Genomic DNA, 57,671 nt, shown 5'->3' on the forward strand with positions numbered 1-57,671 from the left:
CGCCAGGCGATGCCCCAGCCCTACCCGCTGCAGCAACTCGGTGGCACGCTGACGGGCTTCCGGGATCGCCGTCCGGCCGATCAACAGCGGCATGCAGACGTTCTCCAGAGCGGTGAACTCAGGCAACAGATGGTGGAATTGATACACAAACCCCAGCGCCCGGTTACGCAACAGACCCCGGGCTTTTTCGCCCAACGCCGACAATTCTTCACCCGCCAGCCACACGCTGCCTTGCGAAGGCGTATCCAGACCGCCAAGCAGATTGAGCAAGGTACTTTTACCGGAACCCGAACTGCCGACAATGGCGACGCGCTCGCCGGGGTGCAACTCCAGTTGCAAGCCCGAAAGGACCACCACCGATTCTGGGCCTTCCTCGTAGGATTTGCCCAGATTGCGGCAACTCAGTACTGCTTTATCACTCATGCCCGACTCACTCATAACGTAGCGCCTCCGCAGGCTGGGTGCGCGCAGCACGCCAGGCTGGATACAGGGTGGCGAGAAAACTCAGAATCAATGCAGCACCGCAGACCAGCAGTACGTCTTCGGCCATCAATTGCGACGGCAGGTAGTCGATGAAGTAGACGTCCGCATTGAGAAACTTGTGCCCGAGCAAACCTTCCAGCGCGGAGATCGCAGCGCTGACGTTGAGCGCGGCGAAAATCCCCACCACGGCACCGATCAGCGTCCCGACCACACCGATGACAGTGCCCTGCACCATAAAGATAGCCATGATCTGCCCAGGTGTAGCGCCCAGGGTCCGCAGGATCGCGATATCGCCCTTCTTGTCGTTGACCACCATCACCAACGTGGAAATGATATTGAAGGCAGCGACCGCAACGATCAGTAACAACAGCAAGCCGATCATGGCTTTTTCCATACGGATCGCCTGATACAGATTGCCTTGGGTCCGGGTCCAGTCACGGGCATAGAAATTATGATCACCCAACGTCTGCGCGATTTCCCATGACACCCGGGGCGCCTCGAACAGGTCGTCGAACTTCAGACGCAGCCCTTGCACCTGATCCGGTTTCCAGCGATGCAGACGCGCCAGATCGGTAAGATTGGTCAGGCCGAGGTAGCCGTCCAGCTCGCCAGCGCCGACGTGAAAGATGCCGACGACGGTAAAGCGCTTCATCCGCGGAAATATTCCGGCGGGGGTGACCGTCACTTCCGGAGCGACGAAGGTCAGTTTGTCACCGAGGCCTACACCCAGTTTCGTGGCGGCCTTGTCGCCGATAACGATCCCAAAGCTACCGGGTGCCAGATCATCCAGACGCCCCTTCAGCATGAAGTTATCGATGATCGAAACCTTGCGCTCCTGCGCCGGATCAATCGCGTTGAGCAGCACCTTCTGCACCTGACCGTTGCTGGTCAGCAAACCCTGCATCTGGGTAAACGGCGCAACCGCGACAACCTTGGGGTTCGCCTTGACCTTGTCGCCCAGGCTTTGCCAGTCACTGATCGGCTGATCGGACTCGATGGTCGCGTGGGGCACCATGCCCAGCACACGGGTGCGCATCTCATGATCGAAACCATTCATGACCGATAACACGACGATCATCACGACGACGCCAAGGGCGAGGCCGATCATCGACGTCAGGGAAATGAAGGAGACAAAGTGATTGCGGCGTTTTGCACGGGTATAACGCGTGCCAATAAATACAAAAAGAGGTCTGAACATGTCGGGGCTTGTTCGGAGGAAAGGGAACGTCCTTGTGGCGGGGCTCAGCGAGCAGCTTTACACTCAGAACACCGCCGCTACCATGGGTTCGCCATGTCGACATTAAATGAAGAAGATCGCCGCGAATACTACCGTATCGAGGACACGATCGCACTGGAAATTAACCACTTGTCCGACACTCACGCGCCCCATCAGGCGCCAGCGCAGGACACGTCCACGCTGTTCAACCTGCTCAGCGAGCTGCACATCAGCGAGTTCGAGTCTCAACATCTGCTACGCCAGTTAGGCGATCACGACCGCGCGCTAGGCAGTTATCTAAAGGCCCTGAACAAGCGTATCGATTTGCTCGGCCAAGTCGTGGCACACACCGTCCTGGGCAAGATCGGCGAGCCACAGCTGGTGATTCTCTCCGAAGGCGGCGTGCTGTTTCATCATCCACTGCCGATTCCCACAGGCACAAAACTGTCCATCAAGATGGTGCTGATGCCACAAGCACTGGGCTTGATGATGAACGCCAAGGTCACGCACTGCGACGCTCGCGAAATCGGAAATTTCGAAATCGGCACTGAGTTCGAGGACCTGCCGGATGCCCAGCGACAGCTGCTCGCCCGTTATATTTTGCAACGACAATCCCAGCAACGCCGCCTGGCGCGAGAGCAAAACAATGGCTCAGAGACTTGATACCTGACAAATTCGGCTATCCCGTGAAAACATCCGAACCCAGGTAACGAAGACGCTTAGGCAATAAGCAGCGCAAAAACCCACAAGGAGTAAACGTGACCCTTATTTACGGCCACCGCGGCGCTAAAGGCGAAGCACCGGAAAACACCCTGACCAGCTTCCAGGAATGCCTCAAGCACGGCGTTCGCCGCTGCGAGTTGGATCTGCACCTGTCCCGTGATGGCGAATTGATGGTAATCCATGACCCGACGCTAAAACGCACCACGGATCGGCGCGGCAAAGTCATTGAGCAAGACGCTGCTGACTTGGTGACTTTTGATGCGCGCAAAGGCGGCCCCGGCTGGATTCATCCCTGCCCGATCCCACGCTTGGAGGAATTGTTCGAGCAATGCGCCTTCGATCATTGGCAACTGGAAGTCAAAAGCGCATCACGCACACGCGCTGCGACCACCGTGCTGGCAATTCGGGAGTTGGCCCAGCGTCACGGCTTGCTGGACAAGGTCACCGTTACGTCGAGTTCGCGGGAAGTATTGCGCGCAGCGCTGGACCTGACACCCGACCTGTCACGCGGACTGGTGGCTGAATACGCCTGGCTCGACCCACTGAAGGTCGCGCAAAGTTATGACTGCAAGATTCTGGCGTTGAACTGGACACTGTGCACCCCCGAGCGCTTGCAGAAAGCCCAGCGTCAGGGATTGCACGTATCTGTTTGGACCGTCAACGAACCCGCGCTGATGCGCAGGCTCGCCGACTTCGGCGTAGATAGCCTGATTACAGACTTTCCCGGTTTGGCCACTGCCACTCTCGGGAATTGCTGAAATCGGTCTCCCCGGCCGGCTCAGGCCACCGGCCGGAGCCGCTCAAAAAAGCCGGTTGAGGCCATCGTAAGCAGCTACCCGATAAGCTTCTGCCATGGTCGGGTAGTTAAAGGTGGTGTTGACGAAGTACTTGAGGGTATTGGCCTCACCCGGCTGGTTCATGATTGCCTGACCGATATGCACGATCTCTGACGCCTGGTCACCAAAGCAATGCACGCCCAGCACTTGCAGCGTCTCGCGATGGAACAGGATCTTCAGCATGCCGACCGGCTCGCCGGAGATCTGCGCCCGGGCCATGCCCTTGAAGAACGCCTTGCCAACTTCGTACGGTATTTTCGCCTGGGTCAGTTCGTGTTCATTCTTGCCGATCGAACTAATCTCCGGAATGGTGTAGATCCCGGTTGGTACATCGTTGACGAAACGCCAGCTGCCATTGTCGACGAGACTGCCCGCCGCTGAACGACCCTGGTCATAAGCCGCACTGGCCAGGCTAGGCCAACCGATCACATCGCCCGCACCATAGATGGTCGGTACGCTGGTGCGGTAGCTCTCGTCGACTTCAATCTGACCACGGCTGTTGGCCTTGATCCCGACGTTTTCCAACCCGAGTTTGTCGGTGTTGCCGGTCCGGCCGTTACACCAGAGCAAGGCGTCGGCCTTGATCTTTTTACCGGACTTGAGGTGCAGGATCACACCATGATCCAGGCCTTCGACCTTCTCGTAATCTTCGTTGTGGCGAACCATTACGTTGTTGTTGCTGAAGTGATAGCTCAACGCCTGAGAGATTTCCGAATCAAGGAAGCTCAGCAGTTGCTCACGGTTGTCCACCAGTTCGACCATCACCCCAAGACCGCTGAAGATCGAGGCGTATTCGCAACCGATAACACCGGCACCGTAGATGATCAGCTTGCGCGGGGTATGCCCGAGGCTGAGGATGGTGTCGCTGTCATAAATTCGTTGGTGGGTGAAATCGATATCGACCGGGCGATAGGGACGCGAGCCGGTGGCGATGATGATCTGATTGGCCACCAACTTTTCCAGCGTACCGTTGGGGCACACCACGTCGATGCTGTGCTCATCGGCAAAACTGCCCGTGCCTAAAAACACGTCGACACGGTTACGGGCGTAATAGCCGGTACGCGATGTCACTTGCTTGGCGATGACTTTTTCAGCGTTTTTAAGTACGTCCGGGAACGAGAACCAGCGCGGCTCACCAATGGCCCTGAACATAGGGTTGGTGTTGAAGTGGATGATTTGCTTGACCGAGTGACGCAGCGCCTTGGACGGGATGGTGCCAAGGTGAGTGCAGTTGCCGCCGACCTGACGACGGCTATCGACCATCGCTACTTTGCGTCCTGCTTTAGCGGCGTTCATTGCCGCGCCTTCTCCCGCCGGGCCTGAACCCAGCACTACTACGTCGTAGTTGTAGACAGCCATGCGTACTCCTTTAGAACAGGCCGAGGCACCACTCTGGCGTCTCTGGCTAAATCATGCCGCGGCCAGCGGCATGAAGGATCGAAACTGGTGCGCAGTCTAACCAAGCGCGCAAGCGGCGAACATTAACCCTTGGTCGCGTCGTAGGCTAATACTGTCTGCACTACATCACACGCCTGGGTGATAAATCGCTGTCGGACTACTGCGATTTCCCGGCAAACAGCCTGTCAAACTCCGGATTGCTGCGGATGATAAAACGCTTGTCGACACGAATCACAAAAAAAGCGGCAATTTTATGCTGCTCTGCAAAAGCCCAACCCCGTTCCGGTCCGAGAATCAGCAGCAGAGTGGATAAACCATCAGCCATCAACGTCGAGTGATCAATAACGGTGACCGATGCCAGCGCATGATCAATGGGCGCACCGGTCAACGCATCAAGGGTATGGGAGTAACGGTGCCCATCCTGTTCGAAATAGTTACGGTAGTCGCCAGAGGTGGAGACGCCATAACCATCGAGTTCGATGGTTTTTTCGACGACCCGCTCATCGTCCCGGGGCGCTTCGAGCGCTACACGCCAGGGCGAACCATCAGCTTTTTTCCCAACCGCCTTGAGTTCACCTGTCGCCTCGACCAAAAAACTGCCGATACCCAACGCCTGCATCCGCGCGCTGATGCGGTCCACCGCATAACCGGCTGCGATGCTATTGAAGTCCACCTCCACCGACGCATCCTTGCACAACTGATCGCCGTCGATATGCAAGTGACCATACCCCACCCGCTGGCGCACCACGGCCAACTGCTCAGGCGTCGGCACTTGCTCGACCCGGGCCTGCGGGCCAAAACCCCACAAATCGAGCAAGGGTTCCACCGTCAGATCATATGAGCCGTCGCTGTCGATGGACAATTGCTCCCCCACCCGCACCAACGCCAACACCCCTGCGGGCATCGTCTGACAACTGTTCGCTGGCAGCCCATTGAACCGCTCAATGTCGGAATCACTGCGGTAGGTCGACATCTGCTGATCGACTTCAGCCAGAATCGCTTCCACCTCCGGCTGGACGTGCGCAACGTCTGGCCCGGAGGGGCCGCGGATGTATTTCACCGAATACGTACTGCCCATGGTCGGACCGCCAAAGCGTTCCAGGCCATCACCCGAACCGCATGCGGCCATGGAGCCCATCAGCAGTAAGGGCATCCAAAACTTGACGAGCCAAACGCTGCAATTGAGCGCGCGCGATTCTGCTATCCAATCGGAACACATTTATTCCTCGCAAGCCCGGCATCGAGCAAAAATTGACTTAACCTGTCAGTAGGCATTCAACGAAGCGCGGCCATTATGCGACATCTGATGATTTACCTGCTGCTGACATTCAGTCCATTGGCACTGGCTAATCAAGCAGAGCGCCTCAAGGAAGCAAACTTCCCCGCGCAACTCAGCGACCACTCACCTGTGCTTGAACGCAAGAGCCAGGCGGTACTGACGTATTTATGGGTCGACGTATACGCTGCAGCCCTGTTTGCTGAACCTTCGACCAGCGTCCAACAGGCGGTTTCCGCCCAAAAAACGCAGCGCCTCGAATTGTATTATTTTCGCGACATTGATCGTCAGGACGTGATCAAAGCCGCCAGTGCTACGCTCGAACGCCAGCAAAACACAGCAACCCTCGCCCGCCTGCAACCACAACTGGATCAGATCAATCAGAGCATCCAGAGTATTCGTCGCGGAGACAGGTACGCCTTGACCTGGCAGCCTGGCCAGGGACTGAAGATGGAATGCAACAGCAAGGTCATCTTCAGCAGCCGGGACAGCGAATTGGCCCAGGTATATTTCTCGATCTGGCTAGGGACTCAGGGGGTCTCAGACGACTTGCGAGAAGCCTTGCTCACGCAGAATTGAGCAAGGCTGTTGTGCTTCGTATCAGCGAGCTAACACCAGGAACAAGCGTTGCGCCAGCTCCTTGCCAATTACACTGCGGTAAATGCTCACGACTTCTTTATTGTCACTGGCGGCTCTAAGCAAAGCCTTATAACCCAGACGTCTCTGTTCAGGTAACTTCAGATGTGCAGCCGTGAAGGCCTCGGAACTGGCGCTTTCTGTGGCGTAATGAAAATGCGCCCACCATAAGATCTGGTTGTCCTTGTCGCGAATCGCGTACTCCTGCAGAAAGTCGTCACGCCGGGCACCCGACAAGTTCTTTCTACCGTCGAAGCGTGAAATATTGACCTCCCCTTGCCTATCCAGGTAGTTGATTCGTGCCGCCGTCGGCGGCCGAGCCTTGATCATACTGATACGAATGCTGCGCCCCTCTTTGGTCAATCGGGCCGCTGCCGCCCGAAGGTCTTTGAGCACGCTGACCACCTGCGCATAAACCGATTCAGCCAGCATTGCATCATTGCTGTACACGTCGAGCCGGTCCGCAAGCTCGCTCAGCTTTCCGGCCTTTTGCACCAGAATATCTTGCATATCTTCAGGTTCACTGGCCCTCTTGGACTGACGCCAGGCGCTGCTGACTGTTCGCTCCACTTGACTGAGCGACTCAAGCGCATCGCGTTGCAACTCATTCAATGGCACGTTTTTGACTTTCGGGGTGGTCGTGGGTGGCTGAGCAGTCTCGATGCCCACCCATTCCCCGTCGGCATGCTGGTGATAGGAGCCGATGACTCGATGGGTGATCAGGTCGGTCACATCTACAACCTCGCCGGGAAAATCCGGTTCTTCCGAGCGAACCTGCCCCACCAGCGAGCGCTGACCTCGTGTCCTGATTATTTTTTTCCTGGGCTGCTCAACCTTGGGTACATATTCAGACGGCAGTGCAGACGAGTCTGTTTCCTCTTGAATCAGCGCAGACAAACGGGTTTCCGCGCTGTCACGTATGGCAACCATCTCAGCCAAAAATCGCTTCAGGTACTCACTCTGAACAGAGTCAATTTCAAAGGACTGCGCATAAACCGCAATATCAACGGCCCTGCCATATTCGCGAAATGCACTTTCAAGCACGTTGATCTGCTCGATCAGCGAGTAGTCGTTAGGCTTGTCCAGCTCGGCGTGAGAACTGAGTGCACCGTGAAGGCCGTCGTCGTTACGCAACGCCTTGAGCTGCTTCAAGCTTTGATCCATGAGCATTTGTTCTTTGCTGAAACACAGTTCAAGCAAAGAGAACAGGCGCGTCACTTTCCACTCCAGACGGGTGAACATATTATTCTTGTGCAATTCCAATACCTCGACGCGCCAAAGCGACTCTCCCACCTTGGGAACCGCACGCAACTGCTGCCAAAGTAATTCCCTGGCATCTGCCCATTTCGCGCCCATTTCCTGCTGCACCAGAAGCTTCCTGAATAAATTCAGGTATGCATCGACATTAGCGGGGACCACCACACCATCCGAGGATGATTCTTGCAGGATCGCGATGTCATGCCGCGTCATGCGTTGAATATCCTGAAGCAAAAGCCCTTCGAAATAACACACGTGCCTGGCAGCGCCCCGAAGATCAGCCGCAGTCACCTGCTCTAAAGGACGATCTGCGGACCTCAACGCTTGGCCCTGCTTGATTTTTTGCTCGACAACTTCAACGACTTCCTGCAAATCTTTTTCATAACGCAGGAAAAACAATGAGCGAAGCTCGCCGGTCGCGGTCCGGAGCTGCGTGTCGTAAGCCATGATTTTTTTATACAGTGCGTCTAAACGCGACTGTGACTGCATCCTGCTTTCCGTGATTTGTTTGAGCTTGGCGGCGTTTTCCTCAATCATTTTTCCAGCTTTTTTCTTGGGGCCTCCACCGCGTAATCTCAGCCTCAGGTCCAGATCCCAGACCGGACCATCATGCTTGAGCCACGGCCCGGTTCGCAGTGAATCATTCAAGTCGACAACGACGACGCCGTCCTCCTCAAGCATCACCCGGTAAAGGTCTGAATCGACCCTGGCATACCATGCTCCCTCAACCTCATACAAACCCTCATGAGGACCGGCAGCCGCAGGAGCCCCCAGGGTCGACGCAAGCGAGACCTTAAAGGTGTCCAAAATCCCTCGTTGAGTCGCGGTCAATTGATTCCTCGGATTCGACCAAGTGAAATCGAGCACAGTTCGTCCGGCGCCAATCGGCTGCATCGCCAGCGGCTCGGATTGCCGAATAACCATTTCAGCCACAACCGATGGGGCTGCCTCGTCTCTGCGGCTCAGCCCTGATGTACGAATGGCTGACCCGCTGACAGAGAGACCTTGGTGCATGAGAATCAGAGAAATATTCAGCAAAAAATCGGCCAGCGCGGTGGCCTGGACGCTGGCATCAGTGCTGCCTTGAGCCTTCAGCGCCTGATCAACGCTGACCATCAACTGTGCAAGCCACACGGCATTGGCCACCGGACCACTGACAAAAGGCAGCAGGACATTGAGCAGCAACCAGCCACCTTGCTTGAGCCTCGCCCAGCGACTTTCGGTGTTAGAGACTGAGTTTCGGTCAGCCAGATCAACCAGCGCCCGGGCATTGGCGGCAAAAAGGACGAGCAATGGGTCGCCATCAACCGTGTCGACACTCAGCACAGCTGGTTGCGGGCGCTCCAGCGGCGCAAACTCGGAGCCCAGACCGAAGCGCACACTATGCGGTTCCTGAAAGCCGCCGTTGGCGTAGTTCAATCGCGCCCGGTCACCCAGCCAAACCAGAACGGTCTCCTGCATGTCGCCCGGTTGTTGTATGGCAGCCAGCAGCGCTGACCATGAGCCAAATTCAGTCAACGACTGACTGGCGAACGGCCGGTAAAGCACATGCGGCCCGGCAGCCACTTTTTCAGGGCCAATCACGAACATATTGCTGACCACGTCAGCGCTTGCGCCTGGGTGCGAGAAGAATGCCAAGGGCCGGATGACGATGCCGTGAGTCCCGACCTTTCGTTCGCCTGACGCTTTCATGAGCGCGGCGACATTGCGATAACCCGCCTCGCTGAACCCGCCCTCTCCCTTGATCTTCTGTTCCAGCGCCTTGAGCGGCAACTGAATCCGCAATTGTCGGGCAAACAATACCTGACGCCGCCCGGCTTCCTCGGTATCGGTAATCAGAGACCGCTCAAGCAGATGAGGATAGGCCTGGCCAATGTTCGCGCGTGCAGTCAGCGCTTTAAGGTAGTCCACCGAGAACCAGTCGGGTATTGGCTGAGCGCCGGCACGATGCAGGGTAATGCTTCCATAGGGCAGACTCGACAGGTTTTCCAGTGCGAACTCGCTCAGTGTCATACGCACCCGTTCAACCCCGCCTACCGACACGATCTGCCCGCCCGATGGCAACGCTGCAGCCGTCACTTTGTCGATCACGATCTCGATGTCGTCCAGCGACAAGTCGCTGGCACCGGGATGGTCTTCCAGCACATTCAGGCGCAAGGTCTGAAGCGTAAAATCGGTGATCGACGGCAAATCGTCATTAAACGATTGGCCGTTCGAGTGTTTCTGCTCTACCGCTAACGCAGTCAGATATCGGCTGTAATCCAAACGGTCAGTTATCGAGGCATGCTGAAGCCATTCGGGAAGCGTCTCGAGGGCCAGTGTCGGAACCCGGGTATCGGCAGAGGCCGGCGCGTCGAACATGCTGCACAGGTCTGTGACCGAGGCCAGGTGTTGCTCTAGAGACTCAAGGTCATACGAATCAGCACCTTTCAGCGCCTGCAGGGTGTTCAACTGCGTCTCCAGAAGGACCTGAGTCAACGCCTCGAAAATATTGCCCTCGGGCTCATACAGCGTCCATTGGAGCTGATCGACGTCCCACTCTCTGCCGAGCCTCGCACCCAGGCTTACGCCTAACTGATCCTGGGATGAACAGGATTCGACCTTCCCCGAAGGCCAGCACACCATCACGATCTCGTCTCCAGCCGTGTGCCCGACCAACACAATCGCAGGCAGTGGCTCGTCGTTGGATTCGCCCTCTTTGCCCATATTGAGGTAAGCGATGCACGCGCGCAGGTCATCGTCGGCCTTGCCAGGGATCGCACCGAGCAAGGCGTTGCGTTGAGCCTTATCCGCAAACATGGCAACAGCACTCAGGGCTGAGCGTTGCGCGTCAGTCTGCTGCGGAAAAGCCCCCGCTATGACCTTGTCGCTGAGCTGCTGCTTCAGCCTGCTGGACAACCATTCCCAGCGACTGATACCCGTGGTGCTTGGCTGACACCAATAGTCCGCAGTAGCCTGTTCAAAACCTTCGATCAACACCAGCGACAACCTGTCGAGCAGGGCGCTGATGTCTGCCATATCGACGGCCAGCGGCATCCATTCGCCAGCCGATGGCTGAGCCACAAGCACATGCTGTCCTTGCGTGAAGTGCCACGGTCTCTGGCTAGAGAAATTATCCAGCAGACAGTCCGTCAGTGTCATGAGGCGGCCTGCCGTGTTTGCGTACTCGCGACTCAATGGCGGTTCGGACACAACCGCCACCTCGGGTTCAATGCTCAGCGCAGGGTATTTTTCGCTTAGGGCGTCACGGAGCATTGCGGTTGCCACGTCACGCAGTGTTGGGCGGGTCAAAAATTGTTCGACCACATCGATTTTGATTGTCATCTCGCAGGTTTACTCACTCAGTTGGGTTGTTCGCCCCCAAACGTAGCCATTGCTATGTTTGAGGGGGCACGGCCGAGTGAGTTAAGGGTGCGCCTCTGAGCCGAGTGACATACATAAGTAGTGATGCCTGAATAAGCTTTCGATATCGGTAGTCGTATGGATTGTTCTGCAGGTGTGAAACCGACCGCCACCACACTGGCAGTCACCTCTGGCGGCGCCGGTAAACGGCTGATAGCCAAATCGCGTCCAAAAAAATGCCCCGAACTGAGTCGGGGCACCTTTCTACCTTTTACTTGGCCTAGTGGTTACTTAACGCGGGAAAGCAGGCGGGTTGACCCCGGACATGTCTTCCATCACGCGAACAACCTGGCAGCTGTAACCGAATTCGTTGTCATACCAGACGTACAGAACAACACGGTTGTCATTGCAGATGGTCGCTTCAGCATCCACTACACCGGCGTGACGCGAACCCACGAAGTCGGTGGAAACCACCTCCTGCGAATGCACGAAATCGATCTGCTTGTGCAGGTCCGAGTGCATGGCCATGTAGCGCAGGTACTCGTTGATTTCGTCGCGGCTGGTTGGCTTCTCAAGGGTCAGGTTGAGAATAGCCATGGACACGTTTGGCGTTGGAACACGGATCGCGTTGCCGGTCAGTTTGCCAGCCAGTTCAGGCAGGGCCTTGGCAGCGGCGGTAGCAGCACCGGTTTCAGTGATAACCATGTTCAACGCAGCGCTACGGCCACGACGATCACCCTTGTGGAAGTTGTCGATCAGGTTCTGGTCGTTGGTGTACGAGTGAACTGTTTCAACGTGACCATTGACGATACCGAACTTGTCGTTGACGGCTTTCAACACCGGCACGATGGCGTTGGTGGTGCAGGAGGCCGCCGAAACGATCAGGTCTTCAGCCGTGATCTGATCATGGTTGATGCCATGCACGATATTCTTCAGTTTGCCTTTGCCTGGCGCGGTGAGAACCACACGCTCGATGCCTGCGCAGGTCAAATGCTGGCCCAGACCCTCGGCATCACGCCATACGCCGGTGTTATCCACCAGCAATGCGTCCTTGATGCCGTACTGGGTGTAATCCACCTCGGTCGGGTTCTTCGCGTAGATCACCTTGATCATGTTGCCGTTGGCGGTGATGGTGCTGTTGGCTTCATCGATAGTGATGGTGCCATTGAACGGGCCATGTACCGAGTCACGACGCAGCAGACTGGCACGCTTGACCAAGTCATTGTCGGCGCCTTTGCGCACGACAATGGCGCGCAGACGCAGGCCATCGCCCCCACCGGTTTTCTCGATCAGAATCCGCGCCAGCAGGCGACCGATCCGGCCGAAACCGTACAGCACGACGTCCTTGCCTTTACGAGCAGTGGCGCTTTGTTGACCGACGACGTCAGCCAGCTCTGCACGCACGAACTGCTCGGCAGTACGGCCTTGGCCTTCTGCCTTGAATTTCACGGCCAACTTGCCCAGGTCCACCGAAGCGGCACCCAGCTTGAGTTCGCTCATCGCTTTTATAAGCGGGAATGTTTCGTGTACGGACAGCTCACTGCCATCGGCCTGGCGATGACGAGCAAAGCGATGGGCTTTGAGAATCGCGATGACTGAACGGTTGATCAGACTGCGGCCATAGATCGAGCTCACCACATTGTTATTGCGGTAGAGCTGACCGATGAGGGGGATCATCGCCTCGGCGAGGGCTTCACGATCGATCCATTCACCAAGACACTGGTCGGGCTTCTGAGTCACGGGAACCTTCCACATGTAGGGGCTGAAAAAAGGGGCTACATTATGCCGCCGCCTTTGTTTATGAGCAATGCACGGCTATCAGATTACATGGCACTACATTTTCCGGCGCGCTGAAAACTGACAGCACCTACCTCCTCCCGCTACAATCGCACCCCCTGTTGCAACGCTTGGAGCTCAACCTCCCGTGCCTGTCCTGCGCCTACCGCTACTCCCTGCCGCTGCAGGTAAACAACACTGGGGCAATTTGCCTGGTGCCGCCCTGAGCCTGGCCATCGCCGAGGCTGCCAGCGCCGCCAAGCGCTTCACGCTGCTGTTGACCGCCGACAGCCAGAGTGCCGAACGTCTTGAGCAAGAGCTTAGCTTCTTTGCGCCCACGCTGCCGGTTCTGCATTTTCCGGATTGGGAAACCCTGCCCTACGATTTGTTCTCGCCGCACCAGGACATTATTTCCCAGCGCATCGCCAGCCTTTATCGGTTGCCGGAACTCGCGCATGGCGTTTTGGTAGTACCGATCACGACGGCGCTACACAGACTGGCACCCACCAAATTCCTGCTCGGCAGCAGCCTGGTGCTGGACATCGGCCAGAAGCTTGATGTCGAGCAGATGCGTACCCGGCTTGAGGCCAGCGGCTATCGCTGCGTCGATACGGTGTATGAGCACGGCGAGTTCGCGGTCCGTGGCGCCCTGATCGATCTGTTCCCGATGGGCAGCAAACTGCCGTACCGGATCGACCTGTTCGACGACGAAATCGAAACCCTGCGCACCTTCGACCCGGAAAACCAGCGCTCCATCGACAAGGTCGAATCGGTTCGCCTGCTGCCGGCGCGAGAGTTTCCGCTGCAAAAAGATGCTGTCACCCGCTTCAAGGCCCGCTTTCGCGAGCGCTTCGACGTGGACTTCCGTCGCTGCCCGATCTTTCAGGACCTGAGCAGCGGCATCACACCGGCCGGTATCGAGTACTACCTGCCGTTGTTCTTCGACGAAACCTCAACCCTGTTCGATTATCTGCCCCAGGACACCCAGGTGTTCTCCCTGCCCGGCATCGAACAAGCGGCGGAAAATTTCTGGAACGACGTCCGCAACCGTTATGAGGAGCGTCGCGTCGACCCTGAGCGACCTTTATTACCGCCCAATGAATTGTTCCTGCCGGTGGAAGACTGCTTTGCTCGCCTGAAAAGCTGGCCACGCGTGGTTGTCAGCCAGCAGGACGTCGAGCCTAGCGCTGGTCGCGAGCGCTTCCCGGCGCTGCCGTTGCCGGACTTGGCGATTCAATCCAAGGCCACGCAACCGTTGGCGGCGCTGTCGACATTTCTCGAAGGATTCCCGGGCCGTGTGCTGTTCACTGCTGAATCCGCCGGGCGCCGGGAAGTCCTGCTGGAACTGCTTGAACGCCTGAAGCTGCGGCCGAAAACCGTGGACAACTGGCCGGACTTCGTCAGTGGCAGCGAGCGCCTGTCGATCACCATCGCACCACTGGATGAGGGTCTGCTGCTGGAACACCCCTCCCTGGCACTGGTAGCCGAAAGCCCACTGTTCGGTCAGCGGGTCATGCAGCGCCGGCGCCGGGAAAAACGCACCGACGGCGGCAACAATGACGCAGTCATCAAAAACCTCACTGAACTGCGCGAAGGCGCACCGGTGGTGCATATCGACCATGGCGTTGGCCGCTACCTGGGCCTGGCCACGCTGGAAGTGGAGAATCAGGTCGCCGAATTCCTGATGCTGGCCTATGCCGAAGACGCCAAGCTATATGTCCCGGTTGCCAACCTGCACCTGATCGCCCGCTACACTGGCAGCGATGACGCCCTTGCGCCGCTGCACCGACTGGGTTCGGAAACCTGGCAGAAAGCCAAACGCAAAGCGGCCGAGCAAGTGCGCGATGTCGCCGCCGAGCTATTGGACATCTACGCGCGACGGGCCGCCCGTGAAGGGTATGCCTTCGCCGACCCAAAAGCCGACTACGCGACGTTCAGCGCCGGCTTCCCATTCGAAGAAACCCCGGACCAGCAAACCACCATTGATGCCGTACGTGCCGACATGCTCGCGCCCAAGCCGATGGACCGCCTGGTGTGCGGCGACGTGGGCTTCGGCAAAACCGAAGTGGCAATGCGCGCAGCCTTTATTGCCGTACATGGCGGACGTCAGGTGGCCATTCTGGTGCCGACCACCCTCCTCGCCCAGCAGCACTACAACAGTTTCCGCGATCGCTTTGCCGATTGGCCAGTAAGCGTGGAAGTCATGAGCCGCTTCAAGTCTGCCAAAGAAATCAACGCAGCAGTCGCGGACCTGGCAGAAGGCAAGATTGATATCGTCATCGGCACGCACAAGCTGTTGCAGGACGATGTGAAGATCAAGAATCTGGGCCTGGTCATCATCGACGAAGAGCACCGTTTCGGCGTGCGTCAGAAGGAGCAACTCAAGGCCCTGCGCAGTGAAGTCGACATTCTCACCCTGACCGCGACCCCGATCCCGCGCACGCTGAATATGGCGGTTTCGGGCATGCGTGATTTATCGATCATTGCCACACCGCCAGCTCGCCGCTTGTCCGTGCGCACTTTTGTCATGGAAGAGAACAAAAGTACGGTCAAGGAAGCACTGCTCCGTGAACTGCTGCGTGGTGGCCAGGTTTACTACCTGCACAACGACGTGAAAACCATCGAGAAATGCGCCGCCGACCTGGCCGAACTGGTGCCTGAAGCCCGTATCGGCATCGGCCATGGACAGATGCGCGAACGCGATCTCGAACAGGTGATGAGCGACTTCTATCACAAGCGCTTCAACGTCCTGATCGCCTCGACCATCATCGAGACGGGTATTGACGTGCCCAGCGCGAACACCATCATCATCGAACGTGCCGACAAATTCGGTCTGGCGCAATTGCACCAATTACGTGGCCGGGTCGGCCGCAGTCACCACCAGGCTTACGCCTACCTGCTGACCCCACCCCGGAAACAGATCACTCCAGACGCAGAGAAGCGCCTGGAAGCCATCGCCAACACCCAGGACCTCGGTGCGGGCTTCGTGCTCGCGACCAACGATCTGGAGATCCGTGGTGCTGGCGAACTGCTGGGCGACGGGCAGAGCGGACAGATCCAGGCCGTGGGCTTCACCCTGTACATGGAAATGCTTGAACGCGCGGTCAAGGCCATTCGCAAGGGCGAGCAGCCAAACCTCGACCAACCCCTGGGCGGCGGCCCGGAAATCAACCTGCGCTTGCCAGCGTTGATCCCTGAAGCCTACCTGCCCGATGTTCATACCCGCCTGATTCTGTACAAACGCATCGCCAATGCCGCCGACGAAGAGGGCCTCAAGGACCTCCAGGTCGAGATGATCGACCGCTTCGGCCTGCTGCCCGAACCGACCAAAAACCTGGTACGCCTGACGCTGCTCAAATTGCAGGCCGAGCAGCTGGGCATCAAAAAAGTCGACGCCGGACCGCAGGGTGGACGAATTGAGTTCAGCGCCGATACCCAAGTTGATCCGCTGGTGCTGATCAAACTGATTCAGGGCCAGCCCAACCGCTACAAGTTCGAGGGTGCCACGCTGTTCAAGTTCATGGTGCCGATGGAGCGCCCGGAAGAGCGATTCAATATTTTAGAAGCGCTGTTCGAGCGCCTGACTCCAAAAACGGCTTAAGGATTCACCCATGCGTGTGCTCCACTCATTGATTCTGCTGCTGACACTGGTCACACCGGCAGCGTTTGCCGACGGCCTGTATCAGGTCGAAATGATCCTGTTCCGGCAGATTGGCCAACCAGCCACGACCAACCAGCCCTCCCCCGAAGCCTGGGCCGCCGGGGCGCAGAAAATCAGCCCCGAGAATGAACGCAGCCCGGCGCTGACCGGAATGGCCAGCAAACTGGAGGCGAGCGGCAACTATAACGTGCTGCTGCATCGGGCCTGGCAGCAAAACCTGAGCGCTGACCCGAGCAAAATGGCGGTCAGCAGTGGTCAGGAGCAGTTTGGTCACTTTCCCATTGAAGGCACCGTCACCTTGAGCCTGGCGCGGTTTACTGATATCACGGCAGACTTTTGGGTCAATCAGCTCGATGCCTATGGCGTGGTGCGCACCAGCGAGCGAATGACCCAGACGACCCGGGTGAAGAATGGCGAATTGACCTATATGGACAATGGCAGCCTGGCCATGCTGATCAAGGTTTCACCTCTTTAAGCATCCAGGGAGCGCGTTGCGCTCCTTGCCCTTTGAGCATCGCTGCGGCGTCGGGCTGTACTGAACTGTGTCGTCCATTCTTGAAAAAGTTCTAGCCTCTTCATGGGCACAAGTCTTCAAAGCTCAAAGCCTTGAGCGAGGGCGCGACTACGCCCAGCAGCAACGCATCAAGTTGCAGCACCTGAGTCCCGAGCTGGTCAGGACAGTGTGCAAAGGCTCGGGCCTGGAAATCTACACGCAAACCCTCACCCTCAAGGACCCAGCCGAGCATAAACAATTCGTGGCGTGTAAATGCACCTGCCCCGTGCGCAACAATTGCAAACATTGCGCTGCCGCTCTTTTCTTTCTGCAGGACCCGGAAAACAAGGCCTCGATCCTCACCGCGCTGGGTGCGCCAGACCGTGCGCCTGCGCCAGCACGAGCCGAGCCCAAGCCCGCATTGCCAGAACGCTTGATCGACACCCAGCCTCGGCCTCGGCTGATTCTCGCCAGCTTCGAGTTCAGCGCTTACGAACCGCGCAATGGCCGTATGCAGCGCCATATCCAGCATCGCGCCGCGCTGGCGTTTGGCTACGGTGAGTATTACGCGACGGGAAGCAAAACCACCGACGTCCTGGAGCACTTCGATACTGAAACCGTGCGCATACGCCGCTATCCAGAGGCAGAAAAGCACTGGCGACAGGTTATTCAGGACCTCGGTTTCAGGCTGGCGACTCGGCAAAGCAAGGCCTTGCCCGATAGCGCTGGGGACATGTTCGAACTGCCGAGCGACAAGGCCTGGCTGAATTTCATGACCCACGACCTGCCGCAGTTGCGTGAGCAAGGCTGGGAGATCGACGTCGCGGAGGATTTCGCGTTTGACGTCACCCCCGTAGACGACTGGTATGCAGTCATTGATGAGCAGCCTGAGCACGACTGGTTCGACCTGGAGCTGGGCATCATCGTCAATGGTGAGCGCCTGAGCCTGCTGCCGATTCTGATCAATCTACTGCGCAGCCACCCCGAACTGATGAGCCCGGCCGGGATCGCCAAGCGTCGGGATGATGAGCAACTCTTGGTCCAGCTCAACCACTTCACCCAGCGAGGTGGCGGCCCGGTGCAAGTCGCCCTGCCCTACGGCCGTCTAAAACCAGTACTGGCAACCCTGGGTGACTTCTATTGGCGCGAAGACGGCAATACCGCGCTGCGCCTCAATACTGCAGACGCCGCACGCTTGACCCAGCTGGACGATATGCCGCTGACATGGGAAGGCGGTGAACGCCTGCGCCAATTCGGCGAGCGCCTGGCGGACATCAAGAATTTTTCAGTAAGTGTCCCCGATGGCTTGAATGCGACCCTGCGACCCTATCAGCTCGAAGGCCTGAGCTGGATGCAATCGCTGCGCGAACTGGAAGTGGGCGGCATCCTGGCCGATGACATGGGCCTGGGTAAAACCCTGCAAACCCTGGCCCACCTGCTGGTGGAAAAACAGGCCGGTCGCCTTGATCGCCCGTCCCTGGCCGTGATGCCCACCAGCCTGATTCCCAACTGGATGGATGAAGCTGAACGCTTCGCACCTCAACTACGTGTATTGGCGTTGTATGGGCCAGGTCGGCGCCAGGACTTTGCCAACCTGCAGGATTACGACCTGATTCTCACCACCTATGCATTGCTGCCGCGCGATGTAGAATTGTTGGCGCAGCAACCGCTGCATGTGCTGATCCTCGACGAAGCGCAGTACATCAAGAACCCCAACAGCAAGGCCGCTGAGGCCGCGCGCAGTCTAAACGCCCGACAGCGCCTGTGCCTGAGTGGTACGCCGCTGGAAAACCATCTGGGCGAACTCTGGTCGCTGTTCCACTTCCTGATGCCCGGCTGGCTGGGCGACAGCAAGCAGTTCAACAGCAACTACCGCACCGCCATCGAGAAGCAGGGCAACGAAGAACGCTTGCAGCACTTGAACGCGCGAATCAAGCCGTTTTTGCTGCGTCGTACCAAGGAGCAAGTCGCAACCGAACTGCCGCCCAAGACCGAAATCATCCATTGGGTCGAGCTCAACGACGCCCAGCGCGATGTGTATGAGACGGTGCGCCTGGCCATGGACAAAAAGGTGCGCGACGAAATCGCCCGCAAAGGCGTTGGTCGCAGTCAGATCATCGTACTTGAGGCGCTGCTCAAACTGCGCCAGGTCTGCTGTGATTTACGGCTGGTCAACAGCGCACCTGCAACGGGGCGCCATGGCAGCTCGGCCAAGCTGCACAGTCTGATGGAAATGTTTGAAGAGTTGCTGGCAGAAGGTCGAAAAATCCTGTTGTTCTCGCAGTTCACCTCAATGCTGACCCTGATCGAAGCCGAGCTGAAACAGCGCGGCATCGAATACGCATTGCTCACCGGGGCAACCAGAGACCGTCGCACACCGGTGCAGGATTTTCAGAGCGGCAAGCTTCCGGTTTTCCTGATCAGCCTCAAAGCCGGTGGCACCGGCCTGAACCTGACCGCAGCCGACACGGTGATCCATTACGATCCCTGGTGGAACCCGGCGGCCGAAAATCAGGCCACCGACCGCGCGTACCGCATCGGCCAGGAGAAACCGGTGTTCGTCTACAAGATGATCGCGCGCGGCACCGTGGAAGAGAAAATCCAGCGTTTACAGCAGGAAAAATCAGCGCTGGCGTCAGGCGTACTGGATGGCAGGACCGCAGGTGACTGGAAGCTGGGAAGCGAAGACATCGCCGCCCTGTTCGCGCCATTGCCAGCGCCGGTCAAAAAGATAAAGCATTGAGTCAGCCACCCCTAACTTACCCTGTGAAAGCTGAGTGAGCGTTCACTGGGTAAGCGAGGGGTAACAATAGATGCAGGAGCGGGCTTGCCCATGTCCGTCCCCAGCGCAGCCTTCAGCCAGCAGCAAGCACCCGCGCCAAAGTTGCCTTCACCTTGCCCATTCCGTCATGCAGTGCCTGTTCAATTTCGGCCATGGTAATCACTGCCGACGACTTGCCTGCCGCAGGGTTGACCACCAGCGCCAGACAGGCGTAATCCAGTTCTATTTCGCGGGCCAGTGCCGCTTCAGGCATACCGGTCATACCGACGATATCGCAACCATCACGCTCCAGGCGGATGATCTCCGCCACGGTTTCAAGGCGCGGGCCCTGAGTACAGGCATACACGCCCTGGTCGCTGTAAGCACAGCCTTCAGCCGCCAGCGCTGCAATAAGTCGCGTGCGTAGCACTTCGCTGTAGGGGTAGCTGAAGTCGATGTGGGTCACCTGCTCCAGATCATCGGCAAAATAGGTGTGCTCGCGACCGCTGGTGTAGTCGATTAACTGATGCGGTACGCAGAAATGCCCAGTGCCCATCGCCGGATGAATCCCGCCCACAGCATTCACGGCCAGAATCGCCTCTGCCCCGGCCTGCTTCAATGCCCACAGATTAGCGCGGTAGTTGACCTGATGCGGCGGTAGGCGATGGGGGTGACCATGGCGCGCCAGAAACAGCACCTCGCGGCCTGCATATTCGCCAATCTGAATCTCGGCCGACGGCGCACCATAAGGCGTATTCATCGGCAGGGACTGACGGATATTCAAGCCCTCAAGTTGGGTCAGGCCAGTGCCGCCGATAATCGCGTAAACAGTCATTAATACATCCTTCAGTCGATCAGTTGGGCGGCACGCAGTGCATCAAGGGCCGCCAGCCAGCGTGGGTGCTGACGATATTCAGTAGTGGCGTACGCCTGGCCTCGCATCCTCGCAATGCGTGGCGACGGCTTAACCTTCAGCCGTTGCGCAGCACCGAGTGCCAGCTCGGCAGCAGCCCGATCATTGCAGACCAGGCCCATGTCACACCCGGCGCTCAAAGCAGCCTCGATACGACTTGCAGCATCACCGACCACATGTGCGCCGGCCATGGACAGATCATCGCTGAAAATCACCCCATCGAACTGCAACTCGCCGCGCAGGATATCTTGCAACCAACGCCGGGAGAAACCAGCAGGCTGGGCATCGACTTGCGGATAAATGACGTGGGCCGGCATCACGGCAGCCAGTTGCTTGCTCAGGCGAGCGAACGGCACAAGGTCCTTGGCGCGGATTTCATCCAGGCTGCGCTCGTCCGTTGGAATCGCGACATGGGAGTCGGCTTCAGCCCAGCCATGGCCAGGAAAATGTTTCCCGGTTGCCGCCATGCCCGCGGCGTTCATGCCACGAATAAAGGCGCCCGCCAGCAACGCCACACGTTCAGGATCACCGTCAAAAGCCCGGCTGCCGACCACGGCACTGCGCTGATAATCCAGATCGAGGACTGGCGCAAAACTCAAATCCAGCCCGACCGCCAACACTTCGGTGGCCATCAGCCATCCGCAATGCTCGGCCAGAGATTCGGCATTCAGGTTGTCGGCAATCGCCCGCATTGCGGGCAATCGGACGAATCCCTGACGCAGGCGCTGTACCCGCCCGCCCTCCTGATCGACCGCCAACAACAACTCAGGCCGTATCGCACGGACAGCGGCACTGAGTTCACGAACCTGGCGTGGATGCTCAATATTGCGCGCGAAAATAATCAGGCCACCAACTTCGGGCTGACGCAAAAACTGGCGATCCTCAGCGGTCAGCCAAGTACCGGCGACATCCACCATCAACGAGCCTTGCAGGCCAGAACTCATATGCAATTCCTTAACTCAACGCAGCCGACACCCGATCCGGGCGTGGCATCAAAGCGCAGTGAAGACAGCCAGACGCACACACCGCTGCCCATCGGCGAAGCCGGACACATACGGAGTGGCGTGGGAGACATGAATAAATCGAGGGTACGCATGGGCGGCTAGCTTAGCCGATGAAAGCTGCCGCGCCCACCCATCAACAGTCAAACCTTGGCGACGGCGACCGTACTTTTGCTACGTGGCTTGAGTTGTGCAGAAACCATGGCCGCGTCGGTCACGCCTGTTTCGGCGCGCATGCCGGCTGCCAGGAACGGCACCATCAGACGCATGACTTGTTCAATGGAGGTATTGACCCCGAAATCAGTCTCGGCGATCGCTCGCAACGCTTTGATCCCGGACATGCTGAACGCCGCAGCGCCGAGCATGAAATGCACGCGCCAGAACAGTTCGATCGGTGGAATATTCGGGGCGGCTTCATTGACCAGTAGCATGTAGCGGCGAAACACCTTGCCGTACATGTCTTCCAGGTAACGACGCAGGTGCCCTTGGCTCTGACTAAAGGCCAGGCCCAGCAAGCGCATAAAAATCGACAGGTCGTTACCGCTCCGCGGCTGCACCACCAACGCTTGTTCGACGAGGATTTCCAGCAGCTCTTCAAGTGTCGGCTTGTGTTCAGGCTTGGCCTGACGACGCTCCAGCTCTCGATCGAGACTGATACAGAACGGACCGAGGAAGCGCGAGAAAACCGCCTGAATCAGGGCCTTCTTCGAACCAAAGTGATAATTCACCGCGGCCAGGTTGACCGAGGCTTTGCTGGTGATCAACCGCAACGATGTTTCGGCAAAGCCTTTTTCCGCGAACAGCTGCTCAGCAGCATCAAGGATACGTTCAACTGTTTCCGACTGGGCCATGGTTTTTCTGCCTGACAAACACTCGTTTGAAACATACGTTTCAGCCGGGCTATTTGTCAAGTCTGCCCGTTCGTTTTCTGGCTGACCAGTCATGCATTTAATCATATAACCCGGGGCCTGTAGCCATTGCGTGATTTATTGCCTCGGATCACCTGCCAACACCCTTCTGCACACCGTCCAGCGGCCTGAGTAAAAAGGACGATTGCCAAGACGCAATCACTGTATATAATCCCAGTCACTGTATAAAAAGACAGAGCGATCATCATGATAAAACTGACGCCACGCCAAGCTGAGATTCTGGGTTTCATCAAACGCTGCCTTGAAGACAACGGCTACCCGCCGACCCGTGCGGAAATCGCTCAGGAACTGGGCTTCAAGTCGCCCAATGCGGCGGAAGAACACCTCAAGGCTCTGGCGCGCAAAGGCGCTATCGAAATGACGCCAGGCGCCTCGCGGGGTATTCGTATTCCAGGCTTCGAGGCCAAGTCCGAAGAGCGCAGCCTGCCAATCATCGGTCGCGTTGCCGCTGGCGCACCGATTCTGGCGCAGCAACATGTCGAAGAGTCCTGCAACATCAACCCGTCTTTCTTCCATCCGAGCGCAGACTATTTGTTGCGCGTACATGGCATGAGCATGAAAGACGTCGGCATCCTCGATGGCGACTTGATTGCCGTTCACACCTGCCGCGAAGCCCGCAACGGTCAAATCGTCGTGGCGCGAATTGGTGATGAAGTGACGGTTAAACGCTTCAAGCGTGAAGGCAGCAAGGTCTGGCTACTCGCCGAGAACCCGGATTTCGCCCCTATTGAAGTGAACCTCAAAGATCAGGAATTGGTGATCGAAGGCTTGAGTGTCGGCGTCATTCGCCGCTAAAGGAGACGTTATGCAGTTCCCCCAAACACCACAGCAAGCACAACTACCACTGTTCGAGGCATTCATGGCTCAGCCCATCGCCCCGCTCCTTAAAGAAGTGGTCGACACGCCCTGGAACACAGAGCCAGACGCTTTTAGTGAACTGTCATTGCGCGGCGCAGCCGGGAACTGTCTGAACCTTCTGGCGCCGATTTTGCGGGAGCTGAGTCAGGACCAGGATGCACGCTGGCTGACATTGATCGCGCCGCCTGCGAGCCTGACTCAGACCTGGCTGCGTGATGCGGGGCTTAATCGTGAACGGATTCTTCTACTGCAACCACGCGGCACACAAAGCGCGTTGCAATTGACCTGCGAAGCTCTGCGACTGGGTCGCAGCCACACGGTTGTCAGCTGGCTCAACCCGATTAATACCGGGGCGCGCCAACAGCTGGTCAGCGCTGCCAGAACGGGTGATGCACAAAGTTTGAATATTCGGCTGGGCTGAAATCAGCCCGTGATCAATGAAGAACGCGCGGGCCATCGTGCTTATCAAGGTCGCCTTCCGCAAGGCGCCCAGCCATCTGAACGCCGACGCTCAGCATGGCTTTAGCGATTTCTACGTGCTGACCTTGCAAAAAAGCTTTGGCATCAGCGGAGAAATCCAGGGTAACCAAGGAGCCCTCGTCCTCAGCACGGCGCAGTTCGATACGGCCGTCGGGCAACTCGACAATTTCTAAAAAGGACGTTGGCATAGGATCTGTTCTCCACGAAAGGCCAGCATTGTATCAGCCTGTCGACTCAGCCCCTAGCCCATCGATCAATCAGCACTCGCTCAGCCCTTCGCGAAAACGAATCGTCAAGCTCTTGAGCTGCTGACGCCAACTTTCCATTTCCTCGCGGCCCAACTCAGGCTCAGGCTCGTCATCCAGGCTGACAGCGATAATCATTGGCTGCGTAACGTCACCCTTGGCTTTCCTTGGCGCACGTGGCGGCAGGAACAGCGCGTTGTAGGCTGCTAGCAACTGCGCAAGCCAGGTTTCCCGGTTTTGTGCCAGCTCGATCAGCTCGGCCATTTCAGGGATCGCGATAGCGTCCAGCACGTCCTTGGTCAGCAGCAGCTCTGCGCGCGGCGCATTGGCTTGGGGCAAACGGTAAAATCCTGCGATTTCATGGCACAAACCGAGCAACGCGCCATACAGGTGAAACAGTACGGACTCACGCTCAGCCTGAACCAGCGCGATAGCGTTCATTGCCCGGCTTTCCTGAGCCTTGCCCAGCGCCTCAAGAGCAAGCCCTGCAAAATAGATCTTCTGGTTGGTACGGGTATAGAGTTCATGGGCCATGGTGGCATTCTCCATCACAAACAAAAAAGAACGGCTCGACTCAAAGCAAATCTGGCTCGCGCAACGCGCTTTGGGCGCACCGGGCGAGCCAGCATCAGACAATCGATGGGCGCCTGACAGGTGGCGTCAGGCGTAATAGATCAACGTTTGTCTTCGACCTTCCAGGCCTTGCCATCGTAGAACGCGCGCCAGCCTGTCGGCTTGCCTTCCACTTCGGTCTGCACATATTGCTCTTTGGTTTTGCGGCTGTAACGAATCACCGCAGGGTGCCCGTCGGGATCTTTCTTCGGTGCTTCGCAGAGGAAGTGGTACTTCGGATCGATTTCATCCTTGTGCGGCACGATCTCGATCACCAGCGGAGCGCGGGTCTCGCGGTTTTTCGGGAACTGACTGGCCGCCAGAAACAGGCCGGAAGCACCGTCACGCAGAATGTACGTGTCGGTGACCTTCTCGCATTTGAGTTCGGGCATTTTCACCGGGTCCATTTTCGGCCCGGCCGCTTCACCGCTTTTCAGCAGCTTGCGGGTGTTCTTGCAGTCAGGGTTGGTGCAACCGAAGAACTTGCCGAAACGACCCGTCTTGAGCTGCATCTCGGAACCACACTTGTCGCACTCCAGGCTCGGGCCTTCATAACCCTTGATCCGGTAGGTGCCCTCTTCGATCTCATAACCCACGCAATCGGGGTTATTGCCGCAGATGTGCAGCTTGTGCTTCTCGTCCAGCAAGTACGCATCCATGGCCGTACTGCAAATATGGCAACGGTGCTTGCCACGCAATACGCGCGACTCGGACTCACCCTCGTCATCCTCGGCAATTTCGTCGCCGGGTGTGAGGTTGACGGTCGCCTTGCAGCGCTCTTTAGGCGGCAGGCTGTACCCGGAGCAACCGAGAAACACTCCGGTCGACGCCGTACGAATCTGCATCGGGCGACCGCAGAGCTTGCAGGGGATGTCCGTCATCACCGGCTGGTTGGAACGCATGCCGCTGTCTGGCGCTTCGGCTACTTCGAGCTTCTTCTTGAAGTCACCGTAGAACTCGTCGAGCACGTTTTTCCAGTCGCGCTGACCTTGAGCGACGTCATCGAGGTTCTCTTCCATGCCGGCGGTGAAGCCGTAGTCCATCAGGTTCGAGAAGCTTTCAGACAAGCGCCCGGTAACGATATCGCCCATTTTTTCGGAGTAGAAACGGCGGTTATGCAACGCGACGTAACCACGATCCTGAATAGTCGAAATAATCGCGGCGTACGTCGATGGACGACCGATACCGCGTTTTTCCATTTCCTTGACCAGGCTCGCTTCAGAGTAGCGCGCAGGCGGCTTGGTGAAGTGCTGGCTTGGATCGAGCTTGTTCAGCTTCAGATTGTCGCCCTGAGCCATGTCCGGCAACACATCGTCGTCACCCGGCTTGGCCATCTGCGGCATGACACGGGTGTAACCGTCGAACTTGAGGATGCGGCCTTTGGCGCGCAGCTCAAAGGTGCCAGCAGCGACGCTGACGGTAGTCGACAGGTATTGCGCCGGTGGCATCTGGCACGCGACGAATTGACGCCAGATCAGCTCGTAGAGGCGCTCAGCGTCACGTTCCATACCCGTCAGCTTGCTCGGGTGGGTGTTGACATCGGACGGACGAATCGCTTCGTGCGCCTCTTGTGCGCCTTCTTTGCTGCTGTAGACGTTTGGCGATTCAGGCAGGTACTTCTTGCCGAACTCGGTTTCGATGTAGCTGCGCGCCATGGTGACCGCATCGACTGACAAGTTAGTCGAATCGGTACGCATGTACGTGATATAGCCCGCTTCATACAAACGCTGGGCCATCATCATGGTTTTTTTCACGCCAAAGCCCAGGCGGTTGCTCCCCGCCTGTTGCAGGGTCGACGTGATGAACGGCGCAGAAGGTTTGCTGCTGGTCGGCTTGTCTTCACGCTTGACGATGCTATAGCTGGACGCTTTAAGCTTCTCCAGCGCAGCCATGGCATGGGTTTCATTCAACGGCTTAAAAGCTTCGCCGTTTTCGCGAGCCACTTCAAAGCGTACGTTGGCGCCTTTGGTGGTGCCCAGATCAGCGTGGATTTCCCAATATTCTTCGGGATTGAACGCACGAATCTCGCGCTCACGCTCCACCACCAGCTTCACGGCAACCGATTGCACACGGCCTGCCGACAAGCCACGGGCGACTTTCTGCCAGAGCAGCGGCGACACCATGTAACCCACGACACGATCGAGGAAGCGACGTGCCTGCTGGGCATTGACCCGATTGATATCCAGCTCGCCCGGCTTGGAGAACGCTTCCTGAATCGCTTTCTTGGTGATTTCGTTAAACACCACGCGCTTGTAGCGGCTGTCGTCACCACCGATGGCTTCGCGCAGGTGCCAGGCAATGGCTTCCCCCTCGCGGTCCAAGTCGGTTGCGAGATAGATGATGTCAGCATCCTTGGCGAGCCGGCGCAGCTCCTCGACCACCTTCTCTTTACCAGGAAGGATTTCGTACTTGGCTTTCCAGCCATGATCAGGATCGACACCCATGCGCGAGACGAGCTGGCGCTTGGCTTTTTCCTTTGGCGTAAGCACAGGCGCATCACCAGCGGCAGCCTTGCCACGCTTGGCAGCGGGCTCTTTGCTGGCGCTAGCGGAACCGCTAGTGGGCAAGTCTCGGATATGGCCGATACTCGACTTCACCACGTATTGGTTACCCAAGTACTTGTTGATGGTCTTGGCCTTAGCCGGGGATTCCACAATGACCAGCGATTTGCCCATGGATCAGAAAATTCCTGAATTCTAGAAATGAAAGGCGGTTGGTGCCTGTCGAGGCCCGCTATATATAGTGGCAATCAGGTGAGGTCAAGCACAGGTTACTGCGCGATCTCAGCTCAAGGCCTTGAAAACAGACTGGGTTCAACCTGAACCAAAGCAAAGCGAGGCACCTGTTCACCGTCAACTTCGACGGATTCAAGGAACATGCTCAAAGGCCGCACCCACAGGCCGTAATCGCCATAGAGTGCTTGGTAGAACACCACTTCCTCTTCGGTTTCAGAGTGTCGGGCAACGCTGAATACACGGTACTCAGGGCCCTTGTAATGGCGATAGAGTCCTGGCTGTAACTGCATGCTGCTGCCCTCGTAAAAAATCCGAAATAAAAGATTTCAAAAACAATTTTTCAGAAAAACAAAAGCCGGGGCACAAGGCCCCGGCGTCCATCACTCGAACCGTTTAGACGCGTTCGAAGACGGTGGCAATGCCCTGACCGAGGCCGATGCACATGGTAGCAACCCCAAGGTTACCGCCATTTTGCTTCATGACGTTCAGCAACGTGCCGGAGATCCGCGCGCCAGAACACCCAAATGGATGACCCAGAGCGATCGCGCCGCCGTGCAGGTTAACCTTCTCGTTCATCTTGTCGAGAACTTTCAAATCTTTCAGCACTGGCAGGGCCTGTGCAGCGAAAGCTTCGTTGAGCTCGAAGAAGTCGATATCGGCAATGCTCAGACCGGCACGTTTCAACGCTTTTTGCGTTGCCGGTACTGGACCATAGCCCATGATCGCCGGATCAACACCTGCCACTGCCATCGAGCGGATAACCGCCATAGGCTGGATGCCAAGGTCTTGAGCGCGTTGTGCGGACATGACGATCATGCACGATGCACCGTCGGTGATTTGCGAGGAAGTCCCCGCCGTCACGGTACCGCCTTTCGGGTTGAACGCAGGCTTCAAGGCGGCCAGGCTTTCCAATGTCGTTTCTGGACGAATGGTCTCGTCGTAGTCGAACATTTTCAGGAAGCCGTTCTCGTCATACCCTTGCATCGGGATGATTTCGTCCTTGAACTTGCCTTCAATCGTGGCCTTGTGTGCCAGCTGATGCGAGCGCACACCGAAAGCGTCTTGCGCTTCGCGGGTGATGCCGTGCATTTTGCCGAGCATTTCTGCAGTCAGGCCCATCATGCCGGAAGCCTTGGCCGCGTGCAGTGACATATGCGGGTTCGGATCCACGCCATGCATCATGCTGACGTGGCCCATGTGCTCGACACCGCCGATCACGAACACATCACCGTTGCCGGTCATGATCGCTTGCGCAGCAGTGTGCAGAGCGCTCATGGACGAGCCACACAGGCGGCTGACTGTCTGTGCCGCCGAGGTGTGCGGGATCGGCGTCAGCAGCGACACCATGCGAGCGATGTTCCAGCCCTGCTCCAGGGTCTGGTTCACACACCCCCAGATTACGTCTTCGACTTCCGCAGGATCGACCTTGACGTTACGTTCCAGCAGCTTGGTGATCAGGTGCGCGGACATATCTTCAGCGCGGGTATTACGGTGCATGCCACCCTTGGAGCGGCCCATCGGAGTGCGACCGAAGTCAACAATCACGACATCTCTCGGATTCAAGCTCATAAATTCCTCTCAATCGTTGGGCGCTTAACCGAAGAAGCTCTGGCCATTCTTGGCCATCTCACGCAGCTTCGCGGTGGGTTGGTACAAGGCGCCCAGATAAGCGTACTTGTCAGCCAGCGCGACGAATTCAGCGACACCCACGGAGTCGATGTAACGCAGCGCACCGCCACGGAATGGAGGGAAACCGATGCCGTAAATCAAGCCCATATCAGCTTCGGCGGCCGTTTCAACAATGCCGTCTTCCAGGCAGCGTACGGTTTCCAGGCACAACGGAATCATCAACCAGTTGATGATGTCGTCGTCGGACACTTCGCGCTGCTCGTAGACAATCGGCTTGAGTACTTCAAGCACGGCGGCATCGGCGACTTTCTTCGGCTTGCCCTTCTTGTCCATTTCGTAGGCGTAGAAACCCTTGCCGTTCTTCTGACCCAGACGATTGGCTTCGTAAAGCACGTCTATAGCCGAACGACGATCATCCTTCATGCGATCAGGGAAACCTTCAGCCATGACATCGCGGCCGTGGTGGCCGGTGTCGATACCGACTACGTCCATCAGGTAGGCCGGGCCCATTGGCCAACCGAATTTTTCCATGACCTTGTCGATGCGAACGAAGTCCACACCGGCGCTGACCAATTTGGCAAAACCGCCGAAGTACGGGAACAGGACACGGTTGACCAGGAAGCCCGGGCAGTCATTGACCACGATCGGGTTCTTGCCGATTTTCTTGGCATAAGCCACAGCCGTCGCAACCGCGACTTCACTGGATTTCTCACCACGAATCACTTCGACCAGCGGCATCATGTGCACCGGGTTGAAGAAGTGCATACCGACGAAGTCTTCCGGACGCTTGAGGGCCTTGGCCAACAAACTGATGGAAATGGTCGAGGTGTTAGACGCCAGAATGGTGCCTTCCTTGACCTGAGCTTCGACTTCAGCCAGTACAGCTTGCTTGACCTTAGGGTTTTCGACCACGGCTTCGACGACGAAGTCGACGGTGCCGAAATCACCGTAGGACAGGGTCGGACGAATTGCGTTGAGGGCCACAGCCATCTTCGCCGAGGTCAGGCGACCTTTGTCGACACGGTTGCCCAGCAGCTTGGACGCTTCGTTCAGACCCAGTTGAATGGCGTCTTCGCGGATGTCCTTCATCAGGATCGGCGTGCCTTTTACCGCCGACTGATAGGCAATGCCGCCGCCCATGATGCCTGCACCGAGTACCGCCGCCTGCTTCACGTCTTTTGCGACTTCATCGTAGATCTTGGCTTTTTTCTTCAGTTCCTGATCATTCAGGAACAGACCGATCAGACTATGCGCAGCCGAGGTTTTGGCCATTTTGACGAAGCCGGCAGCTTCGATTTCCAGCGCTTTGTCCCGGCCAAAGTTGGCGGCTTTCTGGATGGTCTTGATCGCTTCGACCGGCGCCGGGTAGTTCGGGCCAGCCTGGCCTGCAACGAAGCCCTTGGCGGTTTCGAATGCCATCATCTGTTCGATGGCATTGAGCTTGAGCTTGTCCAGTTTCGGCTGACGCTTGACCTTGAAATCGAACTCGCCGGAAATGGCGCGTTTGATCAGATCCAGCGCGGCTTCACGCAGTTTTTCAGGGGCAACCACCGCATCGACAGCACCGACTTTCAGAGCATCTTCAGCACGGTTTTCTTTGCCTGACGCGATCCACTCTATAGCGTTGTCGGCACCGATGATGCGTGGCAGACGCACGGTGCCGCCGAAACCTGGGTAGAGGCCCAGTTTGACTTCAGGCAGACCGACCTTGGCGCTGCTGGACATCACGCGGAAATCCGCTGCCAGGCACATCTCGAAACCACCGCCCAGGGCGATGCCATTGATGGCCACGACGGTTGGAACGCTGAGGTCTTCAAAATCGCTGAAGATTTTGTTGGCTTCGAGGTTACCCGCCACCAGCTCTGCATCCGGCAACTTGAAGTTGTCGACGAACTCGGTGATGTCGGCGCCGACGATGAAGACGTCCTTGCCGCTGGTGACAATCACGCCCTTGATCGAACCATCTGCCTTGATGGTGTCAACGGCCTGACGCAGGTCGTTGAGGGTTAGACGGTTGAACTTGTTGACGGACTCACCCTTGAGATCGAAATTCAATTCGACGATGCCACTTTCAAGAGCCTTAACCGTGATGGCTTTACCTTCGTAAATCATCAACTGATCTCCACGATATGGAAGCTGAACAATACACGTCGGACACTGGAGGCCGGCGTGACTACGACGTTTCCGTCAATGCTAACGCCAAACCGCCAGACACACCCGCCGACGTGTTAGTCGGGATTCTGTAAGAGCCTTCTGACAATGCAAACGCTCAATTCATACGCCCGTTTGATTTGGGTAACACACCTTCACGGAAATCCTGGCAATTGTCAAATCAACAAAACACCAATAAAAGCGGCGAATTATGGGGGCACATGATCATTCATCAGCACCCATCACAGGTTTGATGCATGCTTAATGGGGAAGTATTCATGCCCGTTATGACGAACAGACTGACGCAAAGTGTCAGGCAAACCCTGCACGCTTGAGGTGACGGGCATCTTTTGCGAATAAAATGATGGAAGCGACAGCGACAAACGCTTCGGGAGCGACTACATTCAGCGCACCGAACGTTTCAGGCCAAACACGTCCGGCCGAAACATCGCGCAGCACAGTGCCTTCCCAGTCTCGTCACAGGGATCGCTACAGATTATCGGCCTGCCTGGCCACCCCCAGCCCGATGTTGTTGTCGGGCTTTTTATTGCCTGAATTTTGAGGTGTGGCTGATTACCAATACCGGCAGAATCATCAAGCCAGCGCCTTAAGCACGACGGAAATGCGTTGCAGTATTTCGGGTTCGCCGCGCTCGCCCCAGTACAAGGCGATCATCTGCTGACCCGCCTCGACCTTGAACACGTTGGCTGGAAGCGTACTGAACTGGGCCATCAGTTGCGCATCCTCGCAGGGCTCACGCCATTGGTTGAGCCAGACGCCCGGCGTGGTTTGCCAATAGACCCAGCACGCGGCCCGTTCGCTACGGCGCGGTCGGTGGTATTGCGCGCAGGGGCTTGGCGGCTCTTCTGGCAGCCAGTGCGGCCATTCTTGAGGGGCCAGCTGCATGCCAAGTCCAATACGCCGTGCCTCCATGCGCAGGGCCATCTTGCCGCTCTGGTGGCGCGAAGGTCGCAGCCACGCCAAAGGGCTCAGGACCAGCGCAAGGATTGACAACACTATCCAGACCGTCATATTTCTTATTCCCAGAAGTAATTATCAATTTAACCGCGCACCCAGCCCAGGGTGAAAAGAGCCATACTTACAGTTATCGCAATCCTAAAGAGGAACTCCTCATGCCATACGAACACATTTTGGTCGCTATAGACCTCACTGAAGAGTGCGATCCTGTTATCCGCCGCGCTCGCGAACTCGCCGTCAGCAATGGCGCCAAATTGTCCCTGGTGCATATCGTTGAACCCATGGCCATGGCCTTTGGTGGCGATGTACCGATGGACCTTTCCCAACTGCAACAGCAGCAGTTCGACCAGGCCAAAGAGAAACTCGAAGCCTTGAAGCTGAAGTACCCGGAAGTCCGGATCGGCGACAGCCATCTCACCTATGGCCAGCCACGACAGGAGATCCATCAACTGGCCAAGACACAGGGCTGCGACCTGATCGTTGTCGGCAGCCATGGCCGGCATGGCTTGGCGTTGCTGCTCGGCTCGACCGCCAACGACGTCCTCCACGGTGCGCCGTGCGACGTTCTTGCCGTGCGCCTGAAGCGCCCTGAGTAACCGGGATGTAAATTGAAGGCCGGTGCGACCAGCCTTCAGTAAAAAGCCCGGGCCATTTGCAAAATGGCCCGGGCTTTTTTATTCAGCTCAGCAAAGCAAAACGCATTACGCGTCCAGCTCGGCCCAGCGCTCCAGCAATGCATCGAGTTGCGCTTGCTGGTTTTCCATTTGCGCCAGCACTGCCGCAGTCTGTTCGGCTGGACGCTGATAGAAACCGGCATGAGCCATTTCAGCCGTCAGAGCAGCCATCTGCGCCTCGACATCGTCGATTTGCGCAGGCAGCCCTTCCAGCTCGCGTTGCAGCTTATAGCTGAGCTTCTTCTTGGCCACTGGCATTTCCTGCGCAGCCACCGGCGTCGCAGCAACAACCGCCGTCGCCAGTTCGGCTTTACCGGATTTATTCTCGGTCACACCCAGCAGGCGCGGCGAGCCGCCCTGACGCAGCCAGTCCTGATAACCACCGACGTACTCACGAACCTTGCCTTCACCTTCGAACACCAAGGTGCTGGTCACGACGTTATCGAGGAATGCCCGGTCGTGACTGACCATCAACACGGTGCCTTTGAAGGTCAACAGCACTTCTTCAAGCAACTCGAGGGTTTCCACATCGAGGTCGTTGGTAGGTTCGTCGAGTACCAGCAGGTTGGCTGGCTTGCTGAACAGTTTGGCCAGCAACAGACGCGCACGCTCGCCACCGGACAATGCCTTCACTGGCGTACGGGCACGTTGCGGGCTGAACAGGAAGTCGCCCAGATAGCTCAGTACATGCCGGCTTTGACCGTCGATATCGATGAAGTCCCGACCTTCGGCCACGTTGTCGATAACGGTTTTTTCCAGATCGAGCTGGTGACGCAACTGGTCGAAATAGGCCACTTCCAGACGCGTCCCCACTTCCACGGTGCCGCTGGAGGGTTGCAGGTTATCGAGCATCAGCTTGAGCAAGGTGGTCTTGCCGGTACCGTTGGCGCCCAACAGACCGATACGGTCCTCGCGCTGCAGGACCATGGAAAAATCCTTGATCAGGAACGGGCCGCCCGGGTGAGCGAAGCTGACGTTGTCCAGAACCATCACTTGCTTGCCGGACTTGTCGGATGTATCCAGCTGAATGTTGGCCTTGCCCGTGCGCTCACGACGCTCGCCACGTTCCACACGCAACTCTTTCAAGGCGCGTACGCGACCTTCGTTACGGGTACGACGAGCCTTGATGCCCTGACGAATCCAGACTTCTTCTTGCGCCAGGCGCTTGTCGAACAACGCGTTGGCGGTTTCTTCAGCCGACAACTGGGCTTCCTTATGGACCAGGAAGCTGGCGTAGTCGCCATCCCAGTCGATCAGACCGCCACGGTCCAGCTCAAGAATGCGAGTGGCCAGGTTCTGCAGAAAGGACCGGTCGTGGGTAATGAACAGAACCGCGCCCTGGAAGCCCATCAAGGCCTCTTCGAGCCAAGCGATCGCGCCGATATCCAAGTGGTTGGTCGGTTCGTCGAGCAGCAGCAGATCGGGCTCGGAGACCAACGCCTGGGCCAGCAAGACTCGACGACGCCAGCCACCGGACAGCTCAGCCAGGGTTTTGTCGGCCGGCAATTGCAGGCGGCTCAAGGTGCTGTCGACCAATTGCTGCAGACGCCAGCCGTCGCGGGACTCAAGGTCGTGCTGGACATGCATCAGCTTGTCCAGATCCTCGGCGGTGACGATGTTCTGGCTCAGGTGGTGGTATTCGGCAAGCAATGCGCCGACGCCATCCAGGCCTTCAGCAACCACATCGAATACTGTCCGATCGTCGGCCACCGGCAATTCCTGCGGCAACTCGCCGATTTTCAGGCCCGGGGCACGCCACACAGAACCATCGTCAGGCTTTTGCACGCCCTTGACGAGCTTCAACATACTGGACTTGCCAGTGCCATTGCGGCCGATGATGCACACCCGCTCACCACGGGCGATCTGCCAGGACACCTTGTCCAACAACGGCATAGCGCCGAAAGCAAGGGACACATCGCTGAATTTGAGCAGGGTCATGAGTTTCTCCAAAAACTGGGCGCGCATTCTACCTGAGATACCCAGGCTATGTCGGCATTCAATGACGAACAACCCGCCGCGGCTGAACGCAAATCCCTGATTTTCGCCCTGGAACAGACGCGGATGAATATTTCTGTCACACGTCGCGTAGTCGGCAATGCTTTCACCTAGAGCTGGCAAAGGGCTAAGCTAGTAGTACCTTTCACGGTTCATCTGCACGGAAGTCTCATGCGCAGTCGTTTGTTCAGTTTTTTATCCTGCCTGCTTCTCTCTGCGACCGCTGCGCAGTCGGCCCAAGCAGCAGATCTCACCCTTCAGCGTCAGTATTACGACGAGGCAAAGCGCGCACTGGCCAAAGGTGATTCCGGCCCCTACGTGCGTTACAGCCAGGCGCTCTCCGATTATCCGCTGGAACCTTATCTGGCCTATGACGAGCTGACCGCACGACTCAAGACCGCGACCAACCCGGAAATTGAACGATTTCTCTCGGCTCACGGCGACCTGCCTCAGGCCAACTGGATGAAGCTGCGCTGGTTGCGCTGGCTGGCAGAACGTGGAGATTGGCAGACATTCGCCCAGTATTACGACCCCAAGCTCAATTTCACCGAACTCGACTGCCTCTACGGCCAATACCAACTGAGCCATAACCTGCGCGCAGAAGGCTATGCCAACGCCGAGAAGCTGTGGATGACCGGCAAGACTCAGCCTGCCGCGTGCGATGCGTTATTCTCGCGCTGGGCAGCTGAGGGCCAGTTACCCGAAGAGAAACGCTGGCAGCGTGCCAAACTGGCCGCACAAGCACGCAATTACAACCTGGCCAATTCCCTGGTCGACAGCCTCGTTACGCTGGCCCCGCAAGGCAAACTGCTGATCGCGGTCGCACAGAAACCCGAACTGCTCAACGACCCTTCGCGCTTCACGCCGGTCGATGAAGCCATGTCCGACGTGGTCGGTCTTGGACTGCGACGTCTGGCCAAGCTGGACCCGCAGAAAGCCATGGACATGCTCGACAGCTACTCGGCGAAGATGCATTTCTCGCGCGATGAGCAAGTGGAAATCGCCAAGGAGATCGGTCTGACGCTGGCCCGCCGCTTCGATGGCCGGGCGCTGGAGGTCATGACCAAATATGACCCGGACTTGCGCGACAACACGGTCACCGAATGGCGTTTGCGCCTGCTGCTGCGCCTGGGCCGTTGGGACGATGCGTACCAGTTGACCCGCAAACTGCCGCAGGACCTAGCGATCACCAATCGCTGGCGTTACTGGCAAGCGCGCTCTCTGGAGCTGTCACAACCGACTAGCCCGCTGGTGCCAACGCTCTACAAAGCGGTCGCCAAGGAGCGAGACTTCTATGGCTTCCTTGCCGCCGATCGTACGCAGACCGCTTATCAGCTGAACAACAAGCCACTGATGCTCAGCCAGCAACTCATCAACAAGGTCCGCACGACGCCTGGCGTACGTCGGGCACTGGAGTTTCACGATCGCGGCCAGGTGGTCGACGGTCGACGCGAGTGGTACCACGTCAGCCGCCTGTTCAACCGCGATGAAATGGTCGCTCAGGCCAAACTGGCCTATGACATGCACTGGTACTTTCCGGCCATCCGCACCATCAGTCAGGCGCAATACTGGGACGATCTGGATATTCGCTTCCCGATGGCCCACCGCGACACGTTGGTACGTGAAGCCAATGTCCGCGGCCTGCACTCCAGCTGGGTGTTTGCCATTACGCGTCAGGAAAGCGCCTTCATGGACGACGCGCGTTCCGGCGTCGGCGCCAGTGGCCTGATGCAACTTATGCCAACCACTGCCAAGGAGACCGCTCGCAAGTTCAGCATCCCGCTGGCATCGCCCCAGCAAGTGCTCGATCCGGATAAAAACATCCAGCTGGGCGCTGCCTATCTGAGCCAGGTACACAGCCAGTTCAACGGCAACCGCGTACTCGCATCGGCCGCCTATAACGCAGGCCCCGCCCGCGTTCGCCAATGGCTCAAGGGCGCGAACCACCTGGCATTCGATGTGTGGGTTGAAAGCATCCCCTTCGATGAGACCCGCCAGTATGTGCAGAACGTACTGTCTTATTCGGTGATCTACGGCGAAAAACTCAACTCCCCGCAGCCTCTAGTGGATTGGCATGAGCGGTTTTTCGACGATCAGTGAGCACTCATGGTGTCAGGCGGCTGCTGCCTGACACCATATCTTCTCTTCGCGCGCGTGTGAATGATGGGCACACAGTAGATATGCGCACCCGCTTTCGCCCTACTCCAACACTGTCACCGGCATCCCGACGTCGAGAGTGCCAAGACCGTTGCTGACCATGTTCTGTCCAAACCACACCTCCCCTTCGCGCTCGCGATAGGTCTTGAGGGTGGTCAATGGTTCGCGATCCTGGGTGCGCTCACCGGTCTTGGGGTCGATGGTCGTGAGTATGCAACGCGAGCAGCCCTTTAGCAGACGAAACTCGATGTCGCCGATACGGATGCGCTTCCAGCCATCCTCGGCGAACGCTTCACTGCCCTCGACCACCAGATTGGGCCTGAACCGGAGCATCTCCAGTGGCCAGCCGACCTTTGTCGACAAATCATCCAGCGAAGCCTGACCGATCAGCAGCAAGGGGAAGCCGTCGGCAAAACCCACCCTGTCTTCAACCGTGCCGTAACCGCTGGGCAACCAGCGAGCCCGGTTGTCGGGCACGTGAACCATGCGCGTAGGCTTGCCCATGAACTCGCTGAGCCAGCGGGCCGCCTCATCCCCCGCATCGGGCACACGCAGGGTGTCGCGCCACACGGTCACGCCACGCAGCGACGCTTCAGTGTCTTCAGGCAGGGGCACATCAAGGGCCTGGAAGCCAGGAGCATTGAGGGTCACCCCACCGTCGGCATTCCACAACACCGACAACTGTGACATGTGCGGCATGGCTCGCTGAGTAAAGAAGCGCCCAGAAGCCTCTTCCACCAACATCCAGCGTCGATCCCCAGCCAGGCCCAGCCCATCGAACCGGGCTTGTTGCAGAGGTTCGGCCATGCCAGATTTGAGTGGAAATCGATAAAGCGCGCTGAGACGCAACATGGTCAGCTCCGTAATGGGCAAAGCGTTAATCTATACGAGTTAACACCCCGTACGACACCCCAAACCCACCTCGAAACCAAAAATCCGTCAGGCCTGATCCAGCATCAGACGCTCACGCACCACGTCGACCAATTTGTCCGGCTGGAACTTGGAGAGGAAATTGTCGCAACCGACCTTCTTCACCATTGATTCGTTGAAGCTGCCCGACAACGAGGTATGCAGCACCACATACAGACCGCGCAAGCGCGGATCGTTGCGGATCTCGGTGGTCAGGCGATAACCATCCATCTCCGGCATCTCGGCGTCGGTGAATACCATCAACAGTTTGTCAGTCATGACTTCGCCGGTATCAGCCCATGCCTTGAGCATATTCAACGCCTTCAGACCATCACGAGCGATGTGCATCTTCACCCCAAGCTGGGACAAGGTGTCACGCAGTTGCGCCAATGCCACATTCGAATCATCCACCAACAGTACTTCGCGACCACGGGCAAGCTCCAGGACGGGATCCTGCAATTTGTCACGAGACACTTTGGCGTTGTAAGGCACGATTTCAGCAAGGACTTTTTCGACGTCGATAATCTCCACCAACTGATCATCGACCTTGCTGATGGCGGTCAGGTAATGCTGGCGGCCAGCACTGGCAGGCGGTGGCAGGATCGCCTCCCAGTTCATGTTGACGATGCGATCCACCCCCCCGACCAAAAACGCCTGCACCGACCGATTGTACTCAGTGACGATGATTGTACTGGTGGGCCCTGGTATCAGCGGACGCATACCAATTGCCTGGGAAAGATCGATAACCGGGAGCGTCTGACCACGCAGGTTGACCACACCACAGACAAAGGGATGACGCTGCGGCATCAAGGTCAATTTGGGCAGTTGCAAAACCTCCTGAACCTTGAAAACGTTGATCGCGAACAGTTGTCGCCCGGCCAGGCGAAACATCAGAATTTCCAGGCGATTCTCACCCACCAGCTGCGTGCGTTGATCTACCGTGTCGAGAATGCCAGCCATTAATGACTCCTGGGGGGGGGATAGTTCGTATTGAGAGCGCTCAACCCGTTATCGGCCGAAGTGAGCAGGACCTTAATTGCAACAAAATGAGAAGCAAAGCAATTGATGTCATATTGATATCATGGTTTACTCAATTTGCATTTCCAACGATCGAACTTTCGGTCACGATGCTGCTTATCCCGCGATGGAAACTGACTCCCAACTCATCCTCTAGGGAAACTCTGAAAAAGGTTTCCAAATCTGGTGAAATACCCTCCATCACATGAGCTGAACGGTTGAGCCCCATGAAGCAGATTTCTTTCGCTGATGCTGAGTACGCAGGTAAACGTAAGCGGACCCGCCGTGAGATTTTCCTGAGCGAGATGGACAAGGTCGTGCCCTGGAAGGGGTTTATTGCGTTGATCGAACCGCATTATCCAAAGGGTGTTGGGGGACGTCCGGCGTATCCGTTGATGGCGATGTTGCGTGTGCACCTGATGCAGAACTGGTTCGGCTACAGCGATCCGGCCATGGAAGAATCGCTGTATGAGACAACGATTCTGCGCCAGTTTGCGGGTTTGAATCTGGAGCGCATTCCCGACGAAACCACGATCCTCAACTTCCGTCGCCTGCTGGAGAAAAACCATCTTGCCAGGGGCATCATGGAGGTCGTTAATGGCTATCTGGGCGACCGAGGCTTGATGCTTCGTCAAGGCACTATCGTTGACGCCACGATCATTCATGCGCCGACCTCGACCAAGAATAAAGAGGGTAAACGCGATCCCGAGATGCATCAGACCAAGAAAGGAAATCAATATTATTTCGGGATGAAAGCGCATATCGGGGTGGACGCTGATACGGGCCTGACCCATAGCGTGGTGGGCACGGCAGCCAACGTCGCGGACGTTACCCAAGTCGATCAGTTGTTGCACGGCGAAGAGAGCCATGTCTGCGGCGACGCGGGCTACACCGGGGTGGAAAAGCGGCCGGAACATGAGGGGCGCGAGATGATCTGGTCGATCTCCGCCAGGCCCAGCAGCCGTCGCAAACATGGTGAAAAAAGCGTCATTGGCCGTGCGTTGCGCAAGATCGAATATGCTAAATCGCAAACTCGCGCCAAGGTTGAGCACCCGTTTCGGGTCATCAAACGCCAATTTGGTTACACCAAAGTGCGGTTTCGCGGACTGGTAAAAAACACCGCGCAGTTGGTAACACTGTTTGCGTTGTCGAACCTGTGGATGGCGCGCCGACATTTGCTGGAGCCTGTAGGACAGGTGCGTCCGCAGTATGGAAATTAAGGGTTAATAAGCGCCTAAAACCGGCTTATTCATCGAAAAAAGTCGATATTTCAGAAATTTCAGCGAGGTATTCTCTTTTTGAGCGTCTGACGCCCGATTTTCTGTAAAAAGAAGGCCTTACTTCAGACCTTCCCTAGGGGAAACCCTGAGTGGCAATCAGGCCCAACCTGATATGAGTAATATCTAATAGCCATTATTGTGACGCCATTCTCATTGCATGAATGGAGTCAGGCTCTTGTTTGCTATCGCAGGACCACGTTCAGACAACACCATAAGGGTCTCGGCCTTCCTTGATCGCGCATCAAGGTATGTCACGGGCCAAAAACAACTCGCCCGGTACTTTGCAACGCATTCGCAAAAACGGGAGGCGGTGTCGCAGAACGCGATCAAAAAACAATATTCGGAAATAGACTACAGACATCCGTTTGCTTTCAACATTAACTTGAAGCCACTCGCCGAGCGCGACCTACGATCGCTGTCCATGAGTTGTGGAGATAAAACATGTTGAACGGCAACGAGTGGCAACATTCGCTCCCTGATTTTTTGATCGCATCGCAGACGCTTCTCGCCAAGTCGGAAGAGTGCCTGTGTCATCTGGATTTGTTCATTAACGATAAGGACGCTATCGAATGCTTGCTCAGCACCCTACTCACCCTCTCCCACGAGGCTGACGCGCTATCCCTTGAGAGTATTGCTGACTTCTCCGGGCAGATTCGTCACCTCCTGAATCTTGCCTCCCCCCACATCAGCCTTCAGGGCGATGCATTGTCCACCCTCAGGGACTGTTTCGCTCTTCTCGCCTGGCAACTGGAACTGGTCGATACCGACACAGGAACACTGTTACTCGACGACGGCGAACAATTGGAACTACTGAACGCATTCGCGACTATCGTAGGGTTTGAAGATCAACTCGCAAGTGTTATATCGTCTAAGCACTGGCCTACGGCTCTGGCACTGAAACCCGAAGTAGCACCAGAAAGCACCGCTGCTTCAAGGATTGCCTGACGCCGCGAGCTGGAAATAAGCTTCGGGCCAATTGTACGGCCCCCTACGGTGCGACATAGGGTTGCCTGTATCAATAACAACCCTGTGGATCAATCAGCCATATAAAAGCATCAACTTCGTCGTGCACCACGATGTTTCAAGCGCCGCACTGATTGCCTGTCTTCACGCTGAAGGACGAACTGAGCGACTGCGTTCGACAGGCATATTACTGACCCGCCAGACATGCATTGACCGGGTTTTTCTGCCGACAACACCCAAAACAATTAATTATTCAAACAATTGAGGTAAGCTCCACGCGTTCGAATTGACGGTCGAAGTTTTTTATCCAGAGAGGCATAAACTCCATCGTCACCTGACCAACCACTGGCTGGACGAATGATGATCCTAAGGTGATGCGTCGGCACCGTCGAGCTCCCTCACACTGACCTGATAGCAGCCGAAACAGGTTATCCGCAGCGAACATCCAATGGCTCCATCAGCTATGCATGCCAGCATCAAGTCATTCAAACTTTGGCCCCTCAGCAAAAAAAGCGCCAGCCGGCTTACCGCCTTACTTTGCGTGGGTTCAGTCGCGGGCAACCTCACGGTCTATTTCAACGGCATGGCATTACCAGCCGGCTTGCTTGCACTGAACCTTGCAACCATCGCCAGCGTTTGGCACGTTCAGCGACAATTTGGCAACTCGATCAAATTCCAACCTCGAGAACTGGCCGAACGCATGCTTGAGGTGCAAGAAACCGAGCGCCATAGGATCAGTCGTGAATTGCACGACGACATCGGCCAGATGCTCACCGCCGCCAAGATGCAAAGTGACTGGCTCCAGCGTCGCGTGGCGCCCGAGTGGCATAAGCAATGCGCGATTCTGTGCAGCACACTGGATGAAACCCTGACCAAAGTGCGCGACGTGTCTGCCATTCTCAATCCTCGCCAATTGGCCAGCCTAGGACTAGAAGCCAGCTTGCGTGCGCATCTAGTGCGCACACTGGGAAACACAACAGTGAACTGGAGCATGGAATGCCATCAACGCCTGGCGGGCATCCCGGACGATATGGCAGTCGCCGCGTACCGGATCACCCAGGAAGCCGTCACCAACATGTTGCGTCATGCCCAGGCCGATAATGTACTCGTGCGCCTGGAACGCTCGCCCGAGGGCTTGCTGCTGCATATCGCAGACGATGGCCTTGGTTTTACTCCGGCAGAAAATCCGGGCCAGGAAGGCCAGTGCGGTATGGCGGGCATGGCCGAACGGATAGCTTTGCTGGGAGGTGCACTGACAGTCCATAGCGAACCCGGCCAAGGCACCCAGATAGACGCACTTTTCCCTTGGGCACCACGTGTCCGCGAACGAGCCAACAAAAGTAAGGGCTTATGATCAACTTGCTTCTGGTCGATGACCACGCGCTCATCAGGGCCGGCGTACGTGCACTGGTCTCGGACATCCCTGGTTATGCCGTGATCGGCGAAGCCAACGATGGGGCGCAGTTGCTCGATCTTGCACAGCAACTGCGCCCTGACATCATTCTTCTGGATATCTCCATGAAGGAGACCAATGGCCTGGATGCACTAGAAACGCTGCTCCTGAAGCTGCCCCACAGCAAAGTGCTTATCCTGTCGATGCACACAGACCCCGAACTGATCATGCGAGCGCTTGAGATGGGCGCTCATGGCTATCTGCTCAAGGACGCCACCGGCACTGAGCTGGAGCAGGCCCTGAATGCGCTACACAATAATGAACGCTACCTGAGCCCCGCAATCGCCCACACCGTGATCAATCAAGCCCTTATCAGCGTGCAGGCGAACAGACCCGAGCGGATTGAAAATCACAACCTGACAGCACGCCAACTGGAAATCCTGAGGTTGATAGTGCGCGGTAAATCCACGCGCGAGATCGCTGGCGGTTTGGGCCTGAGTATCAAGACGGTGGAGGCTCATCGCTCGCAAATCATGAAGCGCTTGCACATTTACGATGTCGCCGGCCTGGTGTTGTTCTGCGTACGAGAGCGGATCATCAGCCTCGACGACTGATTCGGCTCAGCCGCACCGAGCCTTGACGAGTGCAGCACCCACAGCGGAACGAACCTCTTCGTTGAGGGCCTGCTTGCCGTGCAAAACCAAAATGTCTTGCGCAGTGTCATTACTGCCTTCTCCCTCTCGGTACTCAATACCCATGTGGCTTGCGCAGACTATTGACCATGCGCCAGGCAAAAAGGCTCCATCGACCAGAAAAATGGTTAATCCCTTAACGCCATCACAAAGCGACACCCTCCGTTTCACTCGCCTCAAACCATAAAATCAATCCAGTTGAATTGATCCTGGAGGTAAAGCAGAGAGGCCTGAAATATTTTGTAGAAAAACACTGCCTAAATACAAATTGCCATTGAAATGCAATCAGGGGCTGTGTTTAATTCGACAAAATATTGGCTATTTATAAAAATCAATTCACACAAGTCATTTTATTGACTTTACTCATGAATATCCATCTCAGTACCGCGGGATTTGGCACTGAATTCATGACTCGAGGAATGGACAGTTATGCGCTTGCAACCTGTTGACAGTCTTCTGCTTACGCGCTCCAGCTTGGTCGAATATTTTTTGTTCGATATTCGCCTCGTGCACGGTATGACCTGCATTTTCCCGGGATTATTGATTCTGGCGCTCTGGCAAACTGACCGCCCCATTGCACTGCAGAGCTATTTAACGGTGCCGATGTTCCAGCGTCTCATGCAAAAAGGCTTTTTCCTGCAGAACGCGATCATTCCCGGTGCAACTGAAAACGGTCAGCGCCTGGCCGAGTACCTGGCGCAGAATCAGGACATCCGTTCCGGCTTTTCCGAGCTTATCAACGACCGTATCGGACGCATGCCTAACTCAAGACCAGCCTTGACGAGCCGCCACAACTGCTCAACGTCTTCGCCGACAGTATGTCCGGTCGTGCCGCACGCGCCTTACGCCACGGCAACCAAAGCTGCGGACATTCTTTTTGAAGAAGCGGTCAAAGAATACACGGCTCGCCATCGGGTCAAACCAGGCATTACTGGCCTAGCGCAAATCAACGGCTATCGTGGTGAAACGGACACGTTGGAAAAAATCGAAAAGCGCGTCGAATTCGACCTTGAACACATAGAAAACTGGTCGGTCTGGTTCGATTTGTACATCCTTTTCCGCACTGCTCCTGCAGTGCTGTTCACTCGTGAGGCCTATTGATGAGCACTCTCATCCCTTGCATTATCGCTGGCGGCGCTGGCACCCGACTGTGGCCGGTTTCCCGCGAAGCCATGCCCAAGCCCTTCATGCGTCTTCCCGATGGAGAAAGCCTGCTGCAAAAAACCTTCGTTCGGGCCGTCGGGTTGGCCGACGTCGACCGAATCTTGACCGTGACCAACCGTGACGTGTATTTCCGGACGGTGGACGACTACCGCCAACTCAATAAGAACCACGTAAGCCTGGACTTTATCCTCGAACCGTTCGGGCGCAATACGGCCCCGGCCATCGCGGCTGCGGCGCTGCATGTCGCTCGTTTGTATGGCGACGATGCTCACCTATTGATTCTTCCAGCCGATCATTTGATCAAGGATGTGGAGGCGTTCGCTCAAGCCGTGAGCACCGCTCGAGAACTGGCCGACCAAGGCTGGATGGTGACATTCGGCATCGTGCCGACCAAGGCTGAAACCGGGTTTGGTTATATCGAAAAAGGTCAGTCCTTGAATTCGACAGCCACAGCCTATCAAGTGGCCCGTTTTGTCGAAAAACCAGACGCCGATACTGCTCAGGGTTACCTCGACGGTGGATTGCACCTGTGGAACGGCGGCATGTTCTGCATGCGCGCCGACACGATCTTGCGCGAGCTGCAAGAGCACGCGCCGCAGGTATTGGCCTCGGTCAAAGCTTGCCTGGAGCGAAGCCCGAGTAAGGAAGGCAATCACGAATTGCAGCTGGAACTGGACAGTGAACTGTTTGCGCTGGCCCCGGACATTTCCATCGACTACGCCGTGATGGAACCCTCGCAAAAAGTCGCGGTGGTGCCCTGCCAGCTGGGCTGGAGCGACATCGGCTCATGGCAGGCCATGCGCGAACTGAGCCCGGCCGACACCGATGGCAACCAATGCAACGGCCAGACCGTCTTGCATGAGGTGACCAATTGCTACATCGACTCGCCACGACGCCTGGTGGGCGGCGTCGGCCTGGATAACCTGATCATCATCGATACCCCCGACGCGCTGCTGATTGCCGACGCCAATCGTAGCCAGGACGTCAGAATCATTGCCAAGGAGCTCAAGCGCCAGGGACATGATGCTTATCGCCTGCACCGTACCGTCACCCGCCCGTGGGGGACCTACACCGTGCTCGAAGAAGGCAAGCGCTTCAAGATCAAACGCATCATGGTCCGCCCTCAGGCATCGTTGTCACTGCAAATGCACCATCACCGTAGCGAACATTGGATTGTGGTCAGCGGTATGGCACGGGTGACCAACGGCGACAGTGAGTTTCTACTCGACACCAATGAGTCGACGTTTATCAAACCTGGCCGCACTCATCGCCTGATCAACCCCGGCGTCGTCGATTTGGTCATGATCGAAGTACAGAGCGGCGAATACCTGGGTGAAGACGACATTGTTCGTTTCACTGACGTTTATGGTCGAGTGCCCGTGGAAACGCTCAAGACCTAGAAGGTCGACATCACCCTCGAGAGAACTGCAGGCCAGTAGCGACGGCTGTACCCGCTCAGGCCTGTTCAGAAATTTCGATCAGGTTCAGGTCCGGGTCGCGCACGTACACCGAGCGAATGGGCCCGATGGCGCCCGTGCGCATGATCGGGCCTTCGACAATTGGCCAGCGGGCCTCAGCCAGGCGCTCAATCACCTGCTCCAGCGGGATCGACGCAATAAAGCACAAGTCCAGCGCACCCGGAACCGGCAGATGCGCCTTGGGCTCGAATTCGTGCCCGCGAATGTGCAGGTTGATTTTCTGGTTGCCAAACATGAACGCCATACGTCCGGCACCAAAGGTTTCCAGTTGCATGCCGAGCACGCGGGTATAGAAATCTCGCGTGGCATCGGCATTGCTGGCGGTCAGGACCAAATGGTCAAGATGATCGATCATTGACTGGGCTCCTTGAGCAGGGTTGAAGGCACTTGCTGGTGCATTTTAATGACGCGGAATGGAATCGAGTGCCCGAGCACAATGTCCCGAATGCCGGGTTGAGGTACGCGCGACGAAATGATTGCCGATGCGCGAGACCCAATTGATCCATCAGCTCGCCGGACTTGAACGAAGGATGGCTTGCGAGAACCTTGAGTAGTGTTTTTTACCGGGTCGGTTTGTCGTTTCCCGCAACGACGACAAGCGACCGACCTCTTCGCTGATATCTGCGACGAGGGCGAGCATCCGTGAGGTCAGTGTCAACGGTGGCTGGTATTTCTTCATTTACTAAAGTCCATGATCAATCTTCATGTTACAACGTCGGTTTCTCGCTGAAATCCTTTACGTGTTCGATGAAGCGCACCACCGCCGGAGCCTTTTCAAAACGGCGATAAACCAGCGACAAGAATGACGAAGGTTGGCAGTCTTGAATACGCCGGTACACCACCTTGGGCAACTTGATGTGGTCCACCATCGACTCCGGCACCACGGCCACACCCTGGCCGAGGGACACCAGCGCCACCACAGCGACTAACCCACCCGGTTGAGGCCCAAGCGTTGGCGCATAGCCGCCTTGCGCAGCGACCTGCAAGGTGCCGGATATCTGCTCAGGGAGAATGAAGATTTCATTCTGCAGATGCACCGCATTGATTTCTTTCAGACGACACAGCCACGAGCTGTCTGGCAGCGCCAGCGCAAAGCCTTCTACCAACAGACTGACGGTGCTCAGGGCTTCGGGTAAATGCATCGGCGAGCGAACATAACCGACATCCAGCCGCCCCTCCTCGATCAATTCTGGCAAGGCCGGCATCAGGTTCTCGCTGATGGTGAAGCCAATGTCCGGATAACGCAGGCGAAAGCTGCTGACCTGTTTTTGCAGTACCCCGGAAAACACCGCCGAAGCCACATAACCCAGCTCGATGTGGCCGGTCTCACCGCGCCCCGCACGCTGCGCATTGAGCTGCGCGGTTTCGAACTGACGCACGGTCAGCTCAGCCTCTGCCTGCAAGGCCCTGCCTGCATCCGTCAGGCTGACCTCGCGTTGCAGGCGCAGGAACAAGCGCGTGCCCAAGGCGCTTTCCATGTCCTGAATCTGTCGGGTAAGCGTCGGCGGAGCAATGCCCAGTTGTGCTGCGGCACGGCTGAAATTCCTGTGCTTGGCGACGGCCAGAAAGTAACGAAAGTGGCGTATTTCCATGACAGGATTAGCTCAAAGGTAATGAAGTACTCAAGCCCGAGTAATAAAGCGCCTAAGGCATTGCAATAAGCTTGCTGGCACGTTACCCATAAAGCAATCGTGTATCTGCGAGGAATGACATGAAATCGCCCAGCCCGCGCATGACCCTGTTGACCGCCTCGGCGGTCTGCTCGCTTATCGTTCTGGACACCAATATTGTAGCCGTGACCTTGCCCAGTATTGCCCGTGACCTGGGGGCCAATTTCGCCGACATCGAATGGGTGGTCAGCGCCTACATGCTGGCCTTCGCCGCACTGCTATTGCCCGCAGGCAGCATTGCCGATCGTTTTGGCAGGAAGAAGACCCTAATCTGGGGCCTGGCACTGTTCATTCTGGCCTCACTGGGCTGTGGCGCGGCGCCAAACATCCTCTTCCTCGACATTGCCCGAGCGATCAAAGGCGTAGGGGCCGCGCTGTTGTTGACCTCGGCACTGGCGACTATCGGCCATGCGTTCCATGACGAGACCGAACGGGCCAAAGCCTGGGCGTTCTGGGGGGCCTGCATGGGCGTAGCCATGACCGCCGCGCCCACCGTGGGGGGGCTGATTGCCTCGTTCGTGGGCTGGAGCTGGATTTTCTACCTGAACCTGCCGCTGGGCTTACTGTTGGTGAGCATGGTATGGCGCAACATTGACGAGTCGCGCAACGAACAATCGGCGCGGCTCGACCCTTGGGGCAGTCTGGCGTTTAGCGGCAGTCTGCTGTGTCTTATCTGGGGCCTGATCGAGGCCAATCGCATTGGCTGGGACAACTCATTGACCACCCTGCGCTTGCTGGCCGGCGTACTGTTGATGGTCCTGTTCGTGGTGGTTGAGCGGCTACAGCTTCGGCCTATGGTCGATCTGCAATTGTTCAAACACCCGCGGTTCGTTGGGGCGCTCCTGGGCATGTTCGCTTACGCAGGTTGTGCCCAAGTGATGATGACGCTATTACCGCTCTACTTGCAGAATGGCCTGGGGTTCACTGCAATCGCCTCCGGGCTGGGCATGTTGCCGTTCGCGCTGACCATGCTCACCTTTCCGAAGATCGGCACGCGGTTATCTCGCCTGTTATCGCCAGCCAGCATGATGGCCCTCGGGCTGACCCTGGTCGGTTGCGGCAACCTGCTAAGCGCCTGGGCGTTGTCGATGGGCGGCTACCTGAGCTTTGCCTGCGCCATCGCCGTCACCGGGGCTGGCGCAGGACTACTCAATGGCGATACCCAGAAGAACATCATGGCGTGCGTACCGCGTGACCGCGCAGGCATGGCGTCCGGAATGAGCACCACGATGCGTTTCAGCGCGATCATGCTTGCCATCGGTGTGTTCGGCGCCTTGTTGGCCAGCCACTCGCAACAGACCTTGACCCGTAGCCTGCAACTCAATGCTCCCGGTTGGCTGGCTCAGACTGATCACATCGTGTCCCGCGTGGTAGCCGGTGACATGGTCGCGGCGATGCAGCCGCTGACGGAGAATGCGCGGCTGATCGTCCAGCCGCTGGCGCAACAGGCATTTGTTTCAGGCTTCAGCACGGTCCTGTGGGTGGCCGGATTGGTGGCGCTGCTTGGCGCCCTGCTGGTGGGCACCCTTATGCGCAACCCGATACCCGCAGTTCAGTTGAGTGCGGCATAAACCCTCATGACACCACTCTGTCGCGCAGCGAACTCGGTCGGGGAAGGAACACGCATCAGCGCGACGCAGCCAGCCGCCAGACCCGGGCCAGATCACGGGCTCGATCGTGCAACAAGCTCGCGGCGTTGCGACAGGCATAACCGAGCGTCATTGGACCGCTGGTCAACGCAAACGCCGCACTGATGCCATGCGCGTACAGGTCGGCATAGCCCTCACCCAACGTCCCTGCCAACACGATCACCGGCACCCCCTTGCGCCGGGCAATGCGGGCGACACCGAACGGGGTTTTGCCACGCAACGTCTGGGCATCAAAACAGCCCTCACCGGTAATCACCAAATCGGCACCGTCCAGTGCATAGGCCAGGCCCACAAGGTCGGCCACCACCTCTACGCCAGGGTGAAAAGTCGCGTTCAGGTAAGCCTTGGCAGCGAAGCCCACGCCTCCGGCCGCCCCGCAACCGGGTTGGTCGCGCACGTCATAACCCAGCACCAGGGCCGAATGATCGGCGAAATGCCCCAACGCGGCGTCCAGCTCCAGAACTTGCTGCGGGGATGCCCCCTTTTGTGGGCCAAAAATATGAGAGGCACCCTGCAGACCGCACAATGGGTTGTCGACATCCGCCGCAACCTCAAAGCGCACGTCGCGCAAACGTGCATCAAGACCGTCCAGTTCGATCCGTTGTACCTGCGCCAAAGCCTGACCATTCGGTATCAGAGGCTGATCATTACCGTCTAGAAAACGCACACCCAACGCCGACAGCATGCCACTGCCCGCATCATTGGTCGCGCTGCCGCCAATCGCCAGGATGATACGTTGCGCGCCAGCGTCCAGCGCCGCACGAATCAACTCGCCCGTGCCATACGTGCTACTCAGGCAAGCGTCCCTTTGCTCAAGGGTCAGTAACTGCAAGCCGCTGGCCATGGCCATTTCAATGATTGCGGTCCTGGTCTGCTCCAGCCAGCCCCACTGAGCCTCGACCGCAACGCCCAACGGTCCGCTGACAGTGGCGCTCATCCACTGCCCATCACAGGCGGCCAGAACTGCTTCGATGGTGCCCTCACCGCCATCGGCCATCGGGCATTGAACCAACTCGGCGTCAGGCCAGACTTCGGCCAGGCCCCCGGCAATAGCATTGGCGACAGCCTGGGCACTCAGGCTGTCCTTGAAAGAGTCGGGTGCGATGACGATTTTCATGAGGGGCTCCTATCCGTAATGAGTAGATGGTCTCACCCTAACCGACGTTTTCCGCCTGACCTTCGCCCAAGAAACATGGGCAGTTATTGGTCATTAGACCAAAACAACATACTGGATTTTAGTCCGCAGTGATTCGAGGCGTCATTTGTACGCCCAGATACAGGCGCAACAAGTCGTCAGTTTTGTAGGGGTCGCAACCGCTGAGCTCCGCGACCTTTTCCAGTCGATAACGCAGGCTGTTGCGGTGAATGCCCAGCGCGTCTGCACAGGCCTGACTTTCGCCGCTGTAGTCGAACCAGCTGCGCAGGGTTTCCAGCAACTGCCCGCTGTTGCTTTCTTGCAGCCGGATGATCGGGGCGGCCACGCCTTGGGCGAGCCAATCGTTGCGATAACGCCAGAACAGCACGGCCGGACGATGAACGGCCAGACGCAACAGCCGCCGCTGCGGATGGACATGGCGGGCGTAATCGAGCAAATCACGCCCCGCAGCACAGGCCTGTTGCAACGTCGCCAGATCGGCCGATTGCTCGACCGTGACCATCCGCACCACGGGCCAGCCCTGCTCGTCGAACTGCTCCAGCAGCAGCGTATCGTCGCGTTCCTTGCCTGCGGCGCGGCACCAGTGCAACAACGTCGGCTCGCGCACCACACACCAACTATGGGCATAACGGGCGTTCAACCAAGTGGCAATCTGGCTGGCCGCAGGCGTTTGCGCAGGCAGCTCGATCAATACCGACTGACGCGGCAATTGCGGTTGCAGCCCCAAATGCTCGGCTTCGTCGACCTGGCTGTCGGGGCAGTCGACCAGCAACAACCGCGAAAGCAGGTCCTCGCTGCGCTGATGCCTCCACTGTTGATCCGCCTGCTGGCGCCGGTGCTCCATGAGCATCTCGGCGGTCATCTTCACCAGCTCGCCATAGACCCGGACCTCGTCCGGCTCACCGGTAATCCCCAGTACGCCCATCAATTTCTGGTCAAGCATCAGCGGCAGATTGACCCCCGGACGCACACCATTCAGATGCTTGGCCGTCTGCGAATCAATCTCCACCACCCGGCTGTTGGCCAACACCAACTGAGCACCTTCATGCCGGGTATACAACCGATCAGCCTCGCCACTACCAATAATGATGCCCAGACAGTCCATCACATTGACGTTGCACGGCAGGATCGCCATGGCACGGTCGACGATGTCCTGCGCAAGGTCGTGATCAAGAGCAAACATGGTGGACTCCGGAGAAGGTGGGTTGCGGTGAAGGTGTTTATAGAAACACTTTTAAATTAGATGGTGAGGAGTCTGCCTGGTTCGGTAAGTTGCAGAGCCTATAAGTTGCAAGTGCGGTAAGGCTATTCCCAACGTGGCGCGCGGCGCGGAATCACTTCCGCGCCGTTTTTTCTTCTGGCGCAGAGGCCGTGCTAAGGTTCGCCAAGACTCTGACCACGATGCCCTCAAATGCCCCATCTCGCCCACACCCACCCTCGCCTGACCGCTGCGGCACTGCTCGGTTGTGTCGGTGGTTTTCTTTCCAGCTACGTTGTTCCCGATCTCGCGCCCACCACCCAAATATTGATTGGCTGGAACGTTGGGGTGTGGACCTACCTGATCCTGATGATCTGGCTGACGTTTCGCGCACAAGCCGAGGACGTCAAACGCTTCGCTATGATCGAGGACGAAAATGCCGGACTGGTGTTGGCGACAGTATGCGTGGCGGCGATTGCCAGCCTTGCAGCGATTACCCTGGAACTGGCTGGCAGTAAAGACCTGAGCGTCCACATCAGGTTGCTGCATTACGGTTTTACCGGCCTGACCATTGTCGGTTCCTGGCTGCTCACCGGTGTAATATTCAGCCTGCATTACGCTCGCCTGTTCTACACCGCCACTACCAGTAAACCCCCTCTGCGCTTCGCCGATGGCGAGAAGAACCCGAACTATTGGGACTTTCTTTACTTCTCATTCACCATCAGTGTCGCGGTACAGACAGCAGACGTAGGGGTCGCAAGCCGAGACCTGCGCAAAACCGTACTGGCCCAATCACTGATTGGTTTTGTGTTCAACACCGCGATCCTGGGGTTCTCGATCAACATCGCTGCGGGGCTGTTTGGTTGAGCGGGACCCTGCTTCAATCGCAATCTACCTGGCGGCACTGTTAGTCTCACGAATAATTTCACTGTGTTTTTGGCGAGGAAAACCACAATGGCTGAACATTCCCTCTTACAGATCGCCGTGCTCGATGACTGGCAGTCGGTGGCGAGTAACGTGGTGGACTGGACCGTTCTCGACCTGATCGGCGAAGTCAGTTTTCTGCACGAGTTCCCGGCAGATACCGCCAGCATGGTGGCGCGCCTGGAGTCGTTTGACGTGGTGTGTGTCATGCGTGAGCGCACCCTGTTCAACGAAGCCTTATTGAGCCAGTTGCCGCGCCTGAAATTGTTGGTCACCGGTGGCATGCGCAATGCCGCAATCGACCTTCCGGCGGCTGCACGACTAGGCATTCAGGTGTGCGGCACTGACAGCTACAAGCATGCCGCCCCGGAAATGACCTGGGCCTTGATCATGGGAATTACCCGCAATCTGGTGGGCGAAGCCAACTCATTGCGCGACGGCGGCTGGCAGATCGGCCTGGGCGGCGATTTATACGGCAAGACCTTGGGGATTCTCGGTCTGGGCAGCATTGGTAATTGGATTGCACGCTATGGCCAGGCCTTTGGCATGCGGGTGATCGCCTGGAGCGAAAACCTCACGCCCGAGCGTGCCGCGGAATCGGGCGTGACGTACGTCAGCAAGCAAGCGCTGTTTGAACAGGCGGATGTATTGTCGGTGCACCTGGTGCTCAGCGACCGCAGTCGCGGGATGGTCGATGCACAGGCACTGAGCTGGATGAAGCCCTCCGCGTACCTGATCAACACCGCACGCGGCCCGATCATCGACGAAGCGGCATTGATCAATGCACTGCAACAACGCCGAATCGCCGGAGCGGCTCTGGATGTCTACGAACCTGAACCCCTGCCCGCTGACCATCCATTCCGGCACATGGACAACGTGCTGGCGACACCACACATCGGTTATGTCACCGAGAACAACTACCGGACATTCTTCAGCCAAATGATCGAAGACATCCAGGCATGGCACGGTGGCACACCGAGTCGGGTGCTTGGCTGATCATGACCGGCGGGGCAAGCGTGCGCAGCACCTACTCGCCTAACGCAAAGCTCTTCAGGGTTTCGCCGTCCAGCCGGTAGCGCACCCACTCATCCTGCGGCGCGGCGCCGATGGCTTTATAAAAATCGATAGCCGGTGTGTTCCAGTCCAGCACGCTCCATTCGAAACGACCACAACCGCTGTCGTATGCCAGCTTCGCCAGATGCCGGAGCATTTTCTTGCCCGCCCCGCCGCCGCGATGGCTGGCCGAGATGAACAGGTCTTCCAGGTACAAACCCTTGCGCCCCTGCCAGGTGGAATAGCTCAAGAAGTACACGGCGAAACCAATCGGTTCATCATTCTGCAGGCAGATCAGCGCCCGTGCTGGCGACGGCTCGTCAAACAGGCTGCGCTCGATGTCCGCCACACTGGCCAACACTTCATGCTCGGCCTTTTCGTAGATCGCCAGTTCGGTGATAAAACCCAGAATAACCCTGGCATCGGCCCTGGTCGCTTCGCGGATATGGATGCTCACGGTCACGCTCCTGAATTTGAACGGTTTTACTTAACGAAATGCTCTCACCCCGGAGGGCGAACGCTCAGCAGCGAATTGTGTCTCAACCATCAGTGCCGTGCAGCATTCGATGCACGACTTAGCGACATTACTAAATTCGACCCGAGGCGCTTATGGACAGTGAAAAAGATGGCAAGACCCCTGGTCTGTCCGCTGAAGAAGAAAGAGAGGTCGACAAAAACCAGCCCCCACGTGCCGCCGTGCTGCACGAAACCATTCGCCTCCAGGGTGATCAGGAGCTTGAGCGCAGCATCGCCGCTCTTTGGTGGTCGGCCCTCGCTGCTGGTCTGACCATGGGCTTATCGCTGATGGCCATGGGCCTGCTCGATGCTCGACTGCCCGAAGGCGATACCAGCAAAGTAATCGCCAGCCTGGGTTATTCGGCGGGGTTTCTTGCGGTAATTCTGGCACGTCAGCAGTTGTTCACCGAAAACACCCTGACCGCCGTGCTGCCGGTGATGACCAAACCAACGCTGGGCAACTTCGGCCGGCTCTTGCGTTTGTGGGGCGTGGTATTGATCGGCAACCTGACCGGCACCCTGTTGGTGGCCTACGTCATGCTGCACTTGCCGATTTTCGATGCAAAAACCGATGCAGCGTTTCTCGATATTGGCCGTAAGGTCATGGAAAACAACGTCAGCCAGATGTTCTCCAAGGGCATCATTTCCGGCTGGATGATCGCCACCATGGTCTGGATGATCCCGTCCATGGAGAGCGCAAAAATCTGGATCATCCTCCTCATCACCTACCTGATGGCGCTGGGCGATTTCACCCACATCGTCGTCGGTTCGGCCGAGGTTTCATACCTGGTGTTCGCCGGCCAACTGCCGTGGAAAGACTTCTGGCTGACCTTTGCCGGGCCGACCCTGGCTGGCAACATTATCGGCGGCAGTTTTATTTTCGCCCTGATCAGCCATGCCCAAATCCGCAGCGAAAGCGGTCCACCCAAGCAACGAGGAAGCAAGGACCTGGGTCAGCCTGACAAACACAAGAATGAAGAGATAAAGCGCGGATAAGAGCGCGCGCCTATCTGGAAACGGAGCGTCGCGCCTCAACGCCGCCAACGGAAAACTGTTCGGCAAAGGCGGCGCGGCGGAGCTGTTGGGGCTTAAACCTACAACCCTGGCTTCAAGGTTGAAGCGGTTGGACATTGAGTTGGAAGGCGGAAATAAAGGGTAAGCACCCCATCATTATTTTCAGGAATAGTCGCTATCACCCTCACCCCCCTTCTCACCTCGCGGCAGAACAATTAGCCTGCGCGCAATCTATTACCAGACAGCCTTTCGCGCGCATGTTGCAGGCGTGTTTGGTTCACTTGTCCGCCCGAGAACGCTTTTCTTATGAGTACCACGACCCAAACCCGCCACGCCGAGGCCCCCACTATGACGCGAGGCATGGTAATGCTGTTCGCGTTTTGCTGTGGCGCTATTGTCGGCAATATCTATTACGCCCAGCCAATCATCGAGCTGATTGCGCCCGACATCGGCCTGTCCAGCACCATGGCCAGCGTGATCGTGTCGCTGACTCAGATCGGCTACGCGCTTGGGCTGTTCTTCCTAGTGCCGTTGGGCGACCTGCTGGAGAACCGACGGTTGATGATCATGACCTCCCTGTTGGCCATCATCAGCTTGTTGGGCGCAGCGTTCAGTCAACAACCGAATGTGTTTTTGCTCGCGTCGTTGTTGGTGGGGTTCAGTTCAGTGTCGGTGCAAATCCTGATTCCGCTGGCGGCGCATCTAGCACCTGAGGAATCTCGGGGGCGGGTCGTTGGCGGGATCATGGGCGGGTTACTGCTGGGGATTCTGCTGGCACGGCCACTGTCCAGCGTGATCGCCGACCACTTCGGCTGGCGCGCGGTGTTTGTCTCGGCATCGGTACTAATGATGATCATCAGTGTGGTGCTTGCCACCACCATGCCCAAACGCCAACCTGACCATAGCGCCTCGTACGGGCAACTGCTGTTTTCACTGTGGACCTTGCTGCGTACGCAACCAGTTTTACGTCAGCGGGCGTTCTACCAAGGGCTGATGTTTGCTGCGTTCAGCTTGTTCTGGACCGCCGTACCGCTGGAGCTGGCACGCAACCATGGCCTGTCGCAGACACAGATCGCCTTGTTCGCGCTGGTCGGTGCCATCGGCGCGATCGCAGCGCCCATCAGTGGGCGTCTGGCCGATGCCGGACACACCCGCATTGCCAGCCTCGGGGCATTGGTTCTGGCTGCGTTGAGTTTCTTGCCGGCGCTGATTCACCCGATTTACAGCGTGATCGGACTGGCCGTGACCGGTGTGGTCCTGGACTTCTGCGTGCAGATGAACATGGTGTTGGGGCAGCGTGCGGTCTACGCCCTGGATGCCGCCAGCCGCAGCCGCCTGAATGCGCTGTACATGACCAGTATTTTCATCGGAGGGGCCTTCGGTTCGGCGATTGCCAGCGTGCTGTATGACCACGGCGGCTGGCTGTGGATCGTCGTTGCTGGCAGCGCGTTCCCGGTGGTAGCGCTGCTCAGTTTCCTGAAAAACGCGTCAGGCGAACGGCGCGACGCTGTCATCGCTGGCTGATCAGCGCATTGACCCGTCCGGAACATGAGGGGCGCCCGGCTCGAATGCCTTCGCGCACTACACTGCGCGTGCCGGGGTGCCCCACAGGTTCAGATCGTCAGAGATGCAACGCATGCCCCAGCGCACGTAGCGCCGCTTCCTGAACCGCTTCGCCGAGTGTCGGGTGGGCGTGGATGGTGCCTGCGATGTCTTCCAGGCGAGCGCCCATTTCCAGGGATTGGGCAAAGGCCGTAGACAGTTCCGACACGCCGACCCCGACGGCTTGCCAGCCGAGAATCAGGTGATTGTCACTTCGCGCGACCACCCGCACGAAACCGCTTTTCGATTCCAGGGTCATCGCCCGGCCGTTGGCAGCGAACGGGAAGTTGGCGACCAGCACGTCCAGTCCTTCGGCCTTGGCCTCCTGAGGCGTCTTGCCGACCACCACCAGCTCCGGGTCGGTAAAGCACACGGCGGCAATCGCCAGCGGATTGAACTCTCGGTGTTTGCCCGCGACCAGCTCCGCGACCATTTCGCCTTGAGCCATGGCGCGGTGAGCGAGCATCGGCTCCCCCGCCAAGTCGCCAATGGCCCAGACATTACGCATGCTGGTCTGACAACGCTCGTCGATCTTGATCGCCGCGCCGTTCATGTCCAACGCCAGGGCTTCAAGGTTCCAGCCTTGGGTGTGCGGACGACGACCGACAGCGACCAACACCTGATCAGCTTCCAGCTCGAGGGTCTCGCCCTCTGGATTACGCACCTGCAAGGTCTGCGTGACGGGGTCGAAACCTTCGACGCTGTGTTGCAGGTACAGCTTCACACCCAGGGTTTTCAGGGTCTCGGCAATCGGCTGGGTCAGTTCCTGATCGTAAGC

The 57,671-nt window shown here is 57.5% G+C and carries 45 protein-coding genes and 3 pseudogenes (2 of these 48 running past the window's edge); 22 read left to right on the forward strand and 26 right to left on the reverse strand.

Annotated elements, in window-relative coordinates; translation table 11 throughout:
• Both lolD and ACVBEG_RS16030 read right to left on the reverse strand, forming a co-directional pair.
• Window positions 1–423, reverse strand: the 5' portion of a protein-coding gene (gene lolD / locus ACVBEG_RS16025) for a lipoprotein-releasing ABC transporter ATP-binding protein LolD (RefSeq protein WP_219063168.1). The gene continues 261 nt to the left of window position 1, outside the view; only the first 423 of its 684 coding nucleotides appear in the window; its start codon is at window positions 421–423; the stop codon falls past the left edge of the window.
• Window positions 424–430: 7 nt separating this feature from the next.
• A complete protein-coding gene (locus ACVBEG_RS16030; RefSeq protein WP_219063169.1) occupies window positions 431–1,681 on the reverse strand; it encodes a lipoprotein-releasing ABC transporter permease subunit in 1,251 nt (416 codons plus the stop codon).
• Window positions 1,682–1,774: 93 nt separating this feature from the next.
• Between ACVBEG_RS16030 and ACVBEG_RS16035 the strand changes: the two genes are divergently transcribed.
• Complete coding sequence (locus tag ACVBEG_RS16035) at window positions 1,775–2,362, forward strand: PilZ domain-containing protein (RefSeq protein WP_322178592.1); 588 nt, start codon at window positions 1,775–1,777, stop codon at window positions 2,360–2,362.
• 95 nt (window positions 2,363–2,457) lie between these two features.
• Complete coding sequence (locus ACVBEG_RS16040) at window positions 2,458–3,180, forward strand: glycerophosphodiester phosphodiesterase (protein WP_322178591.1); 723 nt, start codon at window positions 2,458–2,460, stop codon at window positions 3,178–3,180.
• 42 nt (window positions 3,181–3,222) lie between these two features.
• On the opposite strand, the gene sthA is transcribed toward ACVBEG_RS16040, so the two are convergent.
• Both sthA and ACVBEG_RS16050 read right to left on the reverse strand, forming a co-directional pair.
• Window positions 3,223–4,617 carry a Si-specific NAD(P)(+) transhydrogenase gene (gene sthA / locus ACVBEG_RS16045; protein ID WP_322178590.1) on the reverse strand — a complete coding sequence of 465 codons (1,395 nt, stop codon included), beginning with the start codon at window positions 4,615–4,617 and terminating at the stop codon, window positions 3,223–3,225.
• A 196-nt stretch (window positions 4,618–4,813) separates the two neighbouring features.
• Window positions 4,814–5,809 carry an FAD:protein FMN transferase gene (locus ACVBEG_RS16050; RefSeq protein WP_323569042.1) on the reverse strand — a complete coding sequence of 332 codons (996 nt, stop codon included), beginning with the start codon at window positions 5,807–5,809 and terminating at the stop codon, window positions 4,814–4,816.
• Window positions 5,810–5,950: 141 nt separating this feature from the next.
• Here ACVBEG_RS16050 and ACVBEG_RS16055 point away from each other — a divergent pair, with 141 nt between their 5' ends.
• Entirely contained in the window at window positions 5,951–6,511 is a 561-nt protein-coding gene (locus ACVBEG_RS16055; RefSeq protein ID WP_322216986.1) for a chalcone isomerase family protein, read from the forward strand.
• A gap of 21 nt (window positions 6,512–6,532) precedes the next feature.
• On the opposite strand, the gene ACVBEG_RS16060 is transcribed toward ACVBEG_RS16055, so the two are convergent.
• Entirely contained in the window at window positions 6,533–11,149 is a 4,617-nt protein-coding gene (locus ACVBEG_RS16060) for a dermonecrotic toxin domain-containing protein (protein WP_447108047.1), read from the reverse strand.
• Between the two features lie 309 nt (window positions 11,150–11,458).
• A complete protein-coding gene (locus tag ACVBEG_RS16065; RefSeq protein ID WP_322178586.1) occupies window positions 11,459–12,922 on the reverse strand; it encodes a glyceraldehyde-3-phosphate dehydrogenase in 1,464 nt (487 codons plus the stop codon).
• 169 nt (window positions 12,923–13,091) lie between these two features.
• On the opposite strand from ACVBEG_RS16065, the gene mfd reads away from it, so the two are divergent.
• The 4 genes and pseudogenes from mfd to ACVBEG_RS16085 form a co-directional block, all read left to right on the forward strand.
• The gene (gene mfd / locus ACVBEG_RS16070) at window positions 13,092–16,544 is read left to right on the forward strand and encodes a transcription-repair coupling factor (protein ID WP_322216990.1); all 3,453 of its coding nucleotides are present in this window, start codon (window positions 13,092–13,094) and stop codon (window positions 16,542–16,544) included.
• Between the two features lie 10 nt (window positions 16,545–16,554).
• Complete coding sequence (locus ACVBEG_RS16075) at window positions 16,555–17,079, forward strand: CsiV family protein (RefSeq protein WP_322178584.1); 525 nt, start codon at window positions 16,555–16,557, stop codon at window positions 17,077–17,079.
• A 67-nt stretch (window positions 17,080–17,146) separates the two neighbouring features.
• Window positions 17,147–17,668, forward strand: a pseudogene (locus ACVBEG_RS16080) (SWIM zinc finger family protein); the annotation flags it as partial.
• A gap of 18 nt (window positions 17,669–17,686) precedes the next feature.
• Window positions 17,687–19,840: pseudogene (locus tag ACVBEG_RS16085) on the forward strand (DEAD/DEAH box helicase); the annotation flags it as partial.
• A 112-nt stretch (window positions 19,841–19,952) separates the two neighbouring features.
• Here ACVBEG_RS16085 and ACVBEG_RS16090 read toward each other — a convergent pair.
• The 3 genes from ACVBEG_RS16090 to ACVBEG_RS16100 form a co-directional block, all read right to left on the reverse strand.
• The gene (locus tag ACVBEG_RS16090; protein ID WP_322178582.1) at window positions 19,953–20,693 is read right to left on the reverse strand and encodes an S-methyl-5'-thioinosine phosphorylase; all 741 of its coding nucleotides are present in this window, start codon (window positions 20,691–20,693) and stop codon (window positions 19,953–19,955) included.
• Window positions 20,694–20,704: 11 nt separating this feature from the next.
• Window positions 20,705–21,703, reverse strand: a complete 999-nt coding sequence (nagZ, locus tag ACVBEG_RS16095) for a beta-N-acetylhexosaminidase (protein WP_322183090.1) — start codon at window positions 21,701–21,703, stop codon at window positions 20,705–20,707.
• Between the two features lie 212 nt (window positions 21,704–21,915).
• Complete coding sequence (locus tag ACVBEG_RS16100; RefSeq protein WP_219063179.1) at window positions 21,916–22,623, reverse strand: TetR/AcrR family transcriptional regulator; 708 nt, start codon at window positions 22,621–22,623, stop codon at window positions 21,916–21,918.
• A 264-nt stretch (window positions 22,624–22,887) separates the two neighbouring features.
• Between ACVBEG_RS16100 and lexA the strand changes: the two genes are divergently transcribed.
• Together lexA and sulA are read left to right on the forward strand one after the other, a co-directional pair.
• The gene (gene lexA, locus ACVBEG_RS16105; RefSeq protein ID WP_219063180.1) at window positions 22,888–23,496 is read left to right on the forward strand and encodes a transcriptional repressor LexA; all 609 of its coding nucleotides are present in this window, start codon (window positions 22,888–22,890) and stop codon (window positions 23,494–23,496) included.
• Between the two features lie 10 nt (window positions 23,497–23,506).
• Window positions 23,507–23,980 carry an SOS-induced cell division inhibitor SulA gene (gene sulA / locus ACVBEG_RS16110; RefSeq protein ID WP_322178581.1) on the forward strand — a complete coding sequence of 158 codons (474 nt, stop codon included), beginning with the start codon at window positions 23,507–23,509 and terminating at the stop codon, window positions 23,978–23,980.
• A gap of 13 nt (window positions 23,981–23,993) precedes the next feature.
• Here sulA and ACVBEG_RS16115 read toward each other — a convergent pair whose 3' ends face one another.
• From ACVBEG_RS16115 to ACVBEG_RS16145, 7 genes are all read right to left on the reverse strand, one after another.
• Window positions 23,994–24,227 (reverse strand): hypothetical protein, encoded by a 234-nt coding sequence (locus tag ACVBEG_RS16115; RefSeq protein WP_322178580.1) that lies wholly within the window; start codon window positions 24,225–24,227, stop codon window positions 23,994–23,996.
• 69 nt (window positions 24,228–24,296) lie between these two features.
• Window positions 24,297–24,818 (reverse strand): DUF6586 family protein, encoded by a 522-nt coding sequence (locus tag ACVBEG_RS16120; RefSeq protein WP_322178579.1) that lies wholly within the window; start codon window positions 24,816–24,818, stop codon window positions 24,297–24,299.
• Window positions 24,819–24,958: 140 nt separating this feature from the next.
• Entirely contained in the window at window positions 24,959–27,571 is a 2,613-nt protein-coding gene (gene topA, locus ACVBEG_RS16125) for a type I DNA topoisomerase (RefSeq protein ID WP_219063184.1), read from the reverse strand.
• Window positions 27,572–27,684: 113 nt separating this feature from the next.
• Complete coding sequence (locus tag ACVBEG_RS16130) at window positions 27,685–27,921, reverse strand: DUF1653 domain-containing protein (RefSeq protein ID WP_219063249.1); 237 nt, start codon at window positions 27,919–27,921, stop codon at window positions 27,685–27,687.
• A gap of 103 nt (window positions 27,922–28,024) precedes the next feature.
• The gene (gene fadA, locus ACVBEG_RS16135; RefSeq protein ID WP_219063185.1) at window positions 28,025–29,200 is read right to left on the reverse strand and encodes an acetyl-CoA C-acyltransferase FadA; all 1,176 of its coding nucleotides are present in this window, start codon (window positions 29,198–29,200) and stop codon (window positions 28,025–28,027) included.
• Between the two features lie 24 nt (window positions 29,201–29,224).
• Entirely contained in the window at window positions 29,225–31,372 is a 2,148-nt protein-coding gene (gene fadB / locus ACVBEG_RS16140; RefSeq protein ID WP_322216998.1) for a fatty acid oxidation complex subunit alpha FadB, read from the reverse strand.
• 633 nt (window positions 31,373–32,005) lie between these two features.
• Complete coding sequence (locus ACVBEG_RS16145; RefSeq protein WP_322217001.1) at window positions 32,006–32,443, reverse strand: hypothetical protein; 438 nt, start codon at window positions 32,441–32,443, stop codon at window positions 32,006–32,008.
• Between the two features lie 101 nt (window positions 32,444–32,544).
• Here ACVBEG_RS16145 and ACVBEG_RS16150 point away from each other — a divergent pair, with 101 nt between their 5' ends.
• A complete protein-coding gene (locus ACVBEG_RS16150; protein ID WP_322217004.1) occupies window positions 32,545–32,985 on the forward strand; it encodes a universal stress protein in 441 nt (146 codons plus the stop codon).
• Between the two features lie 105 nt (window positions 32,986–33,090).
• On the opposite strand, the gene ACVBEG_RS16155 is transcribed toward ACVBEG_RS16150, so the two are convergent.
• Entirely contained in the window at window positions 33,091–35,001 is a 1,911-nt protein-coding gene (locus tag ACVBEG_RS16155) for an ATP-binding cassette domain-containing protein (protein WP_322178576.1), read from the reverse strand.
• 228 nt (window positions 35,002–35,229) lie between these two features.
• Here ACVBEG_RS16155 and ACVBEG_RS16160 point away from each other — a divergent pair, with 228 nt between their 5' ends.
• Window positions 35,230–37,158, forward strand: a complete 1,929-nt coding sequence (locus ACVBEG_RS16160; protein ID WP_323569035.1) for a transglycosylase SLT domain-containing protein — start codon at window positions 35,230–35,232, stop codon at window positions 37,156–37,158.
• A gap of 99 nt (window positions 37,159–37,257) precedes the next feature.
• Here ACVBEG_RS16160 and ACVBEG_RS16165 read toward each other — a convergent pair whose 3' ends face one another.
• The gene (locus ACVBEG_RS16165) at window positions 37,258–38,067 is read right to left on the reverse strand and encodes an MOSC domain-containing protein (protein ID WP_447108048.1); all 810 of its coding nucleotides are present in this window, start codon (window positions 38,065–38,067) and stop codon (window positions 37,258–37,260) included.
• A gap of 87 nt (window positions 38,068–38,154) precedes the next feature.
• Window positions 38,155–39,084: a chemotaxis protein CheV gene (locus ACVBEG_RS16170; protein WP_322178573.1), complete on the reverse strand. Its 930-nt coding sequence runs from the start codon at window positions 39,082–39,084 to the stop codon at window positions 38,155–38,157.
• A gap of 284 nt (window positions 39,085–39,368) precedes the next feature.
• On the opposite strand from ACVBEG_RS16170, the gene ACVBEG_RS16175 reads away from it, so the two are divergent.
• The 6 genes and pseudogenes from ACVBEG_RS16175 (at window position 39,369) to ACVBEG_RS16200 (ending at window position 46,033) form a co-directional block, all read left to right on the forward strand.
• The gene (locus tag ACVBEG_RS16175) at window positions 39,369–40,361 is read left to right on the forward strand and encodes an IS5 family transposase (protein WP_447107587.1); all 993 of its coding nucleotides are present in this window, start codon (window positions 39,369–39,371) and stop codon (window positions 40,359–40,361) included.
• A gap of 501 nt (window positions 40,362–40,862) precedes the next feature.
• Window positions 40,863–41,366, forward strand: coding sequence for a hypothetical protein (locus ACVBEG_RS16180; RefSeq protein WP_447108049.1), 504 nt, complete (start codon window positions 40,863–40,865; stop codon window positions 41,364–41,366).
• Between the two features lie 481 nt (window positions 41,367–41,847).
• Entirely contained in the window at window positions 41,848–42,738 is an 891-nt protein-coding gene (locus ACVBEG_RS16185) for a sensor histidine kinase (protein WP_447108469.1), read from the forward strand.
• The gene (locus tag ACVBEG_RS16190) at window positions 42,735–43,391 is read left to right on the forward strand and encodes a response regulator transcription factor (RefSeq protein WP_322178571.1); all 657 of its coding nucleotides are present in this window, start codon (window positions 42,735–42,737) and stop codon (window positions 43,389–43,391) included. Before ACVBEG_RS16185 ends, ACVBEG_RS16190 begins: the two co-directional genes overlap by 4 nt.
• An 845-nt stretch (window positions 43,392–44,236) precedes the next feature.
• Window positions 44,237–44,570, forward strand: a pseudogene (locus tag ACVBEG_RS16195) (sugar transferase); the annotation flags it as partial.
• Entirely contained in the window at window positions 44,570–46,033 is a 1,464-nt protein-coding gene (locus ACVBEG_RS16200; RefSeq protein ID WP_447108050.1) for a mannose-1-phosphate guanylyltransferase/mannose-6-phosphate isomerase, read from the forward strand. The pseudogene ACVBEG_RS16195 and the gene ACVBEG_RS16200, both read left to right, overlap by 1 nt.
• A gap of 55 nt (window positions 46,034–46,088) precedes the next feature.
• Here ACVBEG_RS16200 and ACVBEG_RS16205 read toward each other — a convergent pair whose 3' ends face one another.
• The 3 genes from ACVBEG_RS16205 to ACVBEG_RS16215 all read right to left on the reverse strand — a co-directional run bounded on the left by ACVBEG_RS16205 (window position 46,089) and on the right by ACVBEG_RS16215 (window position 47,703).
• Window positions 46,089–46,466: a VOC family protein gene (locus tag ACVBEG_RS16205; protein WP_447108051.1), complete on the reverse strand. Its 378-nt coding sequence runs from the start codon at window positions 46,464–46,466 to the stop codon at window positions 46,089–46,091.
• Window positions 46,450–46,617, reverse strand: coding sequence for a hypothetical protein (locus ACVBEG_RS16210; protein WP_447108052.1), 168 nt, complete (start codon window positions 46,615–46,617; stop codon window positions 46,450–46,452). Before ACVBEG_RS16210 ends, ACVBEG_RS16205 begins: the two co-directional genes overlap by 17 nt.
• Before the next feature lie 201 nt (window positions 46,618–46,818).
• Complete coding sequence (locus ACVBEG_RS16215; RefSeq protein ID WP_447108053.1) at window positions 46,819–47,703, reverse strand: LysR family transcriptional regulator; 885 nt, start codon at window positions 47,701–47,703, stop codon at window positions 46,819–46,821.
• Between the two features lie 119 nt (window positions 47,704–47,822).
• Between ACVBEG_RS16215 and ACVBEG_RS16220 the strand changes: the two genes are divergently transcribed.
• Window positions 47,823–49,352, forward strand: a complete 1,530-nt coding sequence (locus ACVBEG_RS16220) for an MFS transporter (protein ID WP_447108054.1) — start codon at window positions 47,823–47,825, stop codon at window positions 49,350–49,352.
• 55 nt (window positions 49,353–49,407) lie between these two features.
• Here the strand turns inward: ACVBEG_RS16220 and ACVBEG_RS16225 are convergent, their stop codons facing one another.
• Window positions 49,408–50,547, reverse strand: a complete 1,140-nt coding sequence (locus ACVBEG_RS16225) for a glycerate kinase (RefSeq protein WP_447108055.1) — start codon at window positions 50,545–50,547, stop codon at window positions 49,408–49,410.
• Between the two features lie 118 nt (window positions 50,548–50,665).
• A complete protein-coding gene (locus tag ACVBEG_RS16230; protein WP_322178564.1) occupies window positions 50,666–51,769 on the reverse strand; it encodes a sugar diacid recognition domain-containing protein in 1,104 nt (367 codons plus the stop codon).
• A gap of 228 nt (window positions 51,770–51,997) precedes the next feature.
• On the opposite strand from ACVBEG_RS16230, the gene ACVBEG_RS16235 reads away from it, so the two are divergent.
• Window positions 51,998–52,651 carry a DUF1345 domain-containing protein gene (locus ACVBEG_RS16235; RefSeq protein WP_322178563.1) on the forward strand — a complete coding sequence of 218 codons (654 nt, stop codon included), beginning with the start codon at window positions 51,998–52,000 and terminating at the stop codon, window positions 52,649–52,651.
• 87 nt (window positions 52,652–52,738) lie between these two features.
• Entirely contained in the window at window positions 52,739–53,704 is a 966-nt protein-coding gene (locus ACVBEG_RS16240) for a D-2-hydroxyacid dehydrogenase family protein (protein ID WP_330200867.1), read from the forward strand.
• Window positions 53,705–53,735: 31 nt separating this feature from the next.
• On the opposite strand, the gene ACVBEG_RS16245 is transcribed toward ACVBEG_RS16240, so the two are convergent.
• Window positions 53,736–54,218 (reverse strand): GNAT family N-acetyltransferase, encoded by a 483-nt coding sequence (locus ACVBEG_RS16245; protein ID WP_322178561.1) that lies wholly within the window; start codon window positions 54,216–54,218, stop codon window positions 53,736–53,738.
• Window positions 54,219–54,370: 152 nt separating this feature from the next.
• On the opposite strand from ACVBEG_RS16245, the gene ACVBEG_RS16250 reads away from it, so the two are divergent.
• Both ACVBEG_RS16250 and ACVBEG_RS16255 read left to right on the forward strand, forming a co-directional pair.
• A complete protein-coding gene (locus tag ACVBEG_RS16250; protein WP_322178560.1) occupies window positions 54,371–55,273 on the forward strand; it encodes a formate/nitrite transporter family protein in 903 nt (300 codons plus the stop codon).
• Between the two features lie 324 nt (window positions 55,274–55,597).
• On the forward strand, window positions 55,598–56,815 hold the full coding sequence (locus ACVBEG_RS16255; RefSeq protein ID WP_447108056.1) for an MFS transporter: 1,218 nt from the start codon (window positions 55,598–55,600) through the stop codon (window positions 56,813–56,815).
• Between the two features lie 97 nt (window positions 56,816–56,912).
• On the opposite strand, the gene lpdA is transcribed toward ACVBEG_RS16255, so the two are convergent.
• On the reverse strand, window positions 56,913–57,671 hold the 3' portion of the coding sequence (lpdA, locus tag ACVBEG_RS16260; RefSeq protein ID WP_322178558.1) for a dihydrolipoyl dehydrogenase. It continues 633 nt past the right edge of the window; 759 of the gene's 1,392 nt are visible here — the last part of the coding sequence; its start codon lies beyond the right edge, outside the window — the gene reads right to left on this strand; it ends in the stop codon at window positions 56,913–56,915.

Source organism: Pseudomonas sp. GG8, assembly GCF_052976945.1.

Bases quoted from the DNA above. Each gene is read 5' to 3' on its own strand.
- ACVBEG_RS16030 (WP_219063169.1), bottom strand. From the start codon at position 1,681: ATGTTCAGACCTCTTTTTGTATTTATTGGCACGCGTTATACCCGTGCA.
- ACVBEG_RS16035 (WP_322178592.1), top strand. From the start codon at position 1,775: ATGTCGACATTAAATGAAGAAGATCGCCGCGAATACTACCGTATCGAG.
- sthA (WP_322178590.1), bottom strand. From the start codon at position 4,617: ATGGCTGTCTACAACTACGACGTAGTAGTGCTGGGTTCAGGCCCGGCG.
- ACVBEG_RS16050 (WP_323569042.1), bottom strand. From the start codon at position 5,809: ATGCCCTTACTGCTGATGGGCTCCATGGCCGCATGCGGTTCGGGTGAT.
- ACVBEG_RS16055 (WP_322216986.1), top strand. From the start codon at position 5,951: ATGCGACATCTGATGATTTACCTGCTGCTGACATTCAGTCCATTGGCA.
- ACVBEG_RS16060 (WP_447108047.1), bottom strand. From the start codon at position 11,149: ATGACAATCAAAATCGATGTGGTCGAACAATTTTTGACCCGCCCAACA.
- ACVBEG_RS16065 (WP_322178586.1), bottom strand. From the start codon at position 12,922: ATGTGGAAGGTTCCCGTGACTCAGAAGCCCGACCAGTGTCTTGGTGAA.
- ACVBEG_RS16075 (WP_322178584.1), top strand. From the start codon at position 16,555: ATGCGTGTGCTCCACTCATTGATTCTGCTGCTGACACTGGTCACACCG.
- ACVBEG_RS16090 (WP_322178582.1), bottom strand. From the start codon at position 20,693: ATGACTGTTTACGCGATTATCGGCGGCACTGGCCTGACCCAACTTGAG.
- ACVBEG_RS16100 (WP_219063179.1), bottom strand. From the start codon at position 22,623: ATGGCCCAGTCGGAAACAGTTGAACGTATCCTTGATGCTGCTGAGCAG.
- lexA (WP_219063180.1), top strand. From the start codon at position 22,888: ATGATAAAACTGACGCCACGCCAAGCTGAGATTCTGGGTTTCATCAAA.
- sulA (WP_322178581.1), top strand. From the start codon at position 23,507: ATGCAGTTCCCCCAAACACCACAGCAAGCACAACTACCACTGTTCGAG.
- ACVBEG_RS16115 (WP_322178580.1), bottom strand. From the start codon at position 24,227: ATGCCAACGTCCTTTTTAGAAATTGTCGAGTTGCCCGACGGCCGTATC.
- ACVBEG_RS16120 (WP_322178579.1), bottom strand. From the start codon at position 24,818: ATGGCCCATGAACTCTATACCCGTACCAACCAGAAGATCTATTTTGCA.
- topA (WP_219063184.1), bottom strand. From the start codon at position 27,571: ATGGGCAAATCGCTGGTCATTGTGGAATCCCCGGCTAAGGCCAAGACC.
- ACVBEG_RS16130 (WP_219063249.1), bottom strand. From the start codon at position 27,921: ATGCAGTTACAGCCAGGACTCTATCGCCATTACAAGGGCCCTGAGTAC.
- fadA (WP_219063185.1), bottom strand. From the start codon at position 29,200: ATGAGCTTGAATCCGAGAGATGTCGTGATTGTTGACTTCGGTCGCACT.
- fadB (WP_322216998.1), bottom strand. From the start codon at position 31,372: ATGATTTACGAAGGTAAAGCCATCACGGTTAAGGCTCTTGAAAGTGGC.
- ACVBEG_RS16145 (WP_322217001.1), bottom strand. From the start codon at position 32,443: ATGACGGTCTGGATAGTGTTGTCAATCCTTGCGCTGGTCCTGAGCCCT.
- ACVBEG_RS16150 (WP_322217004.1), top strand. From the start codon at position 32,545: ATGCCATACGAACACATTTTGGTCGCTATAGACCTCACTGAAGAGTGC.
- ACVBEG_RS16155 (WP_322178576.1), bottom strand. From the start codon at position 35,001: ATGACCCTGCTCAAATTCAGCGATGTGTCCCTTGCTTTCGGCGCTATG.
- ACVBEG_RS16160 (WP_323569035.1), top strand. From the start codon at position 35,230: ATGCGCAGTCGTTTGTTCAGTTTTTTATCCTGCCTGCTTCTCTCTGCG.
- ACVBEG_RS16165 (WP_447108048.1), bottom strand. From the start codon at position 38,067: ATGTTGCGTCTCAGCGCGCTTTATCGATTTCCACTCAAATCTGGCATG.
- ACVBEG_RS16170 (WP_322178573.1), bottom strand. From the start codon at position 39,084: ATGGCTGGCATTCTCGACACGGTAGATCAACGCACGCAGCTGGTGGGT.
- ACVBEG_RS16175 (WP_447107587.1), top strand. From the start codon at position 39,369: ATGAAGCAGATTTCTTTCGCTGATGCTGAGTACGCAGGTAAACGTAAG.
- ACVBEG_RS16180 (WP_447108049.1), top strand. From the start codon at position 40,863: ATGTTGAACGGCAACGAGTGGCAACATTCGCTCCCTGATTTTTTGATC.
- ACVBEG_RS16185 (WP_447108469.1), top strand. From the start codon at position 41,848: ATGCATGCCAGCATCAAGTCATTCAAACTTTGGCCCCTCAGCAAAAAA.
- ACVBEG_RS16190 (WP_322178571.1), top strand. From the start codon at position 42,735: ATGATCAACTTGCTTCTGGTCGATGACCACGCGCTCATCAGGGCCGGC.
- ACVBEG_RS16200 (WP_447108050.1), top strand. From the start codon at position 44,570: ATGAGCACTCTCATCCCTTGCATTATCGCTGGCGGCGCTGGCACCCGA.
- ACVBEG_RS16205 (WP_447108051.1), bottom strand. From the start codon at position 46,466: ATGATCGATCATCTTGACCATTTGGTCCTGACCGCCAGCAATGCCGAT.
- ACVBEG_RS16210 (WP_447108052.1), bottom strand. From the start codon at position 46,617: ATGGATCAATTGGGTCTCGCGCATCGGCAATCATTTCGTCGCGCGTAC.
- ACVBEG_RS16215 (WP_447108053.1), bottom strand. From the start codon at position 47,703: ATGGAAATACGCCACTTTCGTTACTTTCTGGCCGTCGCCAAGCACAGG.
- ACVBEG_RS16220 (WP_447108054.1), top strand. From the start codon at position 47,823: ATGAAATCGCCCAGCCCGCGCATGACCCTGTTGACCGCCTCGGCGGTC.
- ACVBEG_RS16225 (WP_447108055.1), bottom strand. From the start codon at position 50,547: ATGAAAATCGTCATCGCACCCGACTCTTTCAAGGACAGCCTGAGTGCC.
- ACVBEG_RS16230 (WP_322178564.1), bottom strand. From the start codon at position 51,769: ATGTTTGCTCTTGATCACGACCTTGCGCAGGACATCGTCGACCGTGCC.
- ACVBEG_RS16235 (WP_322178563.1), top strand. From the start codon at position 51,998: ATGCCCCATCTCGCCCACACCCACCCTCGCCTGACCGCTGCGGCACTG.
- ACVBEG_RS16240 (WP_330200867.1), top strand. From the start codon at position 52,739: ATGGCTGAACATTCCCTCTTACAGATCGCCGTGCTCGATGACTGGCAG.
- ACVBEG_RS16250 (WP_322178560.1), top strand. From the start codon at position 54,371: ATGGACAGTGAAAAAGATGGCAAGACCCCTGGTCTGTCCGCTGAAGAA.
- ACVBEG_RS16255 (WP_447108056.1), top strand. From the start codon at position 55,598: ATGAGTACCACGACCCAAACCCGCCACGCCGAGGCCCCCACTATGACG.